Here is a 57671-nt window from a genome sequence, read left to right on the forward strand (position 1 = left end):
CGAAGATCGGAACACCGCACGCCTGGGGTGGTTGGGGTCCATCTCCGACCGGGCGGCCACGCTGGCCGGGTGCGACGCCGGGATCACCCGGGTCGACCTCGACCAGCACGGTGTCCCGACCGCGGTATCAGCGACCAAACGGTTGTTCACCGGGGCAGTACGCAAGGCGATCATCGTCCGCGATCAGTGCTGCATCAAGTGTGGGGCACCCGCGTCGTGGGCGGACTGCCACCACATCATCCACCACGCCGACGGCGGCCCGACCATCCTCGACAACGGATGCCTACTCTGCCGCAGTTGCCACACCGCCGTCCACCACCAGGGATGGGAAGTGATCATGGGCCACGACCGACACCCCTGGCTCATCCCACCCGCCACCATCGACCCGCGGCGACGACCCCAACCCGCCCACAACCGACGAACCATGAGACTCGACGATCCACACGTGATGGGAACCGCCGCGTGAGCTGATCCGTCACATCACCAGAGGGACCTCGAACCATCGCGGTCGCGTGAAGCGGTCGCACATGTACGTTGACAACTCCATAGTGTGCGGGCGGGTGAGCGCGATGACCCACCGCGTCAGACGGGCATGAGCAGCGATCGCCGTGGCGTCCGCTGGATTTCCTTGTCCTGCAACTGCGCCAGGGCCTTGCGGAGGTGCAGACGGGTATCGGCGGGTTCGATGACGGCGTCGATGTACCCGCGCTCGGCGGCAAGGTACGGCGTAGCCATCATCACGTTGTAGAAGTCGATGAAGTCCTGCCGGATCTTCGCCGCCTCGGCGGGGCTCGCGTTCTCGGTCTGCCGACGGGTCAGCACCGCGGCCGCGGACTCGGCGCCCATCACGGCGATCTTGGCCGTGGGCCAGGCGAAATTGATGTCGGCGCCGAGCTGCTTGCAGCCCATCACCGCATACGCGCCGCCGTAGGCCTTACGGATCACCACGGTGATCTTGGGAACGGTCGCCTCCACATAGGCGTAGAGGAACTTACCCGACCTGCGGATGGTTCCCTTCTCCTCCTCGGCCAACCCCGGCAGAATCCCCGGGGTGTCCACCAGGAACACCAACGGGATGTTGAAGGCGTGACAGATTCGTACGAAACGTGTTGCCTTCTCGGAGCTGTCGGTGTCGAGGACACCCGACATCACGTTGGGCTGGTTCGCCACCACACCCACCGAACGGCCGTCGATGCGGGCGAAACCGGTGATCAGGTTGGGCGCAAACAGCTCCGAGATCTCGTGGAACGCGCCGTCGTCGAACAGCCGCACGATGATGTCGTGCATGTCGTAACTGGCGTTGTCACTGTCGGGCAGGAAGCTGTTCAGCGTCAGGTCCGACTCGGTGACCTCCGGCTCGAGTCCCGGATTGATCACCGGTGGGTACTCGTGGCAGGTCGACGGCATGTACTGCAGGTACTCACGCACCCATTCGAAGGCGTCCTTCTCGTCCTCGGCGACGTGATGGATGTTGCCCCACCGCGCCTGGTTGTGCACCCCGCCCAGGTCCTCGGCGCTGATCTCCTCGCCGTTGACCTGCTTGAGCACGTCGGGCCCGGTGACGAACATGTAGCTCTTGTCCTTCACGCCCACCAGGATGTCGGTGTTGGCGGGCGTGTAGACCGCGCCACCGGCGCACTTGCCCAGGATGATCGAGACCTGCGGCGCCAACCCGGACAGCAGTTCGTTGCGACGACCCATCTCGGCGTACCAGGCCAGCGACGTCACCGCGTCCTGGATGCGGGCACCCGCCGAGTCGTTGATACCGACCATCGGACAACCGATCTTGCCTGCCCACTCCATCAGCCCGGACACCTTGCGGCCGAACATCTCCCCCACCGTGCCACCGAACACGGTCTGGTCGTGGGAGAACGCCGCCACCGGCCGGCCGTGGACCAATCCGTGCCCGGTGACCACACCGTCGCCGTAGCCGGACTCGGCCGCGCCGGCCATCTTGGCCAGCGCTCCGATCTCGACGAACGTGCCCGGATCGAACAGCATGTCGAGACGCTCACGGGGAGAGCAGATTCCCTTGGCGGCACGCTTCGCGCGGGCCTTGTCGCCACCGGGCTCCCGTGACTGTTCCAGCTTCTCGCGCAGTTCCTGCAGCTTGCCGGCTGTGGTGGTCGCGAGAGACGCAGTCGCCTGGTCTTCCGGGGACAGGGATTCCGTCACGTCAGTGTCCGATCTTGTTCAGCCGATCAGTGAGATCGGCGCCGATGATGGCGATGTAGGGCTCGTCGATGATCGACAGGTGGTCTCCGCCGACGTGCACGATCTCGAGGTCGTCGATGAACTCGCCCCAGCCGCCGTCCTCGTCGATCTCGGCCCACTGCGGTTCGAGTTCCACCGCACCGTCGTGCATCTTGTCGGCGCGGTAGAGCACCACCGCACCGTCGTACTCCGTGGGTCGCACCGTGACCAGAGCCCGGTTGTCCAGGAAGGACGTGCGCTGGTGCTCGATGATGCCGCCTGGGATCTTGGCGTTGCTCATGGCGAGCATCTCCATGATGATCTTGAACTGGCCCTCGTCGTCGGCCTCGACCAATCGATCCATCGGCAACGGGACGTCGTCCACACCGTAGGTACGGCGCGCGAACTCGGCCCACCGTTCGAGCCTGGCCCGCTTGGTCTCCGGCGTCTCCTCCTCGGGCTCCGACGGGCGCACCACGTCGATGAGCCCGACGAAGGCGACCTCCTCGCCCTCCTCGCGCAGCACCTTCGCGCAACCGAAAGCCAATGCGCCACCCAGCGACCAACCGACCAGCACGTACGGTCCGTGGGGCTGCACCTCCCGCAGCCTCGGCAGGTATTCACGGACCCGCTCCTCGATGGAGCCCTCGACCCGGTCGAAACCGACGACCCACTGATCCTCGGGTAGCCGTCGCAGCAGTGGCTCGTAAGCCGCGGTGGATGCCCCGGCAGGGTGGAACACCAACATCGGGGTCGGGTCGTCGGCGGTGAACGTGCGCTTGCCCTCGGGCACGCGCAAGTAGCGAACGAAACCGTCGACGGGGGCACTGTCCTCCATGTGTACCCGCACGTAGTCGGCCAGTGTCTCGATGGTGTCGGAGTCGACGACGTCCTCGACGTCGATCTCACCGCCGGCGCGCTCCGACAGCCTCTGGGTGAGCTTGTCCGCCGTCGCGTTGTCCAGCACCGGCAGCGGGTTGAAGATGCCACCGGCGGACTTCCCGGTCACCACCGCCCACACCCCGAAGGTGAGGCGTTCGGCGGCGTCACGAGGTGGGACGTCGGCACCGGCGGCAGCCGCCGCGGTGATCTGATCACCGAGACCCGCTGGTGGGTTGGCCGAGTTCTCGGTCTGCGTCTCCTGTTTCACCACCTCGGCGGCGAGGGTCTCCGGCGTCTCGTGGCCCGGAGCGGCGTCGATGTCGCGCTGCAGATCCCGCTCGGCGGCGGCCTCGGCAGCGGCCGGAAAGTGTCCGACACCGTTCACGCCGGCGGGCGGGGTGTCGGCCGTGTCCTGTTCGGCCACGGCCTGTCGGAGTTCGGACTCGGTGTCGGTCCCGGCGGTCGTGGCCTCAGCGGCCAGCGACTCCGGGGTGGCGGTGCCGTCGACGATCGCGGCCAGCTTCTCGGTGTCCAGATCACCCTGTCCGGCAGCGCCTTCGGCGAGAGCGGCCACCTCGTCACGGTGCTCGACGGCGTAGCTCACGAACTTGGTCACGTCATCGAGGTTCGCCTGCCGCATCGCCTGCAACTGCAGTTGCGGGATGTCGAACTCGTACTCCACACGGTTCTTGATGCGCACGGCCATCAGCGAATCCAGACCCAGCTCGATCAGCGGTATCTCACGCGGCAGGTCCTCCGGCTCGTAACCCATCGACTCACCGACGATGACGGCGAGCCGGTTGGCCACGGACTCACCGCTGTTCGGATCCCAGCGACCGCTGATCTCGTCGACGACCTCCTTGTCGACCACCACACCGGGCGCTGCCGCGGGCGCACTCACCTCGGGGATGGCAGCCGCAGTGGGAGCCGCGCTGTCGGCACGGGCGGCACCGGTGACCACGGCGTCGAGCAACGGCCGGAACGCGCCGTCGACGTTGATGTGCACGTGCACCGACGCGCCACCCGGGTGCGGGTTCAGCGTGGTCGTCAGCGTGCCCGCTGCCGGCACCTCGCCGAACTGTTCGGTGGCGCCGACGGTCACCTCGCCGAGCACGCTGTCGGCGGCAGACTTGACCAGCACCCGCGGGTCGGTCACCGCGGCAGCGCTGACCTCCCAGACGTGCCTGCCGTCGGGCAGCGCGACATGGGCACCGGGGATCTTGGCGGAGCCCGACCCGGTGCCGATGTGTGCGGTCAGCCAGTACGGCTTGCGGTCGAAGCGGGTACGCGGGATGTTCGCGAACTCACCTGCGCCGAAGAGTGATCCGACGTTCACGGAGTGACCGTGCACGTAGAGTTTCATCAGCGCGGTGATCACCCCGACGTTCTCGTCCTCCTTGCGCCGCAACGTCTCGATGAGTTCGGCGTTGTGCAGACCGGCGCCGAAGGTCACCGCGGCCACGGAGATCAGCACGGCCGGGTTGGGTGAGAGCTCGAGGAACGTGGTGTGCCCGTTCTCCACCGACTTGGCGATGGCCTGGGAGAACCAGACGCTGTGCCGGAGACCCTTGGTGAAGTACTCGATGGTGTGCACCGGCTCGCTGCCGGGACGGTAGAACGTCTCCCGGTCGATGGAGCTGTAGAACCCGACCGTGGGCTTCATCGGCTCGATACCGGTGAGTTCGTAGGCGAGTTCGCCGAGCAACGGGTCCATCTGCGAGGTGTGGCTGGCGCCCTTGGTCTGCAGCTTGCGACCCAGCTTGCCCTCGGATTCCGCGCGGGCAACCACCGCGTCGACCTGATCCTCGGGACCACCGACCACGGTGTGGGTCGGGGCGGCGTAGACGCAGATCTCCAGGTCGGGGTAGTCGCTGAGAACCGTGGTGATGTCGTCGGCGCTGTACTCCACCAGGGCCATCAACCGGATGTTGTCACCGGTGAGCATGGACTCGCCCTCGCCCATCAACCGCGAGCGCTGGCAGATGACGCGGACGGCGTCCTCCAACGACAACCCGCCGCTGATGTAGGAGGCGGTGGCCTCACCCATCGAATGCGGCACCAGCACACCGGGTTCGGCGCCGTGGTGGCGCAGCAGCTCGGCCAAGCCGACCTGGATGGTGAAGATGCCCACCTGCGAGGTCTCGATGCCGTAGGTCTGTCCGTCGTCGAGGAACATCTCGACGATCGAATAGCCCAGCTCGTCGTGCACGTACCCATCGATCTGGTCGACGGCCCGGGCGAACACCGGGTTCTCCTGATAGAGCTGTTTACCCATCTTGCGGTGCTGCGAACCGAACCCGCTGAGCAGCCACACCGCGGACGCCGCGTCGGGCGAGTCGACGGTGAAGACCGTGGGACTGGCCTTACCCGCGGCGACGGCGCGCATACCGCTGAGTGCCTCGTCGTGGTCACGAGCCATCACCACCGAGCGGGTGCGGCCGTGGTTGCGATGCGCCAACGCCCGGCCGATGTCGACCAGCGGGGTGTCGCGGGCCTCGTCGGTCTCCAACCAATCGGCAAGATCCGCCGCGGCCTTGCGGCGACGCGACGCCAGGAACCCGGAGATCACCAGCGGGATCACCGCTCCCTCGACCGCACACGGCGCGAAACCGTCGGCGGGGTCGACCTGCTCCGTATCGACAGGCGCCGGGGTGGCGGCGGTCGCCCGCGTGCCGAGAGCGGCACGTTCCGCCTCGGTGAGGAAGTCCTCGTCGTCATCGTCGTCGACATCGAGGGAGCCGGCCTGCGCGACCACCACCTCGTCATCGGACGTGACCCCCGGCTCGACCAGGTCGCTCGGCAACACCTCACGGACCACGACGTGGGCGTTGGTGCCGCCGAAGCCGAATCCGGAGATACCGGCGACGGCGTGTCCGCTGTAGCGCGGCCAGGCCGCACCCTCACCGACGACCCGCAGGTGGGCCTGGTCGAACTGGATGTACGGGTTGGGCCCGGCGTAGTTCAACGACGGCGGCAGTTCGTCGTGCTGCAGCGCCAGCACCACCTTGGCGATACCGGCGGACCCGGCCGCGGCCTCGAGGTGGCCGAAGTTGGTCTTCACCGACCCGAGCAGCGCGGGCTTGTCGTCGGCGCGGCCCCTGCCGACCACCCGACCGAGGGCGTCGGTCTCGATGGGGTCGCCGAGGATGGTGCCGGTGCCGTGCGCCTCGATGTAGTCGACGTCGCGCGGGTCGATGGCGGCATCGCGGTACGCGCTGCGCAGCACCTCCACCTGGGCTTCGGGGTTGGGCGCGGGCAGACCGTTGGACCGGCCGTCGGAGTTGACCGCGCTGCCCGCGACCACGGCGAGCACCTTGTCGCCGTCGCGGCGGGCGTCGGCGAGCCGCTTGAGCACCACCAACCCGCCACCCTCGGCGCGGATCATCCCGTCGGCGTCCGAGGAGAACGCCTTGATGCGGCCGTCCTTGGCCTGCACACCCAGGCTGTCGAAGCCCAGCGTCGCGGCCGGCGTGATCAGCATGTTCACGCCACCGGCCAGGGCAAGGTCGGATTCGCCGCTGCGCAGGCTGCGGACCGCCTGGTGGATGGCGACCAGCGAGGTGGAGCAGGCGGTGTCGATCGCGACCGAGGGCCCGCGGAAGTCGTAGAAGTAGGAGACGCGACCGGGGACCACCGAGGTGGAGGTACCGGTCAGCGCGTAGGCCGCGGTCTCCCCGGTGCTCTCCGGATCGGCCACCGCGAGCATCTGATAGTCGTTGGTCGAGGACCCGATGAAGACGCCGACCTGCTCACCCTTGAGGTCGCTGGCCGGGATGTGCGCATGCTCCAACGCCTCCCAGGTGAGTTCCAGCGCCAGTCGCTGCTGCGGGTCGACCATCTCGGCCTCACGCGGACTCATCTGGAAGAAGTCGGCGTCGAAACCCTTGACGTCGTCGAGGTAGCCACCGTGCAGGTTGGCCTTCTGCAGGATGCCGTTGATGTGCGGGTCGGCCTTGAACTCGGTCCACCGGTCGGCGGGGAGGTCGGTGATGCCGTCGCGGCCGGTGATCAGCGCGTCCCAGGTGGTGTCGGGGGTGAGACCGGCCTTGGGGAAGCGGGTGGCCAGACCGACGATCGCGATGTCGTCGTCGGCACCGCGCTCCCGCTGGTAGAAGGTGGCGTCCTCGTCGGTGTCCAGCCCCTCGTCGGGGTCACCCTCGATGATCCGTTTGGCCAGAGTCGCGATGGTGGGGTGCTGGTAGACAACGGTCGCGGTGAGCACCACACCCGTCTTGTCCTCGATGTCGCCACCGAGGGCGACGGCGTCGCGCGAGGAGAGACCGAATTCCTCCATCGGACGGTCGTCGGCGATCTGGTCGGGCGACATCCCGGTGGCGTCGGCGACCCAGCCGCGCAACCAGTCGCGCAGTTCGGCGACGGTCAGGTCACCGGCGGTCTCGCCGACGGTGCCCACACCCGCGGTTCCGGTGGTTGCGCGGTCGGCGGCCGCGGAGTGTGCGTCGGCCGTATCCGCGGGTCCGGTCCCGTTGCTGCTCGACTCGGTCATCTCTCTACTGTTCCACCCCGTCGGCGATCGGGCTGTCGGGGAACGCGGTCTGCGTGTACCCGCCGCGGAGGGTGCCGTCGATGTACGACGTCCGGGTGGCCCGGCGGCCGATCTTGCCGCTGGACGTGCGCGGGATGGAGCCCGCCGGTACCAGCAGTAGGTCGCGGACCATCACGCCGTGGCGTTGGGCGATGGTGGACCGCACCGTGTCGGCCACCTCCTGCGGATCGGTGCGCTTGCCCGGACCGCGCTCGGCGACGATGACCAACTGCTCGGACGCATCGTTCGCGTCGAATTTCAGGCCGTTGGTGGCGTTGGCGAACACCTCCTGCGGCAGCTGGTTGGCTGGCACCGCGAACGCCGCGGCGAATCCGGGGCGCACCTGGGGGCTCGCCTCCTGCGCGCTGTACTCCAGGTCCTGGGGGTAGTGGTTGCGGCCATCGACGATGACCAGGTCCTTGACCCGACCGGTGACGTACAGCTCGCCTTCCCACCAGACTCCGTAGTCGCCGGTGCGCATCCAGGTTGCATCGGGCGCTGCGCCCTGCGCGTGACTGCCCTCGGGCAGCGGCGTGGCGAGGCGGTTGTGGAAGGTGTCCTCGGTCTCGGCGGGCTTGTTCCAGTACCCCCTGCCGATGTTCATACCGTGCAACCAGATCTCACCGACCGCACCGTCGGGACGTTCGACACCGGTCTCCGAGTCCACGACGCAGGCCCATTGGCTCACGGCCACCTTGCCGCAGGACACCTGTGCGACAGCGCCGGGGGTCTCCGGGTCGATGATGACGAAATAACCCTCGTTCAGCTTCTCGCGGTCGACGTAGATGATCCGCGCCTCGTTGTTTCGTGGGGTGGCAGACACGAACAGGGTGGCCTCGGCCATGCCGTAGGACGGTTTGATCGCGGACTTCGGTAACCCGTAGGGACCGAACGCCTCGTTGAACTTGTCCATCGAACTGACCGTGACCGGCTCGGAACCGTTGATCAGGCCGATGACATTGCTCAAGTCCAGCGCTTCGCCCTCCCTCGGCAGTCCGCGAACCGCGGCGTGCTCGTAGGCGAAGTTGGGAGCGGCGGCGAACGTCGGCGCGTTGTCGTCCTTGGCGGCCAGCTCGTTGATCCACCGACCGGGGCGGCGCACGAACGCGGCCGGGGACATGATGGTCAGGTAGCTGCCACCGAGGGCGGGCAGGATCACCGTGAGCAGACCCATGTCGTGGAACATCGGAAGCCAGGTCACACCGCGGGAGTTGTGGTCGAGCTCCACCGAGTCGATCATCTGCAGCACGTTGGAGGCGACCGCGCGGTAGGTGATCTCCACACCGGCCGGGATCCGGGTGGATCCGGAGGTGTACTGCAGGTAAGCCACGTCGTCGTGGGTGCTGTCGGGTCGGGTCCAGGTGGCACCGACCGAGTCGGGCACCGCGTCGACCGCGATCACCCGCGGCCGCTCCTTGGCGGGCAGGTGTTTGAAGAAGTCGCGGACCGGTTCCGCCGACTTGGTGGACGTCAGGATGGCCGCGGGCCGACAGTCGCCGAGGACGGCGGTCAAGCGGTCGGTGTGGCCGGGCTCGTCGGGCGAGAACAGCGGTACTGCGACGGTGCCCGCGTAGAGCGCACCGAAGAAGCCGATGACGTACTCCAGCGACTGCGGCGCCAGGATCGCGACCCGGTCACCGGGTTGGGTGACCTGCTGTAACCGGGCGGCCACCGCACGTAGCCGCTTGCCGAACTGCGCCCAGGTCAGATCCTGAGCCTCGCCGTCGCGCTCCCGGCTGTAGTCCATGAACCGGTAGGCCAGTGTGTCACCGTGGTCGACGACGTTGCGTTCGACGTAGTCCACCAACGTTGCGTCGTCGGTGAAGTACAGATTCCCGGTTTCGTCCAGAAACTGATCGAACTCGTCGTTCATCACTACCCCTGTTGACATGAATTCCTCGCGTGCCCCTGAGTCGGCGTGTTCGGATCTCGACGTGGGTGCAGACCGCCGATCATCGTACCCACCTCGCGAATCACTGCTCTCGTAGCAGCGGGATCACCGGCGCGAACGCCTCCATCTGAGTCGGGAACACCCCGACGTACGACATGGTGGTGCGCCGACGCACCTCCCGGATCTGCTCCGCGATCTCCTCGAACGACCCAAAGGCCAGATACGGCGAGGACAGCACATCCTCGACACTGAGTTTCGCGTCCACCTCGATGTTCGGCGGATACCCGTTGTCCAGGGCCGCCAGCGCCATCTCCGCGGTCGCCTCCCGGTCGTCGGTGACGACGATGGTGGCGATGGTCCAGTTCAACTCGATCTCGTCGAACCGGTCGCCCGCGGCCGCGCGGATCCGGTCGACACGTTCGACGGTCTTGTCGATGGTCATGTCCGACAGCCGCAGCTTGCCCTCGGTGGTGGTGCCGGTGGCCACCGAGATGATGTCGGCGTGCCGTGCGGCCAGCGCCAGCATCTTCGGGCCACCCGCACCGACGGCGATGGGCGGACGGGGACCCTGTCGCGGTCGAGGACTGCCGACGAGTCCCTTGATCTGATAGAACTCGCCGTCGAAGTTCACCTCTTCGCCGCGCAGCAGTCCGTCGAGAACGGTCAGCGACTCGTCGAGCCTGCGCAACCGGACACCGGCAGGCTCGAACTCGATACCCGCTTTGTCGAACTCCTCCTTCATCCAGCCCGCACCGATGCCCAGCTCGAGGCGCCCCTTGGAGAGCACGTCGATGGTGGTGGCCTCCTTGGCCAGCAGCGCCGGGTGGCGGTACCCGTTGGCGAGCACAGAGGTGGCGAGCCGGATCCGGGAGGTGGCCTGACTCAGGGCGCCCAGCGCGGCCAGCGGCCCGACCTGATTGCCCAGATGATCGGGGATGGCGAAGGTGTCGTAACCGAGTTCTTCCGCAGTCTGGGCGAGCTTCACGAACTTACGGGCACCACCTTCGTCGCGGTTCCCCTCACCGCCCGCGCCGAATCGGAACTTGCGCAGCGTGCCCGACCCCACAGCCCCTGACCCCACGGCCCCCGACTCGGCGAAGGCGTTTCCTGAGGTCATTGTCATCTCTCCTAGCGCAAGTTATCCCGACCCATGCATTCCGCCACACGTTACGTGCGGTGACACCACCTGCCAAAACGCTGCACGGCGATTCTGTGATCGACACCATGAACGGTGCCGTCTCTGGTGGAGTGTGTCAGTTGTGCGGTGGCTTCGGTGCGTCCTTGACCACCCCGGTCACCCAACCGCTCATCCACCGCACCGCACTCTGGCCGTCGTCGTTCCAGTACCGGGTGGTGTTGTACATCGCGTGGATGGGGTTGTTGAGCGCGCCCGCGATCTTCGACAGACCCTCGATGGGATTGGCGATGGTCGGCGAATCGCAGATCAGATCGCCGGGTGCGCACAGAGAGTAGGTGCGATCCTTCAGATCGCCGAAACCACCGGGCCGTGAACCGGTCATGGTGGTCCCGCCGACGATGCCGCCGAACGCGCCCAGAGCGACCTCCGCGCCGACCCCCTTCGGGTCGGGCCCGACCGACTGCGCCTGACCCGGCTCGCGGCGTCCGTCGGCGATGAGCCCGACGCCGATCACCTGATCGGCGGGCACGACGCCGCGATCGTTGCCGATCTGCGTGGCCAGGTCGCCGGCGATGACCGCACCCTGCGAGAAGCCGAGCAGAACGAACGACGTCAGTCCACAGCGCTGGTGGACGTCGACGATCTTCGCGCGGGCGCGGTCGTACCCCTGGGCGCGCGAGACGTCGTAGTTCACCTGCCGGTCACCGAGATTGGTCGGGTTGCGGAACTGCGCGACGTACGGGACCGTCCAGACGTCGGTGCGGGAGCTCGGATACGCGTCGGCCAGCGGCTTGGACACCTTGAGCAACAGCGAGTTCGGGTTGGCGTGCGGATTCTCCGGATCGTCGGTGGCCGACGACTCCCAGGTGCCCGGGATGACGATGGTCTGCACATCCGGACAGTCCGCGGGCTGCGCGGTCGGCCGCCCCGGCGTTGAGGATGACGGCGGCTGGGTCGGCCGCGGGCCGGGCAGGTTGGGCCCCGGGGTGAGCAGCGAGATGATCAGGATGATCACCAGGACGATGGCGATGATGGCCAGGGCGGCGAGCCCTAGCAACACCGCGAGCAGCTTACGGCTGCGTCTGCGTCGCGCCACGGGTCAGCAGTAATACTTGGTGGCGGCCGCGATCACCTTGTCGGCGTCGGCCCCGGCCGCGCTCACGTCGGTCTTCCCGGACCCGACGATGGGCAGCACCGTGGCGCTGATGTCGGCAGGGCTCGCCTTCGCGGCGCGCTGCTGGCAGACGACGGTGGCCGCGCCCAGCGCGACGGAGTTGTCGGCGTCGTTGGCGAAGGCGACGTTCTCCCGCTTGAGTTCACCGAGGTAGGCGTCGGCCTTGCCGCTCGCCGGGCGCGGGGCGGCCGACGAGGGGGCGGTGGCGGGCAGACCGCTGGTGTCGACCGGACCCTCGGTGGACGACGGGTTGGTCGCGTCGGCCGACGACGACGCCGTTTCCGACGACGCGGCAACCGAACTGCTGGTCACCGCCGAGGTGCTCGGGGTGGCGGCGGTGGTCGGTGCGGTGGCCGTGGAGTCGTCACCGCAGGCGGCAGCACCGCCGACGGCCAGCAGCAGTGCTCCGCACGCCACGGTGGTCCGCAGCACTCGAGTCGCGCCGGTGCCGAACTTGCTTGTCATCTCACTCCTGACGGTCATCTGCCGAACGCGGCCGCCCCGCACACATGTCGCAACCGTACCGAACCGCGCGGGTCGGTCAGTGGACCGTCACCGTGCCGTTGATGTCGTCGATCACCCCGTGCTCGAACGGAACACGCGAACCACCGGGCACGTCGGTCTGGTCACCGATGGGATACCCGAGCTTGCCGTTCTCGTACCCGGCCTTGCCCCAGGCGTCCAGGATGTCGCCGTTGGCGATCGCCGCGGCACCGTGGGCGGGGGTCCAGTAGATGTTGCCACCGTCGAAACGGTTGAACCGGCCACCGTCGCGCAGGGCGAGCTCACTGGTCTTCGGGAATCCCAACCAGCTGCCCTCGTACCCGAGCTGGCCGTACTTGTCCTGGATGCGACCCTGTACGGAATTGGCGCCGTTGGCCTGGTTCCAGTAGTAGGCACCGATCTGGAAGGCCTGTACCCGACCCTTGCCGTTGGGCGTGGTGATCTCGTCACCGGCCGGGTAACCGAGCGGTCCGCGCTCGTAGCCGGCCTTACCCCAAGCGGCGGAGATGGCGCCGACCACCGGGTGGGCACCCGTCTTGGCGGTCCAGTACACGTTGCCGTTCTCGAACCGGTTGAAACGGCCGATCCGGTCGGGGGTGCCGAGTTCGTCGCTGGTGGGGAATCCGAGGTAGCCGCCGGGTCCGCCCGCGGCCACGTAGGCACCACCGATCGCGCCGCCGACGACCTTCGCACCGGTCTTGGCCGACCAGATGACCCGGCCGTTGCGGAAGTCCTGGGCACGTCCGCCGGGTACGCCGTACTCCGGCGTCAGGCAGGCGCCGAGTTCGGCGTGCGCCTTGGCGACCGGGGCGATGGCCCCCGCGGTGCTGCAGGCCGGGTTGTCGGCGACCAGGCCCAGGGCGCCTGCGGCCTGCGGCCACGCCTGGGTCATCTCGAACTGCCAGTACGGCCAGGTGTGGGTGCCCGACGGTCGGTACAGCGCCTGCGCGGGTATGCCGAGCTGATTGAGCTTGGTGGCCATCTGCTGGCTGGTCACCCGGGCCAGCACCTCGAGACCGACGCCCGCGTAGTTGGTGGCCAGGTACGGCAGCTTGGACGGGGTGTCGTACTTGCCGGGCAGTCCGTTGCCGGACGAGATGTACAGGCTGGTGCCCTTGAGCTTGTCGGCCAGCAGATAGGGGTCGTGGGCCTTCCAGGCCGGGTCGGTGGGCGGGCCGAACATCTTGCTGGAGTCGTAGCCGCCGGCGTCACGCACCGCGAACTGGATGGCCTGCGGCATGCCGATCGTGGACAGCTGCAGGATGCCGGAGTAGGAGGCGGCGAACTTGTAGAAGCCGGGGTTGCGCGCGGCCAGCATCATCGCCGCACTGCCGCCCATGGACAGTCCCTGCACGCCGCGGACCTGGGTGGAGCGCCAGTCGTTCTCCAGCACCGACGGGAGCTCCTTGGTCAGGAACGTCTCCCACTTGTAGGTCTTGCCGTTGTCGGGGCTCTGCCAGTCGGTGTAGAAGCTCGATTCGCCGCCGATCGGCATGACCACGTTGACGTTCTTGTCCTTGTAGAAGTCCTCGATGTTGGTGTTGAGGATCCAGCCGCTCTGGTCGTCCTGCGCGCGCAGGCCGTCGAGGGTCAGCAGCTGCGGGAACTTGGCCGTCGGCTGGGCGTTCCAGTCGCGCGCCAACAGGATCTGCACCTGGATCGGGGTGCCCATCGCCGGTGAGTAGACCCACAGCGCGACGCGGCGGTCGGAGTACCAGAAGGTGTTGGTCACCTTCACCCCGGCGACCGCGGGTGGCGTCGGTGCACCGGGTGCCGGCTTGGGTGCCGGTTTGGGCTTGGCCGGCGCCGGTTTGGTCGTGGTGGGTGCGGCGCCTGCCACCGCCGGGACGACCACTCCCGCGGTCATCGACCCGGCCACCACCAGTCCGGTGGCGACCGCGGTCGCCATCAGCCCCGTCCTGACACGTGTCAGCACCCGCATCGCCACCAACTCCCGTTTCAACAACCCGAACTCCCTGGTCACCGGCGGTGCCGAAATGGCAACGCGCCCGACATGCACGAACACTGCAGTGGTGTTCTTACACGTCGGGCGCGCCGAAATGCCCGTGCCACGCTGTGACGCGTGTGAATTCAGTTGAATTTGTTGCTTGTGTGACTCACCGTGTCGGGTGGCTCACACGACGGGCGACCCGCCTCAGCGGAACCAACCGGTGTTGGCCGCGCGGACCACCATGTCGTTCCAGTAACCCCAGGTGTGGGTGCCGGTGATCGGGAAGTCACTGGTGATGTTGACCCGATTGACCGCCGCCTGCACCTGGAAGGAACGGGACTGGGCCAGCGCCAGCGTCTCCAGCGGCGATCCCTTGATGTTGTTCAGCAGGCTGTCGACGCTGTTCACGCCGTTGTACTTACCCCACAGGCCGGTGCCCGCGGCCACCCGCACCTTCTTGTTGTGCATCTTGTTGATCTGCACGAAGGGGTCGTTCTCCAGCCAGCGCGGGCTGGTCGGCGGGCCCCACATCGAATCGGAGTTCAGCGGGCCCACACCGGCCTCGATACCCGCGTCCAGCAGCGAGATGCGAATGGCCTCGCGCATACCGGGAGCCGACAGGTTGAGGTATCCCGACATGGAGAACAGATGCGTGTAGGCCGAGTTGTTGGCACCGGTGACCATGGCGGCGTTGCCACCCATGGAGATACCCGCGATGGCGTAGCCGGACTTGCGCAGCCCGCGGGCGTCCATCCAGTTGATCAGCGACGAGTTGAGGAAGGTCCCCCAGCGGTAGCGGTACCCCGGGTAGCCGCTGAAGTTGTTGACGGCGTCCCAGTCGCTGAAGAAGCTACCGAGACCGCCGATGGGCTCGACGACGTTGATGCCCTTGCTGTTGAGGTAGTTCGGCAGGCCGGGCAGGTTGTGCTCCCACCCGCTGACGTCCGAGGTCGCACGCAGACCGTCGAGCAGCACCACCGTGCGGTAGGCGTTGGGGGTGGTCCAGGTACGGACCTTGACCGCGGGCATGCCGGGCGTGCCGACGTAGGAGGTGACCCCGCCCGCGGCGCTGGCGGTGCCGCCGCCGATCCCCACGGCCAGGCCGGTCGCAGCGGCCACGGTCACCAGGAGGGCGACGAGCCGCCGTCCGAACACTCTTGATCTCAACGCAACTCTCTCTCTGACTTCCGACCCACTCGGACCGTGTACGCGCCACGTCAACCACACGTGACTCGCACACCACTTCAAACCCAACGATGCGCCGATCCGGAGCCTATGTAACGCACTCATCGGAGACAAACGTTGTGACCACATCCCCACCTCGACCGAGATGCGGGCGTGACACAGGAATGTCGATTCGACTCGCCCCGACGTTACATATTCGAGACCTGCCGCACAAAGCGACGCTTCGCGGACACGTGATCAACGGGTGGGCAGAGCACCGGAGCCGGTCGGATCCGGCAGCTTGCAACGCTGCAACTCGTAGTACGGCACGTCGTCGATGCGGTAGTTGGTGAAGGTCATCGCCTGCACCAGGTTGCGCCGGAACCGCGACAGATTCATCGGCGCCGCGTAGGAGGCCACCAGGTCACGGGTGTCCTTGCACTCGAGCGCGGTCCGGGCCTGCGCCACCCAGTCCTCGCTCAGCCGTCGGGGCAGGAACGGGTGGCGGTCGCGCGCGGTGGTCGCGGCGACCACCCACTCCTGCGGCAGCGCCTTGTCGTGTCCGATGCGGCCGTCCTCGAGACGTTCGGTGTGCGCCGCGAGCGGGAAGGCCAACCCCACCTGGTCGATGACGCGGGTGTCCAACGGGGCGTTCATGCTCGTCATGCCCAGGTTGAGGAAATACACGGTCATCTGCTTGGCCACCCCGGGCGGCGGCGGCGATGGCAGCGGGTCGTAGTACCACTCGTCGTAGTTGGCCGACGGCAGCAGCACTCCGCCGACGTCGCGGTGCTCGTCGATGAGCTCCACCATCGGCCGGACGCGCGGATAGTTCAGGTAGTCCTCGGCGGTGATCGGGTGGGTCACCCCGAGGTTGTGGATGTAGAAGCGGCGTTCGTCGACGATGCCGCTGCGGCCGATGTCGGTGCCGTTGGTCATCCCGGGCGACTGGGCGGTGAGCAGGGCCCAGACCGCGGTGGTGACGAACAGCGCCAGCATCGCCGCCGCGCCGGCCAGCTGCGGGGCGGAACGTTCACGTCGGATCGCGGGGACGACCACCGGAACCACCATCACCGGCAACAGCAGCAGGTAGAGCGGCACCAGCAGCACGCGGGCGTGCATGAAGTCGCCGCCCTGCCGCAGCCAGTACGCCCCCTCGATCAGTCCGCAGACGACCATCGCCACCGCGACCACCCCGGGTCGTTGCAGACCGTCGCGGAACCGGGCGACCCGCGACCGGTCCGGATCGGGCGCGGTGTCCGCCGCTCGGTCACGACGCTGTCGGCGCAGGACCCAGGTGAGCAGGCCGGCGACCAGCGCCACGATCACCGGCAGCAGCAGGAGGTACGGGCCGAACAGGTTGGTCAGGTACTTGAGGCCCTGCCCCCACTTGCTACCGCTGGCGTCCTTGGCGACCGCCGTGTTGGGCACCAGCAGCCCGTAGTACCCCATGCGGAAGATCTGGTAGGCGACCGGAACGACGGCGGCCACCAGCACGAACCCGACCCGGGTCCTCCACCCCATCGGAGCCAGGAAGACCAGGACCAGCACCACCGCACCGACCACGGTCAGCTCGGGACGGATCAACGGTGACAGTCCGGCGGTGAATCCCAGGGCGAGGGTGGCGGCGATGGTGCCCCTGCCGAACTCCCCCGGCGTTCGACGACTCCACCCGACGAACTGCACCCACAACACCGACACCCAGAAGATGCACAGCGAGACCTCGAGTCCGCTCGTCGCGAAGTCGCGGGCCGGCGGCAGGGCGATGTAGACGAGCGCGCCGACCGGCAGCACCAGGGTGGCCCCGCGCAGCCCGACGCCGCGGCCGAGCATCCGCAGCGTGCCGTACATCGCGATGGGTAGTGCGGTCACCGAGAGGGTGAGCGCGATCCACAGCACGACGAACTCGAGGCGGCCGTCGGTGACCCAGGACCAGAACCAGACCAGGTAGGTCCACACGGTGGAGGTGTTGGACTCGACGCGCTCGCCCTTGTTGAACACCGGGCCGTTGCCCGCCAACAGGTTGCGCACCGTGCGCAGCACGATGAGGCCGTCGTCGGCGATCCAGCGCCGCTGCCAGGCACCGGTGGCGAAGAGAGCGGCGACCACGATGGCGCTGATCGTGAAGCTGAGCCGGGCCGTGGCTCCGACCGCGCGGCCGGGGGAACGATCCGACGCGTCCTGGGTCGTCCCTCTCGGCGACTCCTCAGAAAAGGTCTCCTCAGTGGACGACATAGACCGCGGCACCCACGCATACTAGCCAGGCGACCGCGAGCAGCTGCAGGATGCGGTCACCCAGCGCGATCTCCTCGGGTTCACCGCCCTGACCACTGTCGACGTCGACGGCGTAGCGCAGGATGGCGATCGAGAACGGCACCATGGAGATCGCGTACGCGACGTTCTCCTCGTGGCCGGAGTTCTTGTCGAAGGCCCACAACCCGTAGAACACGACCACCGTGGTCGCGGCCAGAGTCCAGACGAATCGCAGATAGCTCGCGGTGTAGTACTGCAGCGCCTTGCGGATCTTGGCGCCGGTGCGCTCGGCGAGCTGCAGCTCGGCGTAGCGCTTACCCGCGGCCATGAACAGCGACCCGAACGCCATCACCAGCAGGAACCACTGCGACAACCCCTTGGGCAGTTCCGCGGCGACGCCACCGGCGATGGCCCGCAGCAGGAAGCCGGAGCTGACGATGCAGATGTCGATGACCGGCTCGTTCTTCAGACCGAAGCAGTAACCGAGCTGGATCACGAAGTACACGGCGATGACCACCGCGAGCTGCCAGTTGGCCACGAAGGACACGGCGATCGCGGCGACGGCGAACACCGCGGCGAGCGCGAAGGCGACCGTGCGGGGCACCACCCCCGCGGCGATCGGCCGGAATCGTTTGACCGGATGGTTCCGATCGGATTCGACGTCGATGGCGTCGTTGATGAGGTAGACCGACGACGCGATCAGGCAGAACGCGACGAAGGCGATGGCGGCCCGACCGATGACGTCGGCGTCGTCGATGGCACCCGCGGCGAGCGGTGCGGCCAGCACCAGGACGTTCTTCACCCACTGACGAGGACGCAGCGCCTTGACCAGTCCGGTGGCGAAGTTCTTCGGCGGTGCGAGGACCTTGCCCTCGGGCTCCGACGGCTCTTCACTCATGCTCGCCTGCTCCAGTCGCTTGTCGTGGGGCCCACTCGCGCGGTGCACCTGTGTCATCTAGAGAACCTTTCACCACAGTCGCGTGGGGTTCACCACAGCCGCGGCACGCCGGAACAGTGTGTCATCCGCCGCCACCGCAACGGCGCTCGCCGCACCGAGGGCGACGCCGGCGGCCACGTCACCCGGGTAGTGCACACCAAGGACCAACCGGGAGATCACCATCGGCGGCACCAACGCGGCGGGCAGCAGGAGGGGCGGCAACCCGGCGGCCCGACCGATCAGGATGGCCGCGGCGGTGGTGGACGTGGCGTGACTCGACGGGAACGACAACCGGCTCGGCGTGGACACCCCGATGCGGATCCTCGGGTCGGACGGTCGTCGGCGGCGGACGATGCGCTTGACGATGACCGACGCGGCATGGGCGCCGAAGGCACCGGCACCGGCCTGCAGCCAACGAACCTGGGCGTCGGCGTCGTCGCGGGCCACCGCGACCGCCCACCCGATGCCGCTGGCGGCCATCCATCCCAGCGCGTGCTCACCGAAGTGCGACAGCCCACGCGCCGTGGGCACCACACCCGGACGGTCGGTCAGCGCGTCCTGCACCGACACCAGCAGTTCGGTCTCAGATACCGAAGACACGTTCCCAACTCTCTGCACTGGTCAGCTCCGTCGCGGCGGCGCGATAGTCGTCGCGCAACCGCGGGAAACGTTCCCGGACCTGACGGTTCAACGCGTACGACTCGCGCAGCAGGGCTGCGGCCTTGTCGCGGTCGCGCTGACGGAAGACCACCCCGCGCCCGTCGGCGGTGGTCACGGTGACGCCGTCGACCCGTCCGAGACTGAACCAGCGGGCCTCGATCGGCGGGTAGTTGGCCTGCGGCACCTCGTGGTGACGAGGGTCCGCCGGACGCAGGTTGTTCACCACGGCCGAACCCAGGGCGCGGATCTTGCTCAACGGGTTCTTCGGCGCGTTGACACCCAGGTGGGTGGCCTCGCCGCTGGTCTTGGGCAGCGACGTCGCCGACGGCAGCACCACCGCGTCGGGGTACTGCTTGCGCATCTCGGCGACCTTCGGCAGCGCGGTGGGGAGCAGGTCGCGAATGTGGTCCGGGCCGCCGAGGAAGTCGCGGATGGCCTCGTTCTGGATGGCGACGGTGGAGTACTCCAGGCACAGGATGTGCTTGAGCGTCGCCTTGATCATCGACCGCAGGATCCCGTCGACGGGGCCGTCGGAGTGCAGCGCGGCGACCACCAGCCGGTTGCGCAGGTGGAAGTAGGCCTGCCAGTCGATGGCGTCGTCCTTGTCACTCCAGGCCATGTGCCAGATCGCGATCCCCGGCACGGTCACCGTGGGGTAACCGGCCTTGTCGGCGCGCAGCGCGAACTCCCAGTCGTCCCACTTGATGAACAGCGGCATCGGGAGGCCGATCTGTTCGGCGCAGGCCCGCGGGATCATGCACATCCACCAACCGTTGCCGTCGACGTCGATGCGACGGTGCAAGTTTTTCGAATTCTCCCGGTCGCGCAGTGGATATTCGGCGAAGTCGTGGTCGTAGTGGACGAACGGTGCCGCGGTCCACATGAACGTGTGCCGGTCGATGACCTCACCCATGCAGTGCAGATGGCTGCGATCCTGCAGGTTGAGCATCTGGCCGCCGACCAGCATCGGGGTCTCCGCGAACCGGGACATGGCCAGAGCCCGCAGGATCGAGTCGGGTTCGATGACGATGTCGTCGTCCATGAAGAGGATGTAGGGGCTGTCGGTCTGACGCAGCGCCTCGTACATGATGCGCGAATAGCCGCCGGAGCCACCGAGATTGCCCTGGGTGAACATGTGCAAGCGGTCGCCCAGTGCGGCCGCGGCCTCGGTGAAACCGGGTTCGTCGACCACCCGCTTGGTGCCCTGGTCGGGCATCATCACCGCGTCGATGGCAGCGTCGACCAACGGGTCCGACGCGAGTGCGGTCAACGCGTTCACCGCATCGGTGGGTCGGTTGAACGTGGGGATGCCGACGGTGACCCGCTGCCGCCCGGGGCCCCCGGGCGCGTCGATCGGGGCATGCCAGGCCGCGCCGAGCACCTCCACCTCGGTGTCGGTGGTAATGTCGAACCAGATCCAGCCGCCGTCCTCGAAGGGTCCGAGGTCGAGCTCGAATTCGATCGCCCCGGTACCGGTGGCCTCGTCGAGCGCGACGAGGTCGCCGCCGATCGCGATTCTGGACCCGTCGCTCTTGGAGCGGTAGACGTCCACCCGGCAGAGGCCGCGTACCTCCACCCGCAGCACCACCGAGTCCAGTACCGTCCACCGACGCCAGTACGAGGCGGCGAAGGCGTTGAAGTAGGTCTCGAAGCTGACCTCGGACTCCGCGCCGAGGGTCACCGACGTGCGGCTCGGGGCATGGGCCCGACGGCTGTTGCTCTCGGACTCGACCAGGTACAACGAGCGCACGTCGAGCGGCTCACCGGGTCGGGGGAAGATGACCCGCTGCAGCAACGCCCGCGCCCGCGACGGCTGTTCGACGTCGGCGACGTCCTGGATCCCGGTCGCGGTGACGCTCATCTGCTCTCCCCCACCGACAACGCGGTCCCGTCACTCAGATGGGGGGCCAGGGTGTTCTCGAACATGGTCAGCGCGCTGGCGATGGCCATGTGCATGTCGAGGTACTGGTAGGTGCCCAACCGTCCGCCGAACACCACGGCGCGCTCGGCGGTCTCCCGCTTGGCCAGCTCGCGGTAGCGGTTCAGCTTGGTGCGGTCGTCGGGGGTGTTGATCGGGTAGTACGGCTCGTCGCCCGACTCGGCGAAGCGGCTGAACTCCCGCATGATGACGGTCTTGTCCGTCGGGTATTCACGCTCCGGGTGGAAGTGCCGGAACTCGTGGATGCGGGTGTACGGGGCGTCGGCGTCGTTGTAGTTCATCACCGGTGTGCCCTGGAAGTCGCCGGTGGGCAGCACCTCGGTCTCGAAGTCGAGCGTGCGCCAGCCCAGTTCACCCTCGACGTAGTCGAAGTAGCGGTCCAGCGGACCGGTGTAGACCACCGGGGCGTCGGGACTGGCGGCGCGCAGGTCGTCGCGGACGTCGAACCAGTCGGTGTTCAACCGCACCTCGATGCGCTCGTCGGCGGCCATGTTCTCCAGCCAGGCGGTGTACCCGTCGACCGGCAATCCCTCGTAGGCGTCGTTGAAGTAGCGGTTGTCGAATGTGTAACGCACCGGCAGCCGAGTGATGTTGCCTGCGGGCAACTCCTTGGGGTCGGTCTGCCACTGCTTGGCCGTGTAGTCGCGAAAGAATGCCTCATAGAGCGGCCGGCCGATCAGGCTGATCGCCTTCTCCTCGAAGTTCTCCGCATCCTTGGTATCGATCTCCGCGGCCTGTTCGGCGATCAACTCCCGCGCCTGCTCCGGGGTGAAGTACCGGCCGAAGAACTGCGACACCAGCCCCAGCCCCATCGGCAGTGGGTAGGCCTGCCCCTCGTGCAGTCCGAAGACCCGATGCTGGTAGTCGGTGAAGTCGGTGAACTGGTTGACGTAGTCCCAGACCTTGGTGTTGGAGGTGTGGAACAGGTGCGCACCGTACTTGTGGATCTCGATGCCGGTCTGCGGTTCCGGTTCGGAGTAGGCGTTGCCGCCGATGTGGTGGCGCCGATCCACCACGAGCACCCGCTTGCCCAGTTGGGTGGCCGCGCGCTCGGCGACGGTGAGACCGAAGAAGCCGGACCCCACGATGAAGAGGTCGAACTGCTGGGCGTTCTCGGGTCGGTCGGTCACGGGTCCGGTATCGCTTGCCACGGGGGTTCAGGGTAACCGACACCCGGGCCGGAACCTGCCAGCCGCCCGGCGCGGCAGCGGCTCCGACGCATCTATCGGGGAGCGGTTTTCGTGGCGGCGGGCCGTCTTGCGGTGGCGGGCGGCTTCGTACCGGCGGCCGGCTTCGCGGCGGCCGGCGTCTTCGCCGGTGCGGACGCCCCGGTGGCCAGCCCGGAGAGCAGATCGGTCAACGGGAAGCCGACGACCTTTTCGGCACCCTTGGCCACGAAGTCGGTCAGCGCAGACCCGACCAGCGCGTGGGCACCCGTCTGCGGGGTGAAGTAGATGTTGCCGTTCCGGAATTTCTGCATCGCTCCCGAGGTGCCTGCCAACGCCATCACCTGCGAGGTGGCAGGTCCCAGCACGCCGCCCGCACTCCCCAGGTCTCCGAACTTGCCCGCGATGGCCGAGGTGGCCAGGTCGAGCAGATCCTGCAGGCCGGGCAACACCCCGGTGCCGTCGGGCAGCTGCAGAAAGTCCGGCAGGCCGGTCGATCCCGGTGCACCGGTGCCCACCCCGGCGGGAGGGGCGACGATCGTCGGTTTGGGCTGTCCCTGCACGGTGAACCACGACGACTTGAGCTGCAGTTTCACCCGCACGTCCTCACCGGTCGCATCCACCGAGCCACCGGTTCCGGTGATCCGGACCTTGGTCGCGCGACCGTTCTCCGCGCCGAGGCCGTTGGCCTCGATCACCCGCACGTCCGTGGCCGTGCCGACACCGAACGCCGACCCGACGCTGCCCGGACTGACCGTCGCGGTCCAGTCGTGGTCGGGTGCGCCCACATCACCTTCGTCGGGGACGGCCGGGAAGTCCACGCCTGCGCTGTACCCGCCGGTGGACGCCGAGAACTCGGTGAACGCCGGTTGACCGTCGCGTCCGTTGAGTACCTGCCCGGCGGTGGCGTCGGCCGCGGTGTTGGTCCGCGGATCCTCCCCGGACACCCCGCCGTAAACCTGGCTGCTCTGGGTGTCGTCGATGGGTTTGCCCAGTCGCTGCGACGCGAGGGCGTAACTGCGCGCCGCGACGGCTTGAGCCTTGAGCGCTTCGGCGCCTCCCTGATCCGCCCACGCCGGCAGACTCTCGCGGGGGATCACACCGCGGACGTAGTCGTCGACGTTCACCTTGTTGATCACATGCCCGTTCTGGAAGCCGATCGACCCGCGGTATGCGGCGTTGGAGCCGCAGAACTTCAGCTGTTCGGTGGCCGGGCGACCGGTTCCGGGGGTGATCGGGGAGACCACCGGATCGGCCAGCGCCACGCTGTCGACCGCCGGTCCGCCACAACCGGCGGTGATGGTGGCGGTGGCCCCGGACAGACTGATCGCCTGTCCGGGGGCCACCGTCCGATCACCGACCTTCATTCCGGCGTCCGCGTGCACATTCACCGAGCTCTGATCCGTGAGGATCACCGTGACCTCGGCGTTGTCCACCTTCCCCGCGGTGGTGCCGCCGTAGAAATGACTCAAGATCTGAGTCGATGTCCATCCCTTCTTCGCGTAGCCGAAGGCCCCCCATTGGCCCATCCCGCGGCCGTGACCGTGGCCATGACCGATGAGGGTGATCTCCGAACCCGCGGTCAGATTCACGCCGGAGTGGTCCGTGCCGCGGTGGTCGACCCCGAATCGATCGACCCCTGCCACCGCGCCGACCAGCAGCGCAGGGGCCAACCCGAGCGCAACCCAGCTCGCTCTACGTCGGTCGGTGGCACGTCTTGCCATCGGCAGAAGGTTCCTAACGTGAGACACATGCAGCGTGTGACAGAACTGCAGTGTGTGACAGATGAGACTCCTGGGACAGTAGTGGCGATAGTTAAGTCACAACAACCTCAAGCGATAACAACAACATCACGAGTTACACGCCACGCCGAGACCGGTCGTGGACTTGGCCGCTGCGCGCAGAAACGATGACCCGGTTCACGTGCCGTCGTCGTAGGGAGTGTGCCGTGCGTTATCGCCGACCCAGACAGTCCGTGGTCCTCGCGGCTGTCGCGGCTGTGGCGGTCGCCAGCCCGCTCGTCGTTCTCGCCGGTGGGGCCGCACCCACCAACACGGTGGAGGACCGCGCGCAGCCGGCCCGGGCGACGACGACGATCGACGAGGTCAGCCTGGATCAGGTGCCGTCGCTGGTGCTCAACCTGGTGACCTCCGGATTGTCCCGCGCGGGGGTGACCCTGCCGCCGATCGATGCATCGAAGGTGACGTTGCCGGATCTGCCGGTGGACCTGCCGCCGGGGCTGGCATCGTTGCTGCCCGCGCCGTCGGCCGCGGCCACGACGTCGCGCCTGTCGACACCGGCCCCGACGTCACCCGCGTCCTCCACACCGTCCGCCTCGTCCACACCGGCCGACGCTCCCGCCGGGGCGGTGGTCAAGGAGATCAAACGCGACACCCCCTTCTCGATGGTCGGGCTGACGTGGGACGGGTTGTCGGACACCACGCCCTACATCCGGGCCAAGAAGCCCAACGGTGACTGGGGTCCCTGGTACGCCGCCGACCCGGAGGATGCCGGCGTACGGAAGTCCCCGACGGACCCGCTGCGCCAGGGATCCGAGCCGATCTGGGTGGGCGACACCACCTGGGTACAGGTGGCCGTCACCAGGAAGGGCGTCGCGGTGCCGGGTGAACCGGGTACCGCACCGAGTCCGTCGGTCGGCGCGACCACGACGTCGGAGGTGCCGCGTTCCGGTGCGTCGCGTTCGGCGGTGCCACGACGCTCGTCACCGACGACGACCGCCCCCCAGCGGGGTTCGACGACCAGGCCCTCGGCTGCCGGGGTCGCACCCAGCCGGACGCCGTCGTCACCCCAACCCAACGTGCTGCCCACCAGCACCGTCGCATCCGGGCAGGTGGTACCCCGGGCATTCACCGAGAAGCTGCAACCCCCGGCGCCGTCCACATCGGGCGCCGCGGCGCCGCAGAGCTCGACACCCCAGACATCGACGCCCGGCTCGGGCGGTTCGGACCTGCGGGACACGTTGCAGCAGACCATCTCCACGCTGAAGGCCGCACTGATCAGCACCGGGAAGTCCGGGGATCTGTCGGGTACCGGCGGCACGTCGTCGGGGGGACGGGCCGCTGTTCCGGGTGCGATGCCGACGGTGATCAGCCGCGCCCAGTGGGGTGCCGACGAGTCGGAGCGGTGTTCGCAACCCACCTACGACGACACACTCAAGGGTGCGGTGGTGCACCACACCGCGGGCAACAACGACTACACCGCCGAGCAGTCGGCCGACATCGTGCGCAGCATCTACGCGTACCACGCGCAGACACTGGGCTGGTGCGACATCGGCTACAACGCCCTGGTCGACAAGTTCGGCCAGATCTTCGAAGGCGCCTACGGCGGTCTCGACAAGAACGTGGAGGGCACGCATACCGGAGGGTTCAACAAGAACACCGTCGGCGTCGCGATGCTCGGCGACCTCAACGACGTCGCACCCACCACGGCGATGATCAACTCGGTGGGCAACTTCCTGGGCTGGCGGTTGCGACAGGCGGGACTGGACCCCGGTGGGCAAGCCCAGTTGACGTCCGAGGGTTTCGAGTCGTCGCGATACTCGGCGGGCCAGGTCAGCGCGCTGCCGGTGATCAGTGGACATCGCGACTACGACGACACCGAGTGCCCCGGCAACCTGGGATATGCGGCACTGCCACAGATCCGTTCGGTCGCCGAGACCGGGACTCAGGTCAGCGCACCGAGCACCGATACGTCGACGTCGAGCAGTCCCGTCCCCGGCACGGGTGCGCCGGTCACGAGTGCAACCGGGACCACGCAGTCCACGGACAGTGCCATCGGTCGGCTCGGTGCGCTGGCGGCGAACGCCTTGGCTCCCGATGTCTTGTCACAAGCGGACACCGGGGCCATCGCCCAGAAGTGGCGTTCGGTCGGCGGCGCCACCGGGCTGCTCGGGAAGCCCACCAGCGCGGAGCTGACCACCACCGACGGTAAGGCCAAGTTCGCCGACTTCGCGAACGGGCAGGTGGTCTGGTCCCCGGAGACGGGTGCACAGATCCTGCAGGGGGCCATCAAGACCGCGTGGTCGGCGCTGGGTGGTTCGGGTAGCCCGCTGGGTCTGCCCACGGGTACCGAGATCACCGGCAACGACAACATCAGCCAGGTCTTCCAGTTCGGCACCCTGGTCTTCAACACCGTCACCGGGGGTGTGATGAAGGTGATCAAGACCTACCAGGACACCTACGCCCAGCACCAGGGCGGCAGCGCGGCCGTCCCCAGCGCGGCGCCCGCCGGCTGACAGGGCCGAGCGGCCCGCCGGCTGACCCGTCGAGCGGGCCCTTGTTCACGTCGAGCGGGCCGTCGTTCGCCTCTTCCGACGCCGATCGGCCCACTCGACTCCGGTTTCGGCCCGCTCGACGGGGTGGTCGGGGGTCAACCGAACCAGCGCCAGAGGACGCGGCCCACACCGTCGTTGTTGTTGCCCGTGGTGATCTCGTCGGCGGCCGCGCGTGCCAACGGGTGCGCATTGGCCATCGCGACCCCGCGCCCGGCCCAGCGCAACATGTCCACGTCGTTGGGCATGTCACCGAATGCGATCACCGAGTCCGCGGGCAGCACGGCCACCTCGGCCAGCAGCGACAACCCGGTGGCTTTGCTGACCCCCGGCGGGGCCAGCTCGATGAGTCCGTTGTCGGTGGAGTAGGTGATCTCGGCCGATCGGGCGAAACCGTTGATCGTCAACGCTTCCCGCATCGCAAAGGTCATGTCGCCGCTACGCATCCCGGGACAGCGGATCAGCAACTTCACTGCAGGCGCGCTGACCAGATCGGCGTTGCTCACCTCGAGGTGGTCCGGGTTGAGCCAGGCGTGCTGATAGCCGGCCACCGCGACGAACGGCGGGGTGGCGGTGTCGTGCGCCGACGCCCCGACCCGCTCCGCCGCGAGCCCACATCCGGGCAACACATGGGACGCCAGTTCGGCCAACTGGGCGAGCACGTCGACCTCGAGGGTGGTCGACGTGAGCACCCGATCGGCCGAGATGTCGTACAGGATCGCGCCGTTCGCGCACACCGCATACGGTGACGTGTCCAGTTGATCAGCGACCTCGGCCAACCAGCGGGGCGGTCGACCGGTGGCCAGCACCAGCGGCACCCCGACCTCACCGGCCCGCCGGATCGCCGTCGCCGTCAGTCGCTGAACCCGATTGTCGTCGTCGATCAGCGTGCCGTCGACGTCGGACGCGATGAGTGTGGGAGGACCGAAAGCGTTACGCCGCATCGTCGCCCGACGTCTCGCGTCCGGCGCGTGCCGCAGCCCGACGTGCCTGTTCCTCGGTGTCGAGCCGGTCGGCCTCGGCCAGGGTGGGGGCACCCCCACCCATCGACGCGGGCACCCAGAACTCGCGCGCGGGGTGCGGTCCGTAGCCGGCCTGCACCGTCGACAACAGGTCCTGCATGGCCGTGCGCAACCGGTCGGTCCCGGTCTGGACATCGCCGTCGACGGTCAGCGCAGGCCCGAATCGCACATGCACCGGCAGCCCGGTGCGACCCATCGCCCGCTCGTGACCCTTGGTCCACTGCCGGTGTGCACCCCAGACGATGCACGGGACGATGGGCACGTTCGCATCATGAGCCATCCGCACCGCGCCGGTCTTGAACGCCTTCAGCTCGAAACTGCGCGAGATCGTCGCCTCCGGATACACCGCGACCACCTCCCCGTCGCGCAGGGTCTGCACGGCCTGCCGGTAGGCATCGGCGCCGGCGAGGCGGTCCACCGGCACGGTCTTGGTGTGTTTGATGAGGAATCGCATGATGCCGTACTTCATCGTCTCGGCTTTGATCATGTACCGGACGCGACGACCGGCCCGGTAGACGCCGATCGCCGCGGGCAGGAAGTCGACGTAGCTGGTGTGATTGATCGCGAGCACCACCCCACCCGTTCTCGGCAGATTGTCCTCGTCGTCGATCCGCAGATCGAGACCCTGAGCCCTGACCAGTCCGTGAGCGATGATCTCCAGGGTCCGGAATACCGGTTCCATGGGACCCAGCCTATCCGGCCGGACACGCGCGGCACGCCCCGATCCACGGGCATGGCAGGGGTATCCACTCGACGGTCGGCGCGTCTCTCTGATTGACCGAGCGAGATTTCCCGCAGGTGTGATCACTTCCCGCTGAAGCATCACCAGCACATCCCCGAAACTGCGGGAGGTCGGATTTCCCGCAGTTTTCGTGGCATGACCACGGGCCCCACGGCGACCGCGCACTCAGAGCAAGGTCGACCAATAACTCCAGAAGCGTTCGGCGATGAGCAGGATCAGTACGACGTACCAGATGATCAGCACCGGCCAGAGCCATCCGGCGGCGTCGACCAGACCGCGCCGCCCCGACAGCGCGGCCCAGCGTCGGGCAGCCACCACCAGCAGCGCCGGGGTGATCGCCCACACCACCATGCAGTACGGGCACAGCGCATTGATCCGGTAGAGGCTCTCGATGATCAGGTAGTGGATGAAGACCATCCCGACGAGCAATCCGACGGTGAGACCGCCCCAGTACCACCGTGGCAGCGGGACACGCGCCACGGCCAGCACCCCGGTCACCACCACCACCGAGAACGCCCCGATGCCGAGGATCGGGTTGGGGAAGCCGAAGAACGCCGCTTGCGCGGTCTTCATCACCGACCCGCAGGACAGCACGGGGTTGAGGCTGCAGCTGGGGGTGTACCCCGGGTCGGTGAACAGTTTGAACCGCTCGATGGTCAGCGTGAGCGCGGCGATCAGGCCGAGGATGCCGCCGAGCAGCACCGCAGCACCGGTCACCCGACCGGCGCCCGGGCTCGGTGTCACGGAGGTCTCGTCCGCCCGATCGTGGGACCGCGGCTCGACCGCGCGGTCGGTCACCGCCTCGTCTGTCATCCCTCTGCCGCGGCGTTCACCGCCGCCACCAGCGCGTCGGGGGTGCTGAGCGTCAACGTCTTGCCGTTCAACTCGACCTGCGGTGTGCCCTGGAGGCCGTTCTCGGACACCTGTTTCGTCTGTGCGGTCACCCAGTCGTTGTAGACGCCCTTGTCCACACAGCTGCTCACCGACGCCGGGGCGCCGACGGAGGTCGCGATCTCGGTGAGCTGCTGGTCGGCGAGTCCGGCCGACCCCTCCTCGGGCTGCTGTGCGTAGAGAGCCTGGTGATACTTCAGCCAGGTGGCGAAGTCGCCACCTGCCGCGGTGGCCTGCGCGACGCACGCCGACGCGTTGGCCGCGCGGGTGGAGTACCCGGTCGACGACATCCGATCCAGGATGGCGATCGGGTGATAGTCGATCGCCACGTTCGGGTTGCTGCGCAGCTGCTCCAGCGCGCTACCGAACAACGTCTCGAACTGCTTGCAGACCGGACACTGGAAGTCCTCGTCGAGGGTGAGGACCGCCTTGGCGTTGGCCTTGGGTCCGCTCACCCGGAAGGCCCCGGTGTCGGTGACGACGGTCGGGCTGGTCGACGCATTCGACGCCGACGAGGAGTCGTCGGAGTTCTTGGACACGATGACCACCACCGCGACGATGACGGCCACGATGATCACCACCGCCGTCGCGGCGATCCGGATGATCATGCTGCGGCGCTTCTCCGCCGCACGCGGATCGACGACAGGCTTGCGTTGCCTGCTACCGGTCATCTGCTGTCCTCCCGCACTGCTGCATCTCCTCGTCGTGACGGCATCATCACCGACCGCCCGGCGGTCGCGCGGTCATCACCAGTGAACCACCGTCACCTGAGGCGATTCCCAGAGACGGTGGTCACGACGGGCGACGCGGGGAGTTCAGGTCCGGTCGGGGGTCTGGAATTCGGGCTGGTCGATGATCCGGACCCAGCTGCCGTCGGGACGCTGCACGACCACCTGGGCCCGCGCACCGGCACCGTCGCGGGGCGGGGTGGAGGTCAGCGCCAGGTCTCCGAAGCGCAGCGTCGGCAGCGGTTCCTCCGCGGTGAACGTGGGCCGGTTGGCCAGCACCGAGGCCCAGAGGTCGCGGATGGCAGCGCGGCCGACGGTGGTGCGTCCCGGCGGGAAGGCCATCACCGCGTCCTCGTGGTACAGCGACGCGACCGCGTCGGCATCGCCGTCGTTGGAGAACTGCACGAACAGCGCGGTGATGTCCTCGGGACGTCGTGCGGTGGGGTACTCGGTGGTGGGGCGATCGGTGTCGGTCATCGGAGGATCCTCTCGAGTCGTGATCGTTCGTGTGTGCGCTCTTGACTCTTCGCCGACCGCGCAGATAAGTCCAAGTGATGTTTCTGATCGCCGGTATCATCAACAGTTATGGAGCTTCGCCAGCTCGAGTACTTCGTCGCGGTGGCCACCGATCTGTCGTTCACCGCGGCGGCACAGCGCACCTACACCACGCAGCCGAACATCAGCGCGCAGATGCGCGCCCTGGAGCGCGAGTGGGGAACGCCCTTGTTCGACCGGGTGGGGCGCACCGTGACCCTGACCTCGGCGGGTCGGGCCGCGCTGCCGCACGCCCGGGCGGCATTGGACCAGGCGGGCGCGGCGGCACAGGCCGTGGCGGACGTCCAGCAGGTACTGCGGGGATCGCTGGCCGTCGGGATGGTCGACGGGTGCACGATCGGCGCCCTGTTCGCCGCCATGGGAGATTTCCGTCGGGCTCACCCCGGGGTGGATCTGTCGCTCAGCGAGGACGAGTCACCGCGGCTCGCCGACCGGGTACGTACCGGCGACCTCGACATCGCGTTGGTGGGCTCGGCCGCCCGACCACCGGCCGGACTCGCCGAGTTCACCGTGATCAGCGAACCGATCGTGGTGGTGGTGCCGCGAGGGCATCGGTTGGCCGCGGCCTCGGCGGCGACCGTCGACGACCTGCGCGACGAACCGATCGTCGCCCTCCCGGTGGGTGCAGGCATCCGAACGGTGTTCGACAGGGCGACCGGTGGGCTGCCGGTGGCGATGGCAGCGACGTCGCCGGCGGCAGTGGCCGAGTTGGTGATCGGCGGACTGGGCATCGGGGTGCTGAGCGCATCCATCGCCGCGGCCCACACCTCGACGCTGCGAGCGTTACCGCTGGTCGGCGCCGACGACCCGGCCCTGCTGAGCCTGGTCTGGCGAGCCGATCCGACCGCGGCGACCGCGGCCTTTGTCGACGTCGCGCGCCGCCGTTTCGGCCGGGCGACCGACCGACCGGCGTGACTACTCCTCGCGTGCGGCCCGACGCGTCGCCTTGGCCTCGGCCTCCTCGGCATCGAGGCGATTGGCCTCCTCGAGGGTCGGCGCACCGCCACCGAGCCGGGCGGGCACCCAGTACTCGCCCGCCGGATGCGGGCCGTAGGCGTCCTGCAGCTCCAGCAGCGTCTCGCTCATCACCTTGTGCAACTGCTCGGTGAGCTGGGCCGCGTCACCGGTGGGTTGCAGCGGTTCGGCCACGCCGATGTGGATGGGGGTGTTGGTGCGGCCCAGGCGCTTGGGATGGCCCTTGGTCCACACGCGCTGCGCACCCCAGATGACCGTGGGGACGATCGGTACCCCGGCCTCCAACGCCATTCGCGCCGCCCCCGACTTGAACGATTTGATCTCGAAGCTGCGACTGATGGTGGCCTCGGGGTAGACACCGACGAGCTCGCCGCGACGCAGGTAGTCGACGGCCGTGTGATAGCTCTCCGCACCCGCGGCTCGGTCGACGGGGATGTGCTTCAGCGACCGCATGATCGGCCCCGACACCTTGCTGTCGAAGACCTCCTTCTTGGCCATGAACCGCACCTTGCGGCGACCGTGCAGGAAGGCGGGCAATCCGGCGTAGGTGAAATCCAGGTAACCGGTGTGGTTCAGCGCCACCACGGCACCGCCGCGGCGCGGCACGTTCTCCGCCCCCGTCACCGTGAACTTCAACCCTTCGGCGGCCCACAACGAGCGGGCAACGGCGATAACGGTGTCGTAGACGGGTTCCATGGCGTGGAGCTTAGTCGGTGCGCGGTCGATATCCTTGTGGTCGGCGTCCCCGGCTGGGGACGACGCACGCTCGTGAAAGGCTTTTCCCAGTGCAGGTGACCAGCGTCGGACACGCCGGATTCCACATCCAGACCGCAGCCGGTTCGATCCTTTGCGACCCGTGGGTGAATCCGGCGTACTTCGCGTCGTGGGTGCCGTTCCCCGACAACAGTGAGCTGGACTGGCGCATGCTCGGTGACTGCGACTACCTGTACGTGTCGCATCTGCATCGGGATCACTTCGACGAGCGCAACCTGCGCGAGAACGTGAACAAGGACGCCACCGTCCTGCTGCCCGACTATCCGGTTCCGGATCTGCGTCGCGAACTCGAACGCCTCGGTTTCCACCGCTTCGTCGAGACCGAGGACTCGGTGAAGACCACGGTGACCAATGAGAAAGGTTCGTTGGACGTGATGATCATCGCGTTGCGGGCCCCGGCCGACGGACCCATCGGCGACAGCGGTCTCATCGTCGGCGACGGCGAGACCACCGCGTTCAACATGAACGACGCCCGTCCTGTCGACCTGGACGTCATCGGTGAGGCGTTCGGCCACATCGACATCCACCTGCTGCAGTACTCCGGAGCCATCTGGTACCCGATGGTCTACGACATCCCCAAACGGTCGAAGGCCAATTTCGCGGCGCAGAAGCGGCAGCGCGGGATGGACCGCGCCCGGTCGTACATCGAGCAGGTCGGCGCCACCTGGGTGGTCCCGTCGGCGGGTCCGCCGATGTTCCTCGATGCCGATCTGCGCTATCTCAACGACGTGGGCGACACCGACGATCAGGGCCGGGCCACCAGCATCTTCCCCGACCAGGCCACCTTCCTGGACCAGATGGTCACCCACGGGACCGACGACGGCACCAAGCACCGCGGGTTGATGATGGTTTCGGGCTCGTCGGTGGAGCTGCGCGGTTCGGAGCTGCTGGAGATCAACCACCCGTACCCGCCCGAGGAGGTGTTCGGCGAGAACAAGCCGGCCTACCTCGACCGGATGGCGGAGAAGTTCGCGCCGGTGATCGCCGCGCAGAAGGAGACCTGGGCGCCTGCCGAGGGCGAGCCGCTACTGGAGCCGCTACGCGAACTGTTCGAACCGATCATGCGGCAGAGCGACCTGATCTGCGACGGCATCGGCTACCCGGTGGGCCTGGTGATGGGTGAGCAGACCGTGGTGCTCGACTTCCCCAATCGCACCGTCCGCGAGCCGAAGGACGGTGAGGGCAAGTACCGCTACGGTTTCCGCATCGCCCCGGAGCTGGTGCGGACGGTCTTGCGCGACAACGAGCCCGACTGGGTGAACACGATCTTCCTGTCCACGCGGTTCACCACCTGGCGCATCGGTGGGTACAACGAGTACCTCTACACGTTCTTCAAGTGCCTGACCGATGAGCGCATCGCCTACGCCGACGGGTGGTTCTCCGAGGCGCACGACGACTCGGCGTCCATCGTCAAGGACGGTTGGGAGCTCCAGCGTCGGTGTCCGCACCTGAAGGCCGACCTGTCGAAGTTCGGGGTCATCGAGGGCGAGAAGCTGACCTGCAATCTGCACGGGTGGTCGTGGGATCTGCCGAGCGGGCGGTGTCTGACATCCAAGGGGCATGAACTCCGAGCGCACCGCGTGGAGTCGTGAGAATCCTGGGCTGACGCCCCCGGACGGCACTAGCCCACTTAGGCTCGCCTAAGTACCATGTGACCATGGAGAAGGTGGCGAAGCGACCTCTGGATCCGCGGGCACAGCGGGTCGTCGATCGGTTGCACAGCGCGAGCAAGCGGCAGTTGATCCGTTCGATTCCGTTGGTGATCGGGTCGACAGTGCGTAGTCGGGTACGGGAGGGGACCTGGGACACGACCGCGACGACGTCGGGCAAGGAGATGCTGGCCGACAAGATGGTCGCGCTCGCTCCGGCGAAGGCAGCGCTCATGTATCAGCTGTGTCGGGCCATCGACGCGAGACGGGTGGTCGAGGTCGGGACCTCGTTCGGGGTGTCGACGATCTACCTGGCGGCCGCTGTTCGCGACAATGCCGGTGAGGGCGGTGGCGGGTCGGTGGTCGGCACCGAACACGAATCCGCCAAGGTCGCCATCGCCCGCCGCAACCTCGACGAGGCGGGGGTCGGAGATGTCGTCGACATCCTCGACGGCGACCTGCGGGAGACGTTGCGCGATGTCAGCGGTCCGGTCGACCTCGTCCTCGTCGACATCTGGACTCCGATGGCACTGCCCGCGCTCTTGCTTCTCGAACCGGTGTTACGCCCCGGCGCACTCGTGCTGTGCGACAACGTGGTCGGCGCATTCTCCCAGTACCAGGACTATCTCGGTCACGTCCGCGACCCCGACGGGCCGTTCCAGTCGATCACCCTGCCCGGTCAGGGTGGGCTGGAGATCTCACGTAAACGGTGACGTGGACCCTTCCGTGAGGGCCGGCCGTCTCAGGCGGTGTCGCGCGTTCGGTCCGCGGTCGGACGGGCACGTTCCAGCACCCGGTCGTAGGCCTGGTTGTACGCTCGCATCTCGGTCAGCAGCACGTCCGCCCGTCCCGGTGCCAGATCGGCGAACACCTCGCTGAGCCGGTTGGCACGTAGGAGACCGTCGTGCTCGAAGGCCGCGCGGCCGTGGTCGGTTGGCCGGATCTTGCGACTCGCACAGCCGTCGACCTCGAAACGTTCGAGGTACCCGGACCGGATGGCACCGTTGACCTGACGGTTGACGGTGGACTGTTCGAGGTCGAGTTCCCGGGTCAGCTCACGCAGCGTGCGCGGCCGTCCGTCGGACAGGATCCACAGGATCGCGAAAGCCGAGTTGTCCAGCACCGAGTCGGGGTGCACCGCATTGCGCCGGCGATTGATCTTGAGGAACTCCTCGGCGAGGTCACGATGCAGCGCTGACGGCCACGGCCAGTGCTCGGACCTGATCTCCGAGCCCGTGGCCGCCGTCTCGTCACCCTCTCGCACGCTCTGCAAAGTACCTCCGACGCAAGATATGTGTAGTACATATGTATGGTACATCTCGATGTCTGTCCGAACTGTGCGGCCGTTGTCGTCGCGCGTTCACCCCATCTCTCGACGAACTGAGGTCTTCGTGTCCGACACCGCCGCCGGCAGCGCGCATCCGACCCCGGCGTCACCTGCGCAGAGCGGTTCACCCGTCTCGGTGATCCTGGTGATGTGTTTCGGCGGGATGGTTGCCGCCCTGATGCAGACCCTGGTCATCCCGATCCAGCCGGAACTGCCGAAGCTGCTGGGCACCTCGGTCTCCAGCGCGTCGTGGGTCATCACCGCGACCCTGCTCGGTGGTGCCGTCGCGATGCCGATCGCCGGACGCCTCGGCGACATGTTCGGCAAGCAGCGGGTGCTCATCGCCAGTGCACTGTTCCTGGCGGCCGGGTCGCTGGTCGCGGCCCTCTCGGATTCCGTGCTGCCACTGGTCGCGGGACGCACCCTCCAGGGCCTGGCCATGGGTTTCATCCCGGTGGGCATCAGCCTGATGCGTGAGGTCACACCGCCGCGACTGACTTCCAGTGCGGTGGCCGCGATGAGCGCGACCCTGGGCGTCGGCGGCGCCATCGGTCTGCCGTTGTCGGCCTGGGTCGCCGAGAGTCTCGACTGGCACGCCCTGTTCTGGGTGTCGCTGGGGCTGGCACTGGTGGTACTCGTCCTCATCGCCACCCTCATCCCCCACGTCGACGACCAGCACGGCGGCCGTTTGGACGTGGTCGGCGCCCTCGGTTTGATCGTCGGTTTGGTGGCCACCCTCGTGGCCGTGAGCAAGGGCAACACCTGGGGTTGGACCGACACCAAGACCATCGGCCTGTTCGTCGGCGGCGTGGTGGTGCTGGTGGCGTGGGGCTGGTTCGAACTGCGTCATCCCGACCCGCTGGTGGACCTGCGCACCACCGCCCGTCCGGCGGTGTTGTTGACCAACCTGGCCGCGATCGCGGTGGGCTTCGGCATGATGGCTCTGTCGATCGTGATGCCGCAGTTGCTGGAGATGCCGACGGCCACCAATTACGGACTGGGTCAGAGCGTGCTGCAGGCCGGCCTGTGGATGGCACCCGGCGGTCTGATGATGATGGTCTTCGCACCCATCTCGAGCATGATGCTGAACCGCATCGGCGCGAAGTACACCCTGGCCATCGGCGCGTTGGTGATCGCGCTGGGGTATCTGGCCGCGTTCTTCCTGATGCATGCGCCGTGGCAGATACTGGTCGCCGCGGTCATCGGCACCTCGGGTGTGGGCATCGGTTACGCGGCGATGCCCACGTTGATCATGGCGTCGGTGCCGATCGCGGATGCCGGTGCGGCCGTGGGACTCAACGCGTTGATGCGGTCCATCGGCACCACCGTCGCCTCGGCGGTGATGGCAACCTTGTTGACCACCTCCACCACGTCGTTGGCCGGCCACGAGATCCCCACCGAAGGTGCGTTCAAGCTCTGCTTCGCCGTGGGCGCGGTCGCCGCCCTGGTCGCGGTGGCTATCACCATGACCATTCCGTTCCGGAGCCCGAAGGCAGAACAGGCTGCCGCACAGGTGCATCCGACCGAGGAGCCCGAGACCATCGACGCCGCCCGCTGACCACGGCGCCTCAAACAGTTCCGGTGATCACGCCCACGATCGGCGAGAGCCCATCGGAGATCACGATCGGCTGAGCCTGAAAGGCCTGGAATCGTTCAGCGGCCCGTACCGGTGCCGCGGGTGGCGACCAACCCGCCGACGGTGACGACGAGAACGACCAGAGTGGAGAGCAGAACGCGCGAAACGGACGATCGGTGCGACATGAGTGCGATGAACCTCCGGATGTGTTCGGTGACCCGTGGTTTCGATCACAGTACCCCGCCTCACAGGTTTCTCCCAGCATTCTGTCATCCGGGCCACTGATTCTGCGCGCACAGTGGTCCTCGAGACCACCGGGAGACCGGTGCGCGAACGAGGAGAGACACCATGATCGAGGTCGAGCACCTCTCGAAGCGATACGGCGACCACCTCGTCGTCGACGATCTGACCTTCACCGTGGAGCCCGGGACCGTGACCGGATTCCTGGGCCCGAACGGCGCGGGCAAGTCGACCACCATGCGGATGATCGCCGGTCTGGACGCCCCGACCGCCGGACGGGTCCTGGTCAACGGCCGGCCCTACCCGCAGTCGTCCCGCCCGATGGCCGAGATGGGCATGCTGCTGGATGCCAAGGGAATACACCCGGGACGATCGGCCCGCAACCACCTGCTGGCGTTGGCCCAGACCAACGCCATCCCGTCGTCGCGGGTGGACGAGGTCCTCGCGATGGTCGGCCTCACCGACGTCGCACGCGGTCGGGTCGGCGGTTTCTCCCTCGGGATGGGTCAGCGTCTCGGCGTGGCCACCGCACTGTTGGGCAACCCACAGGTCGTGGTGCTCGACGAGCCGGTGAACGGCCTCGACCCCGAGGGGGTGCTCTGGATCCGCAACCTGCTCACCACGTTGGCCCGGGAAGGTCGCACCGTCTTCATCTCGTCGCACCTGATGAGTGAGATGGCCCTGACGGCAACGAGACTGGTGGTGATAGGTCAGGGAAAGCTGTTGGCCGACACCACCGTCGACGACTTCGTGGCCGATGCCACCGGCGGCTGGGTCACCGTCGGCACCCCCGACGCCGACGAACTCGCGGTCCTGTTGCGCGGCCCCGCCGTCGAGGTCCGCCGCGACGGTCCGGAGCAGTTGCGCGTGACCGGGCTCACCGCACGCCAAATCGGCACCGCCGCATGGGAAGCGCACATGCCCGTCCACGAACTCGCCGCGCACCAACCCTCGCTGGAGGAGGCGTTCATGCAGATGACGCGCGAGTCCGTCGAGTACCACGCAGCCGACCCCGCGTCGACCAGCACCACATCGACCACCCCGGAGACCGTCGGAGCAGCATCGTGACCACCGTGATCGACACCCACACAGACCAATCCGCCCCAGCACGGGTCGACACCGGGTTGGCAGGCATGAAGATCGGATTCCTCGGCATACTCCGATCGGAGTGGACCAAACTGTGGTCGCTGCGATCGACGTACCTCACCCTGGCCACGGCCGTGGTGTTGATGATCGGTATCGGGACCATGGTGTCGGCGGTCAACGCCGGCGACATCCGCGGCCTGGATCCCATCTATCTGAGTCTGGCCGGGGTGTCGTTCGCGCAGTTGGCGATCGGTGTACTAGGCGTGCTGTTGGTCAGCGGCGAGTACAGCACCGGATCGATCCGGACATCGTTGACCGCGGTGCCCAGCAGATTGCCCGTGCTGGCCGCCAAGATCACGGTCTTCGCGGGCGTGGTGTTCGCGGTCTCGCTGCCCACTGCGGTCGTCTCCTTCCTGATCGGCCAGTCCGTGCTCGGTGACGCCGGGGTCTCGCTGAGTGCTGATGGCGCTCTCCGATCGGTGTTCGGAGCCGCGGCCTACGTGACTCTTGCGGGAGTGATCGGCGTGGCTTTCGGTGCGCTGCTGCGGAACACGGCCGGTGCGGTCGCGACGTTCGTGGCGATCTTCTTCCTGCTCTCCCCCGTGACCCAGTTGCTTCCCGGTTCGGTGAAGTCGAGCATCGACCCCTACCTGCCGTCGAACGCCGGTGGTGTGCTCTACAACTCGGTGGTCACCAACGGGTTGTCACCGCTGGCCGGGTTCGCGCTGCTGTTCGTCTATACGATCGCCGCGGTGACGGGTGCGGCGATCCTGCTGCGCCGCCGGGACGTCTGAACCGCGACGCCGCCCACCCGACACCGCGGTCCACACCGGTCCGGTCACCAGCCAGATCGCGGTGACCACGCCGAGGGTCGGGAAGATGCCGTACAGGTCGCGGGCCTGCGAGTCGTCGGCCACGGTGATCGCGAGCAGCCAGGTGATGCCCGCCGCGATCGCCGCTGCCGCGAGCCATCGAGCGAACGCAGTCACCTCGTGCCGGAGCGCGGCCGGTCCGGTGGTCGAGGTGCGGCGCGGTCGCGGACCACCGGCGAACCGGTGGGCGAACCAGCCATCGGCCCAGGCGATCATGGAGTGGCCGAAGGCCACGGTCACCCCGAGGTAGATCCCGGCCAACCGGTGGACGCTCTGTACCGGGGCACCCGAGGAGAGGTCCAGTGAGACCGCCGCGACCAGAGCCAGGTCGACCACGGGCACCGCCAGCAGGATGCCGGTCGACAGGCGCGGGCGACGCAGCAGGTAGCGGGCCACCAGACCGGCCAGCACCACCGCCCAGAATCCGATCTCGCAGCCCAGGATGACGAACCAGATGTGCGACATGTCCATCACGGTCGCGCAGCGGAGGGCCTCTCCGCGTCGGGCCTTAGGCCCATTTTCGACCACCGACCGGTCATCCGTTGGGCGGACGACACCGCCACGGTGACGTGCTTCGATGGATTCATGTCCCGCACGTCCACCTCCAGGCACGGCCTCGGTGACGTCCGGATCATGGACGGGGTGATCACCGCGGCGTTCCTGGCCGTCGGGATCGTGTTGATACTCGCCGATGTCGACCGGCTCGACGAGATCGGCCTGTGGCAGCCGACGATCGGTGTCCGCGCATCGGGCGTGGTGCTGCTGGTGGTGGCCTGCGGGTTCCAGCTGGTACGGCGCGCCCATCCCGCGGTGGCGCTGGTCGGGGTGCTGATCGTCCTGGGGGTCGACTTCTCCATCGGTCCCTCGATCCCGGTGTGGCTGGTCTACTCCGACGTCGTCTATGCCGCGGTCACCTACGGATCGACGCGGGTGGTGCGTGCCACCTACGGCCAGGCCATCCTGCTGACCATCGCCCTGCCGACCGCGGCGGGCATCGCCGCACCACAGTGGCGGACGGTGTTCCTGACCGCGCTCTGGATGCTCGCGGTCGCGGGGTCACCGATCGCCTACGCCCAGGCCGTCCGGGAGCACCGCAAGGCCGCGCAGAGCGAACGGGAGCGGACGGTGACCATCCTGGAACTGGCCGAGAGTGAGCGCACCCAGGCGGTGGTGGAGGAACGTCAACGCCTGGCCCGCGAACTGCACGACGTGGTGGCCGGCCAGCTGTCGGCCATCGCGATGCGTTCGGCCGCGGCGTTGCGCACCCCCGGCGCGTCGTCGGCAACCGAATCCGCGCTCGCGGCGATCCGGGTGGAGAGCCTGGAGGCGCTCACCCAGATGCGGGCGATGATCGATCTGCTCGCGCCCGAGGAGACCAGGAAGTCGGCGTCGCTGCGACGCCTGGATCATCTGATCACCGGAGCACGGTCCGCGGGAACCCCGGTGACCACGCACATCGCCCTGGACAGCGATTCCACCGCGTTGCCCGCGGTGGTGGACATCGCCGCCTACCGGATCCTCGCCGAATCGATCACCAACGCCACCCGGCATGCCGCCGGATCACCCATCACCGTGTCGGTGAACACCGACGCCGGGTGGTTGGAGCTGGCGGTGAGCAACCCGTCACCGGAGTCGATCCCCCGGGTGAGCGGTCACGGCCTGCACAACATGCGCACCCGCGCCGAGTCGGTGGGTGGCGACCTGGTGGTCGGGCGCGACGGCGCCCACTGGCGAGTCCATGCCCGGCTCCCCCTCGGCGACGCCACCGACTCCCGACCGGAGGTCGCCTCGTGACCATTCGGGTGCTCATCGCCGACGACCACGCCGCGGTACGGGCCGGACTGCGCGTGCTGTTGGAGACCGACGACGACATCGCGGTGGTCGGTGAGGCCGCCGACGGGGATCAGGCCGTCGCACTGGCCACCGACCTACGGCCCGACGTGGTGCTCATGGACGTGCGGATGCCCGGTACCGACGGCATCGAGGCCACCGAGACGCTGGCGGGCGGCCACATCACGCAGGTGTTGGTGCTCACCACCTTTGACATCGATGAGTACCTGTTCGGCGCGCTGCGGGCCGGTGCGGCGGGCTTCCTGCTGAAGTCGGCGAGTGCGGACGAGATGATCGATGCGGTGCGCGCGGTCGCCCGTGGTGACGCGGTGCTGGCACCCGATGTGGTCGGTCGGGTGGTCGGTGCGTTCCGTACCCCGGTGACCGACGCCCGTGCGCATGGCCCCGCCGATCGCCAAACCACCGATCGCCAACCCACGGGGCGACATCCCACCGAGCGACATCCTGAGGTCCGAACGCTGACCGACCGCGAGCGGGAGGTGTTGGACTGCCTGGGATCCGGGCTCTCCAACGCCGACATCGCGGCGCGACTGTTCATCAGTGAGACCACCGTCAAGACCCATGTGTCACGGGTGCTGGCCAAACTCCAGATCACCTCGCGGGTGCAGGCGGCGATCATCGCACTCGACGTGCGCTGAGGCGTTGTCAGCCTCGCGACGCCGCCGGGGTGTCATCGGACTGGGTAGGGGCACTGGCCTCCGCCGCACCCGACCAGGCCACCGCCACCGCACCGCAGACCGCCGCGACGAAGCCGAGCACGGCCAGCCACGCCAACCCCGGCTGGGTCTTGTCACCGAGCAGGACCACCCCGATCACCCCGGGCACCACGGTCTCGCCGACCACCAACGCCGCGGTGGCACCGTTGACCGAGCCGAGTTGCAACGCGACGGTGTGCAGGTAGAAACCCCCGACACCCGACAGTGCGAGCGCGTACATCGCCGGGTCGGTCAGGATGGTCACCGGGTCGAACGGGTCGAAACCGTCGAGGACACGTACCGCGATGGCGACCGCACCGAAGAGCACACCCGCGCACAGTCCGGCCGCGACCGCCGCACGTGACCCGAGCCAGCGGATCAGCCCCAGCGACGCCGCGAACAGCACCACCGTGGCCGCCAGCAGACCCCAGTGGAACGCCCACGTCTCGCCGGCGTGCGGGTCCTCCTTGGCGGCGAGACCGAGCGCGCACAGCGCACCGATGACCACCGCGATGGCGATCCAGTCCCTCATGTGGAGCCGGATGCCGAGCACCACGATGCCCAGGATCGCGGTGACGATCAGATTGGCGCTGACCACCGTCTGGGACAGGAACAGCGGCACCAGGCGGGCGGAGATCGCGCTGCCGACGAACCCGCCGACGTCCAGGACGGTGCCGACGATGAAGGCGACCGTGAGCATGGCCAGCACCGTCGACCTCAGTGTGGGACCACCGGTGTCGGTGGCGATGCCGGTTTCGCCTCGTTCCACCGCACGGTCGTGAGACTGTCGGGCGCCGTACGCCTGGAGTACCGAGGACACGCCGTACGCGAGGCTCGCGAACACCGCGGCCAGCACACCGATGATCATCGGACGATTATGGCCGGGCGGATCGACGCGACGCGATATTGCCTGGTGGTCCCCTGGCGTCATCCGTCTCCGGGCCTTGATCCACCACATCGCCAGCCTTAGTATCTGCATATGTGCGCAGATACCCACGGAAGCCGCGACCTGGCCGACGATCAGGTCGCGTTGGTCGTCGAGGTGTTGCGCATGCTCGCCGATCCCACACGTGTCCGGTTGTTGTGGGCTCTGACCGACGAGGAAATGTCGGTCAACGACCTCGCCGAGCGCATCGGGAAGTCGGCCTCGTCGGTGTCGCAACATCTGGCCAAGCTCCGCATGTCGCGCATGGTGACCACCCGACGCGAGGGCACCAGCATCTACTACCGCCTGGAGAACGCACACATCCGACGACTGGTGATCGAGACCGTGCACAACGCAGAGCACGCCGGGCCCGGGGTTCCGGCACACCATCGCGGCGACACCGTCCGCGAGATCGGCTGACCGGTGTCCTCATTGTTCGGCGTCCGGGACTACCGACATCTGTTCGCAGCTCAGGTGGTCGCCCTGTTCGGGACCGGATTGGCCACGGTGGCGCTGGGATTGCTCGCCTACGAGCTGGCGGCCGGCCGCGCCGCAGCGGTGCTGGGTACCGCACTCGCACTGAAGATGGTGACCTATGTGGTGGTGGCGCCCGTCGTTGCGGCGCACGCCGACCGGGTACCCCGCCGGTTGCTGCTGGTGGGCCTGGACCTGGTCCGACTGGGCGTCGTGGTGCTGTTGCCGTTCGTCACCGAGGTGTGGCAGGTGTACGCGCTCGTGGTGGTGTTGCAGTCGGCGTCGGCCGCGTTCACGCCGACGTTCCAGGCTGTCCTGCCCGACCTGCTACCCGACGAGGGGCAGTACACCCGGGCGCTCTCGTATTCACAACTGGCATCGACGATGGAGACCCTGTTGTCGCCGTTGCTGGCGGCACTGGTGGTCAGTGTGGTGAGCTTTCACTGGTTGTTCGTCGGCACCGCAGTGGGATTCGCCATGTCGGCGGTGATGGTCGTGACCAGTCGGATTCCCGACGCCACTCCGAGCCGACGTGATGGCGCCGTCGAGCGGACCGTTGCGGGCCTTCGTATCTTCCTCGCCACACCACGGTTACGGGGTCTGTTGGGAACCGACCTCGCCGTCGCCGCGGTGGGATCCATCGTGCTGGTCGACACCGTGACCTATGTGCGGCAGACGTTGGGCGGCTCGTCGTCGGACGTCGCTCTGCTGTTGGCCTGCAACGGCATCGGGGTGATCATCGCTGCGGTCCTCGTACCACGCGTCGTCGACCGGGCCGGTGACCGTGGGGTCATGCTGACCGGCTGCGCGGTGCTGACGACTGCCGCGATCGCCGCCGTGGGGTTGTCGACCGCGACGGCGGGCACGTGGCGGTGGCCCGCCGTCGCGGTGATCTGGATGATCGTCGGCGCGGGCACCGGGCTCGTGCTCACACCGACGGGTCGGGTGCTGCGCCGATCGAGCGCCGACACCGACCGCGCCGCGGTGTTCGCCGCACAGTTCTCGTTGTCACATGCCTGCTGGCTGGTCGGCTATCCGATTGCCGGGTGGGTCGCCACCGGTGCCGGTTATCCGCTGACCTGGAGCATCCTGCTGTGTCTCACCGTGGTCGGAACGGTGGTGGCGGCGCGGTGTTGGCCCCGCAGTGACCCATCCGCGCTGCCGCATGTACACACCTCCGACGCCGGGCCCGGTCATCTCGTCGGCGCCGAGTCGACGAGTGCGGGACACTGGCGGCACACCCACGACTTCGTCATCGACGCCGAACACCGGCACTGGCCGCGGTCGGCGGCCTGATGCGGGTGGCACCTGGATCGCCTGTGCCGAACGGACAACTGCCTCGAGGTCGGCGACGACCGCTAGAAGTCGCCGTCGAAAGCGATGCGTGACTCGTTCTGCAGCACGTTGATCGCTATGTCCGGTCGATCCTGATAGAACAGATGACTACCGGTCGTCACGATCGAATCGAACTCTGCCTTGGTGTGGCGCTTCCATCGGGTCGGACTCTTGATCAGCAGTTGTTCGTCGGTCGAGGTGGAGATGTCGGTGGTGGGGGTGCTCCGCAGGGTTGGCAACTTGGTCACGCTCAACCCGAGGGCGAAGTCCGTCACCAGATTACGACGTAGGACCATGTCCTCGGTGGCACCGGCCAACTCCGGTGGCAGTTCACCCCGTTCCGCGGCGCGCTCCAGTCGATAGGCGGCGTACTTCGCCGGCCCACCACGGAACCGCGTGTACAGACCGCCCAGCTGCCACTCGCGCGGACACGCCGCGGCAACGGGTACGAACCGCCCGGCGCTGTGGCCCAGACGCTCCAACGCCGTGCTGCCCATGAAAGCGACGAGGCCCCCGTAGCTGTGCCCGCACAACACCGGCCGTACCGCCTTGATGGCCACGATCGACCGAGCGATCTCGTCGGCCAAGGCAGGCATGTCCACGGGAGCCGGTTCGTTGATCCGTGTGGCACGCCCGGGCATCCGCCACACACCGAAGTTGAAGCCCTTGACCAGCGGGATGAGCGGATTTGCCGCCCAGGCCTGGTCGACCCCGGCGCCGCTGAAGAAGAACACCGACGGGTGGTCGGCGCGGTATGCCCCGGCGGGCCACCACCACTTGTCGATCGCTGCGGGCGCCGTCGTCGAGTCCTGTCGAGCGGTCATTCGTCGTTTCCGTCCTGCGTCAGCATCTTCACCGCGCGGGCTCCGATGGCGTCGATCGTGAGATCCCCGGTGAACTGGAACATGCTGACCGGGACGTCCAACTGCTTCTGGATACGGGTCCCCAGTTCGACGCCCATCACGGAGTCGATGCCCAGGTCGGCGATGGGTCCGCGTGTATCGATCTTGTCCGGCGGGACGCCGAGGACTTCGGACAATTGCTCGGTGATCATGGTGACGGCTGCCGGAACCCGTTCGTCGGGTGGAAGGTTGAGGATTGCCGCACGTGCGGCGGCGACCTGGGAGGACTCCGACGGGGCGTCGGCGACCTGCGCGAAGCGTCGGCTCAACGCCGCCGACGTGTTGGTCGTGCGCCAGGTCGACCAGTTCACCTCGGCGATCACGGGATTGGCGAATCCGAATCGCGACGCCTCGAAGAAGAAGTCGACCGCATCGTCGAGGTCGATGGTGCCGAACCCGAGGTACTCCAGATACTTCCGGACCACCTCGGAGTTCTGGGCCATCCCGCCCCCGCTCATCGCGCCCCAGTTCACGGAGACCGCGGCGAGACCCTGTGACCGGCGCCAAGCGGCGAAGGCGTCCAGCGCGGTGTTGGCCGAGGCGTACGCGGTCTGCGGAACGGTCCCGGTGATGGCACTGATCGACGAGTAGAGGACGAAGACATCCAGGGACACGTTCCGAGCCACGGTCGCATCGTGCAGGGCCAGCGCACCACCCAGTTTGGGCCGCATCACCGTCTCCAGACCCTGCTGGGTGATCTCCGCCAGCGGTTGGTCGTTGATGACGCCCGCGGTGTGGAAGATCCCCTTGAGCGGCCGCGCAGGTTCCTCGATCGCGTCGAGCAGTACCCCGACCGCTGCGGGATCGCTGATGTCGGCACGCTCGCAGAGTACTTCGACACCCCGGGCCGCGAATGCCTCAACCTGGTTGCGGACGGTGTCGTCGGTCACCCCACTGCGGCCCACCAGTACGATCCGAGTCGCTCCACGTTGGGCGAGCGCCCGAGCGGTGGCCATGCCGAATGCCCCGTACCCACCGGTCACGAGATAGGTGGCGTCAGAGTGCACCGGCGCCGACGGCGGTTGCTGTGGCAGCACCTCGGGGGCGTCGGAGCGCAGGTCCACGACGATTCTGCCCAGATGCGCTCCACGCAGTACGGATTCGAATGCCCCGGTCAGGTCGGTGATGGGGAATCGGGTGTACGGGAGCGGTTTGATGGTTCCCTGGGCGAGTACCTCGACCGCCTCCCGCATCAGACCACGGAATCGCTTCGGACGGAGCTTCAGCAACCGGTCCATGTCGATCGAATAGAACGCGAGGTTCTTGTCGAACGGCCGAAGGTCCACGGAGCCACCGAAGTAGATGTCCGCCTTGCCGATTTCGACGACGCGGGCGAACTCGGCCGCCACGGCGAAATTCTGGGCGATCACCTCACCGGGCATCGAGTTGTAGACGACGTCGACGCCCTTGCCGTCCGTCTGGCGCAGGATCTCGTCGACGAAGCTCGAGGAACGCGAGTCGAAGGTGTGCGACGCGCCCAGCTCGCGAGCGGCAGCGCGTCGTTCCGCACTGCTCGCGGTGGCGTAGACGGTGGCTCCCATGCTGGCAGCGACCTGAACGGCGGCCATACCCATACCGCCGGCGGCGCCGTGGATCAGCACGGACTCACCGGCCTCCAGATTGATGAGGGTGCGGAACGCGTAGAACGCGGTCAGGAAGGGGAGGCCTGACCCGATACACAGCGGGTCGAAAGAGGCACCGGAATCGTCGAGTGCACTGCGGGACACCGACGCCCACGCGCCGCCCCCGTCGAGGTCGATGGTGGCGTAACGCCGCATCATGCCGCGCACCGATACCGCGATCACGTCTCCGACGGCGATGTCGGTCACCTCATCACCGATACGGGTGACCTCGCCGTAGGCTTCCATACCCGGTGTGGTGCCGAAGTAGGTGCCGTCGAGATGCCGCTCGTTGAGAATGCCGAGGATCTTGATGGCGTCCTTGTAGTTCAGGCCGAGCGTGTCGATGCGGACCTCCACTTCGCGCGGTCCTGGTTGGTGGCGTTCACAGGCGCGCAACGCGATGTCGCGGAACAGCCGGGTGCGCGGCAACACCACCTCATACGGGTCGTCGGGACTGGCCAGCTGCACGGGTTCGCGCAGGGGCGCGGTCAATTCGGGCAACGAACCCACGAGTTGCTCGGCCGAGCGGGTGGCGCCGCGCAGTCGCACCTCGTCGAACTCCGCGGTGGTCGCTCGCGTCAGTTCGTCGGACAGCACCGCACGGGCCACCGTCTCGTCGGTGTCCACCAGCGACCATTGGATCGGCGCGTCCTCGTTGGCGATGGTGCGACGAGCACCGACCACGGCGGAGTGCGCGAGATCGACGCGCGTGTCACCGGGCCCCATGATGCCCCGCCGCGTGAGGACCACCACCCGAACACCTTGGCCGACCAGATCGTCGACGGACTCGTCGGTGACAGCCCGTCGAACGACGCGCGCCAAGGAGACCAGTCGATAGGTCACGTCGGTCGGCGAACTGCCCCGACCCACGACGACGGCCACCCGCAGATGGCCATCACCGCTGCGACGGGCCGCCAATCGCGCGCGCAGCTGCTCGAGCTGCTGCTCGTCACCGGCGTCACCGTCGACGCGCATCCGCAACGCCGAGGGATAGACTCCCGAGACCACTGCGACGACGTCGGGCTCGGTTCCACCGATCTCCACGATCGCGTTGATCGGGGAATTGACCGCGGCCGCATCGGATGCCTGTTCGTCGGCGAGCCGAGGCAGGTCCTCCCATCGGCGTTCGTAGAACACCGGAGCCATCGCTTCCAGTGGTTCACGAGCGGCACCCACCGGTGCCAACTCGACTCCGTGCAAGGCCAACGCGACCTCGCCCTGGTCGTCGGTCAGGAAGGCGTCCACCCGCAACGGATGCAGCGACACCACCTTCACGATCCCCACGGGTTCGGCGGGCACCGGGCCGAAGTACCGCACGCGCTCCACCGCCGCGGGGATGTGCGCCACCGCGTGGCGGCGATCGGCGTCGGGATTCAGGGCGAGTGCCACCGCCGCACACTGCAGCACGGCATCGGTGAGGGCGGGATGCACCACGTGCGGCGATTTGGGTGTGGCGTCCGGGCCCGCGATACCGGCGGCGTCCAGCTGCGCCACACAGGTGTCCTCCGACACGCGCGCGGATCGGATGCGACGGAAGATCGGCCCGTAGTTCAGCCCCAACCCGTCCATGACGGAATAGATGTCGTCGCCGCTGAACACCGTGTCCTCGGAGCGTGTCTCGGGGATCGTCACGGAGAACGTACCGGTGTCCATCTCCACGAGGTGACCGAACGCGTGCTGCGTCCACAGGTTCCCACCGCCGCTGCGAGCGCGGACCGACAACCGCCGGGAGGCCGGCTCCACCGCAACGCGCATGGTGGGAACGTCGTGATCACCCACCACGAGTGGTGCGACGAAGGCCAGTCCGTCCACTCCACACTGATCACGCTTGGAGCGTTGCCTGGCCGCGGACAGCGCGGCGTCGATGTATCCGGCACCGGGCATCACCACGGCGCCGGCGATCTCGTGGTGACGCAGCCAGGGCAGGTTCGCCGGCGCGAGAGTCACGTCCCACTGGGATTCGGCGGAGTCGGTTCGGTCACCGAGCAGAGCGAACCGGTCGGAGTCGCCGTATCGGTTGACCAGCGTCTGAGGCTCCTCGTGCCACACCTCGGCGTCCGACCACGGGTACCGAGGCAGCGGCATCCACGGAACATGCTGCCGTGCCAGCGCTTCGGCATCACCGGGTACGGCGGTGGCGCCCACCTCGTAGAGTCGCGCAACGGTGTCACGCGCCGACTCGGCAGCATTCTTGTCCCGGTTCAGCGTGCTCACCACCGCACCGGTCACCTCGTGTCGCGCCAGCGCCTCACGCAGGTTTCCGCTCAGGACCGGATGCGGCCCGACCTCGACGAAGACCCGGAACCGATCCCCGATGATCGCACCGATGGCATCGGCGAACCTGACGGTGTCCCGCACGTTGCGTTGCCAATAGCCCGGATCGGCGAACTCGCGGCCGTCGATCCGGCCGCCGGTGACCGTGGAGTACAACGGAATACCGGCGGTGCGCGGCTCCATACCCGCCAACGCGGCGGCGAGGTCGTCGAGTATCGGATCCATCAGATGGCTGTGATAGGGCACCTCGACACGGAGTTGACGGGCGAACACACCGTTCCCGGTCAGCTCGACGCGGATCTTGTCGATTGCCGCGTCGGTCCCGGCCAGCGTGATCGATGCGGCACCGTTCACCGCCGCGATCGAGACCTCGCCGGGGAAGCGCGCACACTGCTTCTCGGCATCCTCAGGAGTCAACCCGACCGCGAGCATGCTTCCGGTACCCGCCGTGCGGGCCTGTTGCCGCGAGCGATGCAGGGCGACGAGACAAGCATCGCGCAGCGACAGAGCACCACTGACGTAGGCCGCGGAGACCTCACCGACGCTGTGACCGACGATGGCGGCCGGACGGATGCCGTGTGCCGCCAGATAGTCGGCGAACGCGACCTGTACCAGGAAGTTGGCAGGCTGGGCGATGTCGGTACGGGTGACCCGCGACGCGCTCTCCTCCCGTAGCAGTTCATCGATGATGGACCATCCCGCGATGCGTCGGAACTCGTCGTCCACGGTCTGCGCGCCGTCCCGGAACGGTCCGGGAACGGTGAGCAGCGCACGACCCATGGCCCACCACTGCGGACCCATCCCGCTGAAGACGAACGTGGGATCATGGATCCCCTCCACCAGGGTCCGTTCGCTGACCACGCCCCCGCCCGCGGCGAAGGACTCGAGGGATTCGATCAGGTCGGCGTCGTCGTCGAAGGTGAAGGCCTTGCGCAGATGGTGATGGGCGCGACGTGCGGTGACCGCTTGGGCGAAACGCTCGGCACCGACACTCGTGGGCGACCGCAGCGCCGCACCATACGATCGGACGAGCTCGCGGAGCGAGTCCTCGCTGCGCGCGGACACCGGCATGATCTTGATACGTTCCGCAGGCGCGGGGGGTGCGGGTGTCGGCTCGGGTGCGCGTTCGATGAGAACGTGGGCGTTGGTGCCTCCGTACCCGAAACTGTTCACCGCGGCGTGACGTCCGTCGAGGTCTTCGAGCTCCAGGGGAATGTGCAGGCCCAGGTCGTCGAAAGCGATGTCGGGATTGGGGGTTTCCAGGTACGCCTGCGGTGCCACCCGCCCGGAACGCACCGTACACACCGCCTTGATCAGACCGGCCACTCCCGCGGCGGCCTCGGTGTGCCCGAAATTGTTCTTGACCGATCCGACCCGTAGCCGGGACCGACGTCCCGTCGCCGTGCCATAGGCGCGGCCGAGTGCAGTCGCCTCCAACGGATCCCCGACACCGGTGCCGGTGCCGTGTGCTTCGACGTACCCGACCTCGGCAGGTGATACCCCGCCCTGGGCACACACGGCTTCGGCCAGTGCCTGCTGTGAGTCCGGATTGGGCACCGGGATCGCGAGAGTTCGCCCGTCCTGGTTGATTCCGCTCCCTTTGATGACGGCGTACACACGATCACCGTCCCGGCGGGCGGCGTCGAGCGCCTTGAGCACCACGATGCCGGTGCCCTCCCCGCGACCGTATCCGTCGGCCGAGGCGTCGAAGGACTTGCAGCGCCCGTCTTTCGAGAGGAAGTGGCCCTTGCACATGGTGATGAACGTCTCGGGCTGGGAGAGCACGTTACATCCGCCCACGAGCGCGATGTCGCATTCGCCGTCGACGATGGAACGGACACCGAGGTGGGTGGTGACCAGCGAGGAGGAACACGCGGTGTCCACGGTCAGGCTGGGACCGCGCAGGTCCAACGCATAAGCGATCCTGTTGGCCAGCAACGTCTGCGACGAGCTGAACGCGGAGAAGTTGTCGATGCGATCGATCGCGTGCGACGACGCCTTGCTCACCGCGCTGTCGTTGGTGAACCCACCGATGAAAGTCCCCACCGTGTCACGCGACAGCGACCCGGTGACGCCTGCGTCCTCGAGAGCGTCCCAGGAGACCTGCAGCAACCGACGCTGCTGTGGGTCGAGTCCGGCCGCCTCCCGCCGGGAGATGCCGAAGAAGTCGGCGTCGAAACTGCTCAGGGGGTCCTCGACGAACGATGCGTGGCGAACGTACATGCGGCCCGGGGCGTCCGGGTCGGCGTCGTAGTAGCGGTCGACGTTCCATCGGGAATCGGGGATCTCGGTGACCGCGTCGCCCTTGTCGACCACGAAGTCCCAGAAGCTGTCCGGATCGACGATGCCTCCCGGAAAACGGCACCCGATTCCAATGATGGCGACATCAACCATTCGTACTCCTTCGTCAAAGATATTTAACGTGGTGTGTATCAAGGCACAGACCGACTACCGGAAACGTCCGCGGTGTGAATTAAGTTACGGTTACTAGCAACTGGTCGTCAAGGCCACATCGGTGGGGCAGCGGAGGGTGTTGACATGGCGGCGCGCGCACGTTTGAGCAGTAAGAAGCGACTCGCACCCATGACGGCGATCCGTAGTCCGCTTGCTCGGTGTATGCGCGGGATCTCACGTCGGCCACTGCTCGTCATCGGCGTGTGGATCGTCGTGGCCGGGATTCTCAACATCGCCGTGCCGCAGATCCACACCGTGGCGGCGACCCGCTCGGCGGATTTCATACCACGTGACGCGCCCGCCGTGGAGGCGTTGCAGAACATGGGCGTGAAGTTCCAGGAGTCGACGTCGTCGGGCACTGCGTATGTCGTGTTACACGATCAGCGCGGTCTCGACGACGCCGATCATGCCTTCTACACGTCGCTCGTCGAGCGGCTGCGTCAGGACAGCTCCCACGTGCAGTCGGTGCAGGATCTGTGGAACGATAAGGCAGCGGCCGCCGCTGCACTCAGTCCCGATCGCACCACCGTCTACGCGCTCGTCCGCCTCACCGGCGACACCGGGACGTCCGCCTCGGTCAAGTCCGTCGCCGCGGTACGCGACATCGCGAACGGCGGCAGCCGACCTGCGGGTCTGTCCGTGGCGACCACCGGTCCGGCGGCCACGGTCTCCGACGAGTTCGCGGGGATCGAGAAGTCGCTGCCCGCGGTCACCGCTCTGACCGTGGTCTGCATCCTGGTGGTGTTGTTGCTGGTCTATCGATCGCTGGCCGCGGTGGTGATACCGCTCGCGACCATCGGTATCGCCCTGGCCGCGGCCAACGGCGCGTGCGCCGCGCTCGGGGTGGCCGGTATGCCCCTGTCCATCTTCTCGGTGTCGCTGTTGTCGGCGATCGTGCTGGGCGCGGGTACCGACTACGCCATCTTCCTCGTCAGTCGCTATCACGAGGCGCGTCGCACCGGGATGTCGACGGAGTCCGCGCTCGAACACGGCTACGCGCGGATCGCTCCGGTGATCCTGGCCTCCGGCCTCGTGGTGGCACTCACCAGCGCCGGGATGTCGGTGGCGAAGATCGGGTTGTTCCGCACGGTGGGCCTGCCCTGTGCGATCGGTGTGCTGATCACCCTGCTCGCCGCACTGACGTTCACCCCGGCGTCGATGAAGGTGGCGGTCTGGCTGGGGATGTTGGAACCGCGTCGTACCGGCCGTCGCACCAGGTACTGGCGCTGGCTGGCCGTCACCACCGTGCGTCATCCGCGCCGCGCGGCCGCGTTGTCGTTGGGACTGATGATCCTGCTCGCAGCGTCCATTCCGACCATCCATCTCAGCTATGACGAACGCAAGGCCCAGGATGCTGATTCGGAGAGCAATCGGGGTTACCAGCTGGTATCACAACACTTCCGGGGCAACACCCTGCTTCCGCAATATGTGACCATCTCCTCCGACCGCGATCTACGGACCACCGGCGCGTTCGCCGCCATGGAGAAGGTTGCGCAGTCCATCTCTGTTCTTCCTGATGTTGTTTCTGTACAAGCTATTTCACGACCGTTCGGTACGACGATCCCGGAGAGCTCGTTGGGCTATCAGGCCGGCGTGGTGGCCGACGGGCTGTCCGGGGGCGTGCGCGAGATAGCCGCCGCGCAACCGCAGCTGAACCGTCTCGACGACGGTGGTTCGCAGGTCGCCAACGGTGCCGGTGCGTTGTCGTCGGGCCTGCAACGGCTGGACGACGGAACCGGTCAGGCACGCAACGGTTCCCAGCAGCTCGTCGACGGCAACCAGCGACTCGCCGACGGACTGTCCGCAGCACGGGACGGTAGCTCGCGGATCCGCGACGGGGCGTCGCAACTGGCGGACGGGTCCAAGGAGCTGTCGGACCGGGTCGCCAGCGCCACCGACTTCCTCACCGGTCCCGCCGCTCAACTCGCCGCGCTGCGTGCGCAGGTCGCCGCCAACCCGGATTGCGCCCGACAGCCGATATGCGCGACCGCCCGCACCCTGCTCGCGGCCCTCGACGCCACCGGTGCGCCCAGCCTGCTCGATCAGGTCACCCAGCTGCGTCAGGGCACCCAGCGGCTCGCCGACGGCAACGCCGAGTTGCTCGACGGTGCGACACAGCTGGACAACGGTCTCGATGCAGCCTCGGCGGGCTCGCAGGCCCTGCTCGCCGGTCAGCGTCAACTCGACGACGGATTGGGGCAGCTGAAAGACGGGACCGGTCTCGCCCTGCAGGGTGGTCAGCGGCTCGCCGACGGCACTCAACAGCTCGACGGTGGTGTCCACCTGGCGACCTCGCAGATCATCCGCATCCGCGATGGTCTCAAGACGGCCGCGGATTACCTGGCCGAGCTGCGCGCGAACACCCAAGCCGGCGCGAACGGTGGCTTCTACATACCGCAGTTCGCCATGTCACGTCCGGACCTGCAGACCGCGATCAAGCTGTTCATCTCACCCGACGGCCGGATGGCCCGCCTCATCGTGACCGACACCGGAGATCCCTTCAGCACCGACGCCATGCGGCGTAGCCAGGTGGTCTTGGACACCGCTCGACGTGCCCTCGGACAGACCGAATTGCGTAATTCCACCGTCGACGTCACCGGACTCACACCTGTCTACCGCGACCTGCGGGACATGTCGCTGAAGGATTTCACCGACATCATCATCGTCGCGTGCATCCTGTCTTTCCTGATCATCGCTCTGCTTGTTCGGAGCCTGGTCATACCCGTCTACATCGTGGGTTCGGCCATCGTGTCGTTCTTGGCCGCGTTGGGTCTGAGCGTGTTGATCTGGCAACACATCCTGCACCAGCCCCTGCATTGGGCGGTGCCGCCGCTGGCGTTCATCATCCTCGTGGCGGTGGGATCCGATTACAACGTCCTGCTGATGTCACGAGTCAGAGACGAGGCCCGGGACTCGCCCGGAGGCCTCCGCGGTTCACCCGATCTCGCCATCGTCAGAGCGGTCACGAGTACCGGTGGCGTCATCACCACGGCGGGCGCGGTGTTCGCGATCGCCATGCTGGCGCTGACCGCCGCGGCGACCGGCAACACCGCGCAGGTGGGCTTCACCATCGGTATCGGACTGTTGCTGGACACCCTCATCGTCCGGACCGTCACGGTTCCCGCAGTGGCCGCGATGGTCGGGCGACGGAACTGGTGGTGGCCGTTCACCCGGCGGGCGGTCCCGGACGGGGGACCCCCCGCATCGGAACAGCCGCCGGGCGCACCGGACCGGACCTGATCTCGCTCGGCACGCACCACCCGCGGCGGTGATGCGGTCGACTCGGCCGATCAGTCGTCGAGGCGGAACCCGATCTTCACGGTCACCTGGAAGTGTGCGACCGCCCCGTTCTCCACATGGCCGCGCGTCTCGGTCACCTCGAACCAATCGATGCCGTTCACCGTCTGTGCGGCGCGTTCGATGGCGGTCCTGATCGCCGCGTCGGTGCTCTCGGTGGACGTACCCACCACCTCGGTCACGCGGTACACGTTGTCGCTCACGGTGGTCCTCCTCGGTTGCGCAGTCGCCGGAGTGGCGTGGATCGCTGCTGGTTGGGATTGCACCCCGACCGCGTGCGGAGGTCAAGACAATCGACTGCGGAGAATCAAAGTCGACGCCCAGCGTTGAGTTCACGCGGCGACGGCCTGACCGTGCACAACGACGACGTCATAGACCTGGGAGATTTTCCGCCGATGTTCTACTTCGACGATCCCGACGGCAACGGACTGGTGTTCATCGAGGACCGGCAGGCCTGACGACACTCGGCATGGGTTTCGGCCCGCTCGACGGGTATTTCGGCCCGCTCGACGTCGTCAGCGCGGGGTGAGGCGCTCGACCCCGACGAAGGGTTGCAGAGCCTCGGGCAACAGGACGCTGCCGTCGGGCTGCTGGTGATTCTCCAGGATGGCGACCAACCAGCGGGTGGTGGCCAGGGTGCCGTTCAGGGTGGCCGCGATCTGCGGTTTGCCGTTCTCGTCGCGATAACGCACGGAGAGGCGCCGCGCCTGGAACGTGGTGCAGTTGGAGGTCGAGGTCAGCTCGCGGTACGCCTGCTGGGTGGGCACCCAGGCTTCACAGTCGAACTTGCGGGCCGCCGACGAACCGAGATCGCCGCCCGCGGTGTCGATCACCCGGTAGGGCACATCGACGGCGGCGAGCATGTCCTTCTCCCAGCCCAGCAGTCGCTGGTGCTCGGCGTCGGCCTCGTCGGGACGGCAGTAGACAAACGCCTCCACCTTGTCGAACTGGTGCACCCGGATGATGCCGCGGGTGTCCTTGCCGTAGCTACCCGCCTCGCGGCGGAAACAGCTCGACCAGCCCGCGTACCGCATCGGTCCCGCGGACAGGTCGACGATCTCGTTCATGTGGTAGCCGGCGAGCGGAACCTCCGAGGTGCCGACCAGGTACAGGTCGTCCTCCTCGAGATGATAGATCTCGTCGGCGTGCGCACCGAGGAATCCGGTGCCCGCCATGACCTCCGGCCGCACCAGCACCGGCGGGATCATCATGGTGAAACCGTTGGCCAGCGCCTTCTGGGTCGCCAGTTGCAACAGCCCGAGCTGCAACAACGCGCCGTAACCGGTGAGGAAGTAGAACCGCGACCCCGAGACCTTGGCACCACGTTCCATGTCGATCAACCCCAGGGACTCGCCGAGTTCCAGATGGTCCTTGGCGTCGGGGATGTCGGTGGGCTCACCGACGTGTTCGAGGACCACGTAGTCGTCCTCGCCACCGGCGGGCGCACCCGCCTGCACCAGGTTGCTGATGGCCCGGTGCGCCGCGCCCATGACCTCGTCGGCCGACGACTGACGTGCCACCGCGGACTTGACCCGTTCGGCGAGATCCTTGCCCTCGGCCAGCAGGGCCTCGCGCTCGTCGCCGGACGCCTTGCCGACCTTCTTGCCCAGTGCCTTCTGCTCACCGCGCAGTGCGTCCGCCTCGGCGATGGCCGAACGGCGTTCGGTGTCGGCGTCGAGCAACCGATCGACGAGAGCCGGGTCCTCACCGCGGGTGCGCTGTGAGGCGCGGACCAGGTCGGGATCCTCGCGCACGATCTTCAGGTCAATCACCTGCAAAACCCTACCGACGCCGCCGCGCCACGGTCAGCTCCGGGTGAGGTGGACCAGTCGGTGCAACGCATAGCTCGCGAGCGGCACGTACGGGGCGACCACGGGCGCGGGAGCCTCGACGGTCACCCACGCCCGCGATCCCGGGTGGCCGTCGACGGAATCGACGCCGTGACGCAACCGGATACCGAGTCTCCTGGTGACCAGCCACACCCGCCACTGCCAGGTGTGCCGGACGGCGTCGACCCGTTCGACCTCGAAGAACACCCGGACGGACAACGGCCCGTACACACTGCCGCCCACACCGGGGGTGAGGGTGCGGTGCGGGTAGTCCACCCGGCGGATCTGCGGTGCCCACGTCGACCACGCCTGCGGGTGTACGTAGTTCCACCACACCTGCGCCACCGTGGCCGGACCGGTCGCACCGCAACCGAGTTCGCGCAGCGGCGTCGGCACCAGCGACCGGAGGCTCGGCGTCATCGGGCGCTCAGTTCTCCGGCTTGTCCCAGAGCGACCGATAGTCGTCACGACCGAACATCGTCGCCGCCTGCCGCGCGGGTGGGGTGCCCGCGTCGGGATCGGCACCGGCCGCGACCAGCGCGCGCACCACATCGTCGTGCGACTTGAACACCGCCCCGGCCAACGGTGTCTGGTTCTTGTCGTTCACCCGGTCCACCTCGGCACCGACGTCGAGCAGGGCCTGCACGGTCGCGGCATGACCGTGGTACGCGGCGAGCATCAGCAGGGTGTCGCCGACACCGTTGGTCAGGTTCGCGGGCACCCCGGCCTCGAGGTAGGCGCGCAACTGGTCGGTCTGCCCACCACGGGCCATGTCGAACAGGCGAGCGGCCAGGTCGGACAGATCGCTCTCGTCGGGGGCCTGGTCCGGTGGGGACGCACCGTTGTCGGGGCCCGTCTGGTCGGCGACATGCTGATCGGACATACCT

The 57671-nt window shown here is 67.6% G+C and carries 43 protein-coding genes; 14 read left to right on the forward strand and 29 right to left on the reverse strand.

Annotation, left to right across the window (positions count from 1 at the left end; genetic code table 11):
• Window positions 1–466 (forward strand): HNH endonuclease (locus BW971_RS18175; RefSeq protein ID WP_143690454.1); only part of this gene is annotated, 466 nt, incomplete at its 5' end.
• A 116-nt stretch (window positions 467–582) separates the two neighbouring features.
• Here BW971_RS18175 and BW971_RS18180 read toward each other — a convergent pair.
• From BW971_RS18180 to BW971_RS18245, 14 genes are all read right to left on the reverse strand, one after another.
• Window positions 583–2175: an acyl-CoA carboxylase subunit beta gene (locus BW971_RS18180; protein ID WP_234974476.1), complete on the reverse strand. Its 1593-nt coding sequence runs from the start codon at window positions 2173–2175 to the stop codon at window positions 583–585.
• Window position 2176: 1 nt separating this feature from the next.
• Entirely contained in the window at window positions 2177–7582 is a 5406-nt protein-coding gene (gene pks13, locus BW971_RS18185) for a polyketide synthase Pks13 (RefSeq protein ID WP_083710313.1), read from the reverse strand.
• Between the two features lie 4 nt (window positions 7583–7586).
• Window positions 7587–9512 carry a long-chain-fatty-acid--AMP ligase FadD32 gene (fadD32, locus tag BW971_RS18190; RefSeq protein ID WP_407701237.1) on the reverse strand — a complete coding sequence of 642 codons (1926 nt, stop codon included), beginning with the start codon at window positions 9510–9512 and terminating at the stop codon, window positions 7587–7589.
• An 82-nt stretch (window positions 9513–9594) separates the two neighbouring features.
• The gene (locus BW971_RS18195; RefSeq protein ID WP_083710315.1) at window positions 9595–10629 is read right to left on the reverse strand and encodes an LLM class F420-dependent oxidoreductase; all 1035 of its coding nucleotides are present in this window, start codon (window positions 10627–10629) and stop codon (window positions 9595–9597) included.
• Between the two features lie 136 nt (window positions 10630–10765).
• Complete coding sequence (locus tag BW971_RS18200) at window positions 10766–11746, reverse strand: cutinase family protein (RefSeq protein ID WP_076482502.1); 981 nt, start codon at window positions 11744–11746, stop codon at window positions 10766–10768.
• 3 nt (window positions 11747–11749) lie between these two features.
• Window positions 11750–12289, reverse strand: coding sequence for a DUF732 domain-containing protein (locus tag BW971_RS18205; protein ID WP_076482503.1), 540 nt, complete (start codon window positions 12287–12289; stop codon window positions 11750–11752).
• Window positions 12290–12365: 76 nt separating this feature from the next.
• Window positions 12366–14237: an alpha/beta hydrolase-fold protein gene (locus BW971_RS18210; RefSeq protein WP_076482612.1), complete on the reverse strand. Its 1872-nt coding sequence runs from the start codon at window positions 14235–14237 to the stop codon at window positions 12366–12368.
• 246 nt (window positions 14238–14483) lie between these two features.
• Window positions 14484–15434, reverse strand: coding sequence for an alpha/beta hydrolase (locus BW971_RS18215; protein ID WP_234974477.1), 951 nt, complete (start codon window positions 15432–15434; stop codon window positions 14484–14486).
• Window positions 15435–15701: 267 nt separating this feature from the next.
• Window positions 15702–17678: an arabinofuranosyltransferase AftB family protein gene (gene zomB, locus BW971_RS18220; RefSeq protein ID WP_076482505.1), complete on the reverse strand. Its 1977-nt coding sequence runs from the start codon at window positions 17676–17678 to the stop codon at window positions 15702–15704.
• Window positions 17665–18594, reverse strand: a complete 930-nt coding sequence (locus tag BW971_RS18225; RefSeq protein WP_076482613.1) for a decaprenyl-phosphate phosphoribosyltransferase — start codon at window positions 18592–18594, stop codon at window positions 17665–17667. Before BW971_RS18225 ends, zomB begins: the two co-directional genes overlap by 14 nt.
• Before the next feature lie 69 nt (window positions 18595–18663).
• Window positions 18664–19251 (reverse strand): phosphatase PAP2 family protein, encoded by a 588-nt coding sequence (locus BW971_RS18230; RefSeq protein ID WP_076482506.1) that lies wholly within the window; start codon window positions 19249–19251, stop codon window positions 18664–18666.
• Window positions 19217–21154, reverse strand: coding sequence for a glycosyltransferase (locus BW971_RS18235; protein WP_076482507.1), 1938 nt, complete (start codon window positions 21152–21154; stop codon window positions 19217–19219). The genes BW971_RS18230 and BW971_RS18235 overlap by 35 nt, the downstream gene beginning before the upstream one ends.
• Window positions 21151–22383, reverse strand: coding sequence for a UDP-galactopyranose mutase (gene glf, locus BW971_RS18240; RefSeq protein ID WP_234974478.1), 1233 nt, complete (start codon window positions 22381–22383; stop codon window positions 21151–21153). Before glf ends, BW971_RS18235 begins: the two co-directional genes overlap by 4 nt.
• Window positions 22384–22454: 71 nt before the next feature.
• Window positions 22455–24122, reverse strand: a complete 1668-nt coding sequence (locus BW971_RS18245) for a SpoIID/LytB domain-containing protein (RefSeq protein WP_083710320.1) — start codon at window positions 24120–24122, stop codon at window positions 22455–22457.
• Between the two features lie 224 nt (window positions 24123–24346).
• Between BW971_RS18245 and BW971_RS18250 the strand changes: the two genes are divergently transcribed.
• Window positions 24347–26653, forward strand: coding sequence for an N-acetylmuramoyl-L-alanine amidase (locus tag BW971_RS18250; RefSeq protein ID WP_076482510.1), 2307 nt, complete (start codon window positions 24347–24349; stop codon window positions 26651–26653).
• A gap of 134 nt (window positions 26654–26787) precedes the next feature.
• On the opposite strand, the gene BW971_RS18255 is transcribed toward BW971_RS18250, so the two are convergent.
• The 5 genes from BW971_RS18255 to BW971_RS18275 form a co-directional block, all read right to left on the reverse strand.
• Entirely contained in the window at window positions 26788–27633 is an 846-nt protein-coding gene (locus BW971_RS18255) for an HAD family hydrolase (RefSeq protein WP_076482511.1), read from the reverse strand.
• Window positions 27623–28393, reverse strand: a complete 771-nt coding sequence (locus BW971_RS18260; RefSeq protein WP_076482512.1) for a lysophospholipid acyltransferase family protein — start codon at window positions 28391–28393, stop codon at window positions 27623–27625. The genes BW971_RS18255 and BW971_RS18260 overlap by 11 nt, the downstream gene beginning before the upstream one ends.
• A 225-nt stretch (window positions 28394–28618) precedes the next feature.
• On the reverse strand, window positions 28619–29266 hold the full coding sequence (locus tag BW971_RS18265; protein ID WP_083710324.1) for a vitamin K epoxide reductase family protein: 648 nt from the start codon (window positions 29264–29266) through the stop codon (window positions 28619–28621).
• Window positions 29263–30015, reverse strand: coding sequence for a DsbA family protein (locus BW971_RS18270; RefSeq protein ID WP_076482513.1), 753 nt, complete (start codon window positions 30013–30015; stop codon window positions 29263–29265). Before BW971_RS18270 ends, BW971_RS18265 begins: the two co-directional genes overlap by 4 nt.
• A 144-nt stretch (window positions 30016–30159) precedes the next feature.
• Window positions 30160–30549 carry a YybH family protein gene (locus BW971_RS18275; RefSeq protein WP_076482514.1) on the reverse strand — a complete coding sequence of 130 codons (390 nt, stop codon included), beginning with the start codon at window positions 30547–30549 and terminating at the stop codon, window positions 30160–30162.
• A 108-nt stretch (window positions 30550–30657) separates the two neighbouring features.
• Here BW971_RS18275 and BW971_RS18280 point away from each other — a divergent pair, with 108 nt between their 5' ends.
• Window positions 30658–31542, forward strand: coding sequence for a LysR family transcriptional regulator (locus BW971_RS18280; RefSeq protein ID WP_076482515.1), 885 nt, complete (start codon window positions 30658–30660; stop codon window positions 31540–31542).
• Here the strand turns inward: BW971_RS18280 and BW971_RS18285 are convergent, their stop codons facing one another.
• Window positions 31543–32298, reverse strand: coding sequence for a lysophospholipid acyltransferase family protein (locus tag BW971_RS18285; protein ID WP_076482516.1), 756 nt, complete (start codon window positions 32296–32298; stop codon window positions 31543–31545).
• Between the two features lie 89 nt (window positions 32299–32387).
• Between BW971_RS18285 and BW971_RS18290 the strand changes: the two genes are divergently transcribed.
• Together BW971_RS18290 and BW971_RS18295 are read left to right on the forward strand one after the other, a co-directional pair.
• On the forward strand, window positions 32388–33968 hold the full coding sequence (locus tag BW971_RS18290; protein ID WP_076482517.1) for an MBL fold metallo-hydrolase: 1581 nt from the start codon (window positions 32388–32390) through the stop codon (window positions 33966–33968).
• Window positions 33969–34033: 65 nt separating this feature from the next.
• Window positions 34034–34738, forward strand: a complete 705-nt coding sequence (locus BW971_RS18295; protein WP_076482615.1) for an O-methyltransferase — start codon at window positions 34034–34036, stop codon at window positions 34736–34738.
• A gap of 29 nt (window positions 34739–34767) precedes the next feature.
• Here the strand turns inward: BW971_RS18295 and BW971_RS18300 are convergent, their stop codons facing one another.
• Window positions 34768–35250, reverse strand: coding sequence for a MarR family winged helix-turn-helix transcriptional regulator (locus BW971_RS18300; RefSeq protein ID WP_076482616.1), 483 nt, complete (start codon window positions 35248–35250; stop codon window positions 34768–34770).
• Window positions 35251–35416: 166 nt separating this feature from the next.
• Between BW971_RS18300 and BW971_RS18305 the strand changes: the two genes are divergently transcribed.
• The 3 genes from BW971_RS18305 (at window position 35417) to BW971_RS18315 (ending at window position 39048) form a co-directional block, all read left to right on the forward strand.
• Window positions 35417–36910, forward strand: coding sequence for an MFS transporter (locus BW971_RS18305; protein ID WP_076482518.1), 1494 nt, complete (start codon window positions 35417–35419; stop codon window positions 36908–36910).
• A 366-nt stretch (window positions 36911–37276) separates the two neighbouring features.
• Window positions 37277–38236 (forward strand): ABC transporter ATP-binding protein, encoded by a 960-nt coding sequence (locus BW971_RS18310; protein ID WP_076482519.1) that lies wholly within the window; start codon window positions 37277–37279, stop codon window positions 38234–38236.
• Window positions 38233–39048, forward strand: a complete 816-nt coding sequence (locus BW971_RS18315) for an ABC transporter permease (RefSeq protein WP_143690456.1) — start codon at window positions 38233–38235, stop codon at window positions 39046–39048. The genes BW971_RS18310 and BW971_RS18315 overlap by 4 nt, the downstream gene beginning before the upstream one ends.
• On the opposite strand, the gene BW971_RS18320 is transcribed toward BW971_RS18315, so the two are convergent.
• Window positions 38959–39591 carry a hypothetical protein gene (locus BW971_RS18320; protein ID WP_234974480.1) on the reverse strand — a complete coding sequence of 211 codons (633 nt, stop codon included), beginning with the start codon at window positions 39589–39591 and terminating at the stop codon, window positions 38959–38961. The genes BW971_RS18315 and BW971_RS18320 overlap by 90 nt on opposite strands.
• A 120-nt stretch (window positions 39592–39711) precedes the next feature.
• Here BW971_RS18320 and BW971_RS18325 point away from each other — a divergent pair, with 120 nt between their 5' ends.
• Window positions 39712–40920, forward strand: a complete 1209-nt coding sequence (locus tag BW971_RS18325; protein ID WP_076482521.1) for a sensor histidine kinase — start codon at window positions 39712–39714, stop codon at window positions 40918–40920.
• Window positions 40917–41615: a response regulator gene (locus BW971_RS18330; protein WP_076482522.1), complete on the forward strand. Its 699-nt coding sequence runs from the start codon at window positions 40917–40919 to the stop codon at window positions 41613–41615. Before BW971_RS18325 ends, BW971_RS18330 begins: the two co-directional genes overlap by 4 nt.
• Before the next feature lie 7 nt (window positions 41616–41622).
• Here the strand turns inward: BW971_RS18330 and BW971_RS18335 are convergent, their stop codons facing one another.
• Window positions 41623–42540 (reverse strand): hypothetical protein, encoded by a 918-nt coding sequence (locus BW971_RS18335; RefSeq protein WP_076482523.1) that lies wholly within the window; start codon window positions 42538–42540, stop codon window positions 41623–41625.
• Window positions 42541–42651: 111 nt separating this feature from the next.
• Between BW971_RS18335 and BW971_RS18340 the strand changes: the two genes are divergently transcribed.
• Together BW971_RS18340 and BW971_RS18345 are read left to right on the forward strand one after the other, a co-directional pair.
• Window positions 42652–43017, forward strand: a complete 366-nt coding sequence (locus BW971_RS18340) for an ArsR/SmtB family transcription factor (protein ID WP_076482524.1) — start codon at window positions 42652–42654, stop codon at window positions 43015–43017.
• 3 nt (window positions 43018–43020) lie between these two features.
• Window positions 43021–44367 carry an MFS transporter gene (locus tag BW971_RS18345; protein WP_076482525.1) on the forward strand — a complete coding sequence of 449 codons (1347 nt, stop codon included), beginning with the start codon at window positions 43021–43023 and terminating at the stop codon, window positions 44365–44367.
• A 62-nt stretch (window positions 44368–44429) separates the two neighbouring features.
• Here the strand turns inward: BW971_RS18345 and BW971_RS18350 are convergent, their stop codons facing one another.
• Complete coding sequence (locus tag BW971_RS18350; RefSeq protein WP_083710329.1) at window positions 44430–45230, reverse strand: alpha/beta fold hydrolase; 801 nt, start codon at window positions 45228–45230, stop codon at window positions 44430–44432.
• A complete protein-coding gene (locus BW971_RS18355; protein ID WP_076482526.1) occupies window positions 45227–51598 on the reverse strand; it encodes a type I polyketide synthase in 6372 nt (2123 codons plus the stop codon). The genes BW971_RS18350 and BW971_RS18355 overlap by 4 nt, the downstream gene beginning before the upstream one ends.
• A 222-nt stretch (window positions 51599–51820) precedes the next feature.
• Here BW971_RS18355 and BW971_RS18360 point away from each other — a divergent pair, with 222 nt between their 5' ends.
• Complete coding sequence (locus tag BW971_RS18360) at window positions 51821–54898, forward strand: MMPL/RND family transporter (RefSeq protein ID WP_076482527.1); 3078 nt, start codon at window positions 51821–51823, stop codon at window positions 54896–54898.
• 50 nt (window positions 54899–54948) lie between these two features.
• Here the strand turns inward: BW971_RS18360 and BW971_RS18365 are convergent, their stop codons facing one another.
• Window positions 54949–55158, reverse strand: a complete 210-nt coding sequence (locus tag BW971_RS18365) for a dodecin (RefSeq protein ID WP_076482528.1) — start codon at window positions 55156–55158, stop codon at window positions 54949–54951.
• Window positions 55159–55281: 123 nt separating this feature from the next.
• Here BW971_RS18365 and BW971_RS22105 point away from each other — a divergent pair, with 123 nt between their 5' ends.
• Complete coding sequence (locus BW971_RS22105; RefSeq protein WP_268811138.1) at window positions 55282–55413, forward strand: VOC family protein; 132 nt, start codon at window positions 55282–55284, stop codon at window positions 55411–55413.
• Between the two features lie 57 nt (window positions 55414–55470).
• Here BW971_RS22105 and serS read toward each other — a convergent pair whose 3' ends face one another.
• Genes serS through BW971_RS18380 form a run of 3 tightly spaced genes read right to left on the reverse strand, consistent with a single transcriptional unit; the run spans window position 55471 to window position 57667 of the window.
• Window positions 55471–56727, reverse strand: coding sequence for a serine--tRNA ligase (serS, locus tag BW971_RS18370; RefSeq protein WP_076482529.1), 1257 nt, complete (start codon window positions 56725–56727; stop codon window positions 55471–55473).
• 33 nt (window positions 56728–56760) lie between these two features.
• Window positions 56761–57204 carry a hypothetical protein gene (locus tag BW971_RS18375; RefSeq protein ID WP_083710338.1) on the reverse strand — a complete coding sequence of 148 codons (444 nt, stop codon included), beginning with the start codon at window positions 57202–57204 and terminating at the stop codon, window positions 56761–56763.
• 7 nt (window positions 57205–57211) lie between these two features.
• On the reverse strand, window positions 57212–57667 hold the full coding sequence (locus BW971_RS18380) for an ankyrin repeat domain-containing protein (protein ID WP_083710341.1): 456 nt from the start codon (window positions 57665–57667) through the stop codon (window positions 57212–57214).
• Window positions 57668–57671: the final 4 nt, after the last annotated feature.

The organism is Williamsia sterculiae (genome assembly GCF_900156495.1).
GTDB lineage: Bacteria > Actinomycetota > Actinomycetes > Mycobacteriales > Mycobacteriaceae > Williamsia_B > Williamsia_B sterculiae.

Excerpts from the sequence above, each read along its gene's own strand:
- BW971_RS18360 (WP_076482527.1), top strand. The coding sequence starts at position 51,821 with ATGCGCGGGATCTCACGTCGGCCACTGCTCGTCATCGGCGTGTGGATC.
- BW971_RS18320 (WP_234974480.1), bottom strand. The coding sequence starts at position 39,591 with ATGTCGCACATCTGGTTCGTCATCCTGGGCTGCGAGATCGGATTCTGG.
- BW971_RS18335 (WP_076482523.1), bottom strand. The coding sequence starts at position 42,540 with ATGATCATCGGTGTGCTGGCCGCGGTGTTCGCGAGCCTCGCGTACGGC.
- BW971_RS18355 (WP_076482526.1), bottom strand. The coding sequence starts at position 51,598 with ATGGTTGATGTCGCCATCATTGGAATCGGGTGCCGTTTTCCGGGAGGC.
- BW971_RS18255 (WP_076482511.1), bottom strand. The coding sequence starts at position 27,633 with ATGCGGCGTAACGCTTTCGGTCCTCCCACACTCATCGCGTCCGACGTC.
- BW971_RS18280 (WP_076482515.1), top strand. The coding sequence starts at position 30,658 with ATGGAGCTTCGCCAGCTCGAGTACTTCGTCGCGGTGGCCACCGATCTG.
- BW971_RS18205 (WP_076482503.1), bottom strand. The coding sequence starts at position 12,289 with ATGACAAGCAAGTTCGGCACCGGCGCGACTCGAGTGCTGCGGACCACC.
- BW971_RS18245 (WP_083710320.1), bottom strand. The coding sequence starts at position 24,122 with ATGGCAAGACGTGCCACCGACCGACGTAGAGCGAGCTGGGTTGCGCTC.
- BW971_RS18270 (WP_076482513.1), bottom strand. The coding sequence starts at position 30,015 with ATGACCGGTAGCAGGCAACGCAAGCCTGTCGTCGATCCGCGTGCGGCG.
- BW971_RS18260 (WP_076482512.1), bottom strand. The coding sequence starts at position 28,393 with ATGGAACCGGTATTCCGGACCCTGGAGATCATCGCTCACGGACTGGTC.
- BW971_RS18195 (WP_083710315.1), bottom strand. The coding sequence starts at position 10,629 with ATGACCTCAGGAAACGCCTTCGCCGAGTCGGGGGCCGTGGGGTCAGGG.
- BW971_RS18380 (WP_083710341.1), bottom strand. The coding sequence starts at position 57,667 with ATGTCCGATCAGCATGTCGCCGACCAGACGGGCCCCGACAACGGTGCG.
- BW971_RS18210 (WP_076482612.1), bottom strand. The coding sequence starts at position 14,237 with ATGGCGACCGCGGTCGCCACCGGACTGGTGGTGGCCGGGTCGATGACC.
- zomB (WP_076482505.1), bottom strand. The coding sequence starts at position 17,678 with ATGTCGTCCACTGAGGAGACCTTTTCTGAGGAGTCGCCGAGAGGGACG.
- BW971_RS18265 (WP_083710324.1), bottom strand. The coding sequence starts at position 29,266 with ATGACAGACGAGGCGGTGACCGACCGCGCGGTCGAGCCGCGGTCCCAC.
- pks13 (WP_083710313.1), bottom strand. The coding sequence starts at position 7,582 with ATGACCGAGTCGAGCAGCAACGGGACCGGACCCGCGGATACGGCCGAC.
- BW971_RS18225 (WP_076482613.1), bottom strand. The coding sequence starts at position 18,594 with ATGAGTGAAGAGCCGTCGGAGCCCGAGGGCAAGGTCCTCGCACCGCCG.
- BW971_RS18350 (WP_083710329.1), bottom strand. The coding sequence starts at position 45,230 with ATGACCGCTCGACAGGACTCGACGACGGCGCCCGCAGCGATCGACAAG.
- BW971_RS18340 (WP_076482524.1), top strand. The coding sequence starts at position 42,652 with ATGTGCGCAGATACCCACGGAAGCCGCGACCTGGCCGACGATCAGGTC.
- BW971_RS18375 (WP_083710338.1), bottom strand. The coding sequence starts at position 57,204 with ATGACGCCGAGCCTCCGGTCGCTGGTGCCGACGCCGCTGCGCGAACTC.
- BW971_RS18285 (WP_076482516.1), bottom strand. The coding sequence starts at position 32,298 with ATGGAACCCGTCTACGACACCGTTATCGCCGTTGCCCGCTCGTTGTGG.
- BW971_RS18325 (WP_076482521.1), top strand. The coding sequence starts at position 39,712 with ATGTCCCGCACGTCCACCTCCAGGCACGGCCTCGGTGACGTCCGGATC.
- fadD32 (WP_407701237.1), bottom strand. The coding sequence starts at position 9,512 with ATGTCAACAGGGGTAGTGATGAACGACGAGTTCGATCAGTTTCTGGAC.
- BW971_RS18275 (WP_076482514.1), bottom strand. The coding sequence starts at position 30,549 with ATGACCGACACCGATCGCCCCACCACCGAGTACCCCACCGCACGACGT.
- BW971_RS18310 (WP_076482519.1), top strand. The coding sequence starts at position 37,277 with ATGATCGAGGTCGAGCACCTCTCGAAGCGATACGGCGACCACCTCGTC.
- BW971_RS18295 (WP_076482615.1), top strand. The coding sequence starts at position 34,034 with ATGGAGAAGGTGGCGAAGCGACCTCTGGATCCGCGGGCACAGCGGGTC.
- BW971_RS18235 (WP_076482507.1), bottom strand. The coding sequence starts at position 21,154 with ATGAGCGTCACCGCGACCGGGATCCAGGACGTCGCCGACGTCGAACAG.